Genomic DNA, 43,208 nt, shown 5'->3' with positions numbered 1-43,208 from the left:
TGGGAGGGAGGAGGGGGGGGGGGGGGAGAGGGGGGGGGGGGGGTGGGGGGGGAGGGGGGGGGGGGGGGGGGGTGGGACCCCCCCCCCCCCCCCCCCCCACGACGCGTCACGGGCCCCGGCCGGGCCGCATGGGCCGGCGGTCAGCCGAAGACGGCGAGGCTCTTCGCCTTGCCCTTGTGCTCCTCGACGAGCGCCAGGAAGCGACCGTCGGGTCCGAAGACGGCGACTGGCGCACGGTCGTAGGCCGGCATGTCCAGCCGTACGCCGTTGGTGAGCAGTTTGGCCCGCCGCTCGTCCACGTCCCAGCGGGGGAAGGCGGCCGCGGCCGCCTCGGCGACAGGCATCACGGTCAGCTCCTCCTGGAGCTGGTCGAGGGTCTTCGCCGCGTCGAGGCCGTAGGGCCCGACCCGGGTGCGGCGCAGGGCCGTCAGGTGCCCGCCGACGCCCAGATCGGCTCCGAGATCGCGCGCGAGCGCCCGGATGTAGGTGCCGGAAGAACACACCACGGACACGACCAGGTCGACGACCCGGAGCCCGTCCTCCGTCGTGGTCTCACGGATGTCGTGGACCTGGAAGGAGGAGACGGTCACCGGCCGGGCCGGGATGTCGAACTCCTCGCCGCCGCGCACCCGCGCGTACGAGCGTTTCCCGTCGATCTTGATGGCGCTGACCTTGGACGGCACCTGCATGATGTCGCCGGTCAGCTTGGCCACGCCCTCGTCGATCGCCTCACGGGTGACACCGGAGGCATCGGTGGAGGATGTGACGTCGCCCTCCGCGTCGTCCGTGACGGTGTTCTGCCCGAGCCTGATGGTGCCGAGATACTCCTTCTCGGTCAGCGCCAGGTGCCCGAGCAGCTTGGTGGCCTTCTCGACGCCCAGCACCAGCACACCGGTGGCCATGGGGTCGAGCGTCCCCGCGTGTCCGACACGCCGGGTCCGTGCGATCCCGCGCATCTTGGCGACGACGTCGTGCGAAGTGAAGCCCGACGGCTTGTCCACGATGACAAGGCCGTCGGGCGGAGTCGTGCGCTGCGTCATTCCGAGGCTTCGTCCTCGTCTTCCGGCTTGCGGTACGGGTCGGCCTCGCCGGCGTACTTGGCGCCGGAGGACGCTTCACGCACCTTGGCGTCGGATGCCCGCGCCTTGTCGAGGAGGTCCTCGATCGTCTTGGCGTTCTCCGGAAGGGCGTCCGCCACGAACGTCAGGGTGGGCGTGAACTTGGTGCCCGCGGCCGCACCGACCGCGGAGCGCAGGACACCCTTGGCGCTCTGCAGGCCCGCGGCCGCGCTCGCCCGGTCCTCGTCGTCGCCGTAGACCGTGTAGAAGACCGTGGCCTCCCGCAGGTCACCGGTGACGCGGGTGTCCGTGATGGTCACGTGCGAACCGAGGCGAGGGTCCTTGATGCCGCGCTGCAGCTTCTCGGCGACCACCTCCCGGATGAGGTCTGCCAGTTTCTTCGCCCGCGCGTTGTCGGCCACTGGTCCTTCTCCTTCTTTGCCTTGCATTCAGTCTTCGTCGCTGTGGAGCCTGCGTCGAACCGACAGCAGCTCCACCTCCGGCCGGGCGGCGACCAGGCGCTCGCACTGGTCCAGCACGTCCGTGAGGTGCCCCGTGTCGCCGGACACCACGGCGAGGCCGATCTCGGCCCGCCGGTGGAGGTCCTGGCCCCCCACCTCCGCCACGCTCACCGCGTATTTCCGCTGGAGCTCGGCGACGATCGGACGGACCACGGAGCGCTTCTCCTTCAGCGACCGTACGTCGCCGAGAAGCAGATCGAAGGACAGTGTCCCCACATACATGTATGTCCGGATGTCCCGCCGGTCCGGGTTTGTTGTGCCGGGGGCCCGAAGGCTCTCCCCCGAGCCGGCACAGTCGGGTCCCCGCCCGTACTTGGCAGGGACATCCAAACCGTACACGCAACGGCCGGGGCCGATCGACGGAAATACTTCCGCCGACCGGCCCCGGACCGGTGCCGTGCGTCAGCCGCGCGGCTTCTCGCGCATCTCGTACGTCGCGATGACGTCGTCGATCTTGATGTCGTTGAAGTTTCCGAGGTTGATACCGCCCTCGAAGCCTTCGCGGATCTCGGTGACGTCGTCCTTGAAGCGGCGCAGACCCTCGATGTTGAGGCTCTCCGCGATGACCTTGCCGTCGCGGATGAGCCGGGCCTTGGTGTTGCGCTTGACCTCGCCGGAACGGATGAGGACACCCGCGATGTTGCCCAGCTTGGACGAGCGGAAGACCTCGCGGATCTCCGCCGTGCCGAGCTCGACCTCTTCGTACTCCGGCTTGAGCATGCCCTTGAGGGCCGCCTCGATCTCCTCGATGGCCTGGTAGATCACCGAGTAGTACCGGACGTCGACGCCCTCGCGCTCCGCCATCTGCGCGGCACGGCCGGCCGCACGGACGTTGTAGCCGATGACGATGGCGTCGGAGCCCATCGCCAGGTCGATGTCGGACTCGGTGACCGCACCCACACCGCGGTGCAGGACCCGGATGTCGACCTCTTCACCGACGTCGAGCTGGAGCAGCGAGGACTCGAGAGCCTCGACCGCACCGGACGCGTCGCCCTTGATGATGAGGTTGAGTTCCTGGACCAGACCGGCCTTGAGCACCTTGTCGAGGTCCTCGAGGGACACCCGGCGGACGCGCTTGGCGAAGTTGGCGTTGCGCTCGCGCGCCGCGCGCTTCTCGGCGATCTGCCGGGCCGTGCGGTCCTCGTCGACGACGAGGAAGTTGTCGCCGGCGCCCGGAACGTTGGTGAGACCCAGGACCAGGACGGGAGTCGACGGAGTCGCCTCCTCCACGTTGTTGCCCTTGTCGTCGAGCATCGCCCGGACACGGCCGTACGCGTCACCGGCGACCATCGTGTCACCGACGCGCAGCGTGCCGCGCTGGACCAGGACGGTCGCGACGGCGCCACGGCCGCGGTCGAGGTGGGACTCGATCGCAATACCCTGCGCGTCCTGGCCGGGGTTGGCCCGCAGGTCGAGCGAGGCGTCGGCGGTGAGGACGACGGCCTCGAGCAGGGAGTCGATGTTGAGACCCTGCTTGGCGGAGATGTCGACGAACATGGTCTCGCCGCCGTACTCCTCTGCCACCAGACCGAACTCGGTGAGCTGGCCGCGCACCTTGGTCGGGTCGGCACCCTCGACGTCGATCTTGTTGACCGCGACCACGATCGGCACGTCGGCCGCCTTGGCGTGGTTCAGCGCCTCGATCGTCTGGGGCATCACACCGTCGTTGGCCGCCACCACGAGGATCGCGATGTCGGTCGACTTCGCACCACGGGCACGCATGGCGGTGAACGCCTCGTGACCCGGGGTGTCGATGAAGGTGATCGCGCGGTCCTCGCCGTTGACCTCGGTCGAGACCTGGTAGGCACCGATGTGCTGGGTGATGCCACCGGCCTCGCCCGCGACGACGTTCGTCTTGCGGATCGCGTCGAGGAGTCGGGTCTTTCCGTGGTCGACGTGACCCATGACGGTCACGACCGGCGGACGGGAGACCAGGGCCTCTTCGCCACCCTCGTCCTCGCCGAACTCGATGTCGAAGGACTCGAGAAGCTCGCGGTCCTCCTCCTCCGGGCTGACGATCTGGACGGTGTAGTTCATCTCGTCGCCGAGAAGCTGCAGCGTCTCGTCGGAGACGGACTGCGTCGCGGTGACCATCTCGCCGAGGTTCATCATGACCGCGACGAGCGACGCCGGGTTGGCGTTGATCTTCTCCGCGAAGTCGGTGAGCGAAGCACCGCGCGACAGGCGAATGGTCTCGCCGTTGCCGCGAGGCAGCATCACACCGCCGACCGACGGGGCCTGCATGGCCTCGTACTCCTGGCGCCTCTGACGCTTCGACTTGCGGCCACGACGCGCCGGGCCGCCGGGACGGCCGAAGGCGCCCTGGGTGCCACCACGACCGCCGGGACCACCCGGACGACCACCGAAGCCGGGACGACCGCCGAAGCCGCCGCCACCACCGGGGCCACCGCCGCCGGGACGACCGGCGAAGCCGCCGCCACCACCGGGACGACCGCCGCCGCCACCGCCGCCGGGACGACCGGCGAAGCCGCCGCCGCCACCGGGACGACCGGCACCGCCGGGACGACCGGCACCGCCGGGACCGCGACCGCCGCCGCCGGGACCGCCGCCAGGACGGGGACCGGCAGCAGGACGCTGCGGCATCATGCCCGGGTTGGGGCGGTTGCCGCCGGCGCCGCCAGGGGCGCCACCGGGACGCGGAGCCTGCGGACGGGGCATGCCGCCCGGGGTCGGACGCGCACCGCCCTGACCCTGCGGACGCGGCGCGCCGCCAGGGCCGCCCTGCGGACGCGGCGCGCCGGGAGCACCGCCGCCACCGGGGCGCGGAGCACCACCGGGACGCGGCGCCTGCGGGCGCGCCATGCCGGTGGAGCCACCGGACGTGAAGGGGTTGTTGCCCGGACGGGGACCGGCCGGACGACCACCGGGACGCGGGGCGCCCTGGCCGCCGGCGGGACGCGCCGGACGCTCGCCGCCACGGCCGCCGTCACGCTGGCCGCCGGACGGAGCCGGACGGGCAGGGCGCGGACCGGGGGTGGCACCCGCGGGACGCGGGGCCTGCGTGTTGGGGGTACCTCCCGCGCGGCTTGGCGCTGCGGGGGAGGGCTGGGCCGGAGCCGGAGCCGAGAACTCGGCTGCGGGCACCGGTGCCGCGGGCGCGGGCTTGGCCGGTGCGGGCTTGGGACCCGGAGTGGGACGCGGGCCCGGTGCCGGGGCCGCGGAGGGGGTGCTGCTCGCCGGGGCCGGCTTGGGGGCCGGTGCGCCGGGCTTGGGGGCAGCGGGACGTTCCCCCACTGCCTTAGAGGTGCCCGCGGCCTGCGCCGGGGAGGGCGCGGCAGGCTTCGAGGGCGTCGCCTTTCGGGGCGCGCCAGGCTTTGCAGCGGACTTGCCGGCGTTGCCGCCGGGCCCCTGCAGTGCGTCAGTCAACTTGCGTACAACCGGCGCCTCGATCGTCGAGGACGCCGAACGGACGAATTCACCGAGTTCTTGGAGCTTGGCCATGACGACCTTGCTCTCCACGCCGAACTCCTTGGCGAGCTCGTATACCCGGACCTTAGCCACTTCGCTCCTTTTAGGTCCGGGTTACCGCCGGACCGTCGCTACTTCATGGGCGTACTCATCGCGTACTCATCGAGTGCTCATCGCAATCTCGACCTACTTCCAACTCGCGAGGTACCTGACCGCACGGGGTTCCGTGCCGTACTTCTTTCTCTTACGGTGCTGCCTGCTCGACATGCCGCCGCAGCGCGGCGGTCTCGAGCGCCCCTGTGACCCTGAAGGCCCTCGGGAACGCCCGGCGGCGGACCGCCAGGTCGAAACAGACCGAGGCGGGGTGCAGGTACGCACCCCGGCCGGGCAGCGTACCGCGATCATCGGGGACGCACTCGCCCTCGATCACCACGATCCGCAGCAGATCGCTCTTGGCCGCTCGCTCCCGGCATCCCAGACAGGTTCGCTCAGGGCACACGCGGGCATGCGTCCGGCCAGACACGCTTAAGTCTACCTCCCCGCACCGACCTCACCCCTTTGGGGCAAAAATCGAACGGTTGTTGTCCTGATCCTGGTGGGATCTTGCTTGCCTGTCGGCACCGGCGCAAACGCAATACCGCCCCGATGCATTCCTCAGTGCTGGTCGGAGCCCTGATCCGAGCCCTGCTCGGTGTCCGGCCGGATGTCGATGCGCCAGCCGGTGAGACGTGCGGCCAGACGGGCGTTCTGCCCCTCCTTGCCGATCGCGAGCGACAGCTGGTAGTCCGGAACGGTGACCCGGGCCGAACGGGCGCCGAGGTCGACGACCTCCACCTTGCTGACGCGGGCCGGCGAGAGAGCGTTCGCCACCATCTCGGCCGGGTCGTCCGACCAGTCCACGATGTCGATCTTCTCGCCGTGCAGCTCGGCCATGACATTACGCACCCGGCCGCCCATCGGGCCGATGCAGGCGCCCTTGGCGTTCAGGCCCGAGCGGGTGGAACGAACGGCGATCTTGGTGCGGTGACCGGCCTCACGGGCGATGGCCGCGATCTCGACACTGCCGTCCGCGATCTCCGGAACCTCCAGCGCGAAGAGCTTCTTCACCAGGTTCGGGTGGGTACGGGACAGCGTCACGGACGGGCCGCGCACACCCTTCGCCACGCGGACCACATAGGTGCGCAGCCGCACACCGTGCGCGTACTCCTCGCCCGGCACCTGCTCCTGCACCGGCAGGATCGCCTCGAGCTTGTCGTCCAGCCTGACCAGGACGTTCTTGGGGTCCTTGCCCTGCTGCACCATGCCCGCGACGACATCGCCCTCACGGCGGGCGTACTCGCCGAAGGTGACGTCGTTCTCCGCGTCACGCAGCCGCTGCTGGATGACCTGGCGGGCGGTGGTGGCGGCGATCCGGCCGAAGTCCGACGGGGTGTCGTCGAACTCCTTGGGTTCCTGCCCCTCCTCCAGATCGGCCGGGTCCTCCTTGGCCCACACGGTCACATGGCCGGTGTCCCTGCTGAGCACCACACGGGCGTGGCGGCGGCTGCCCTCGGTGCGGTGGTACGCGATGAGGAGGGCCGACTCGATGGCCTCGACCAGCAGGTCGAAGGCGATCTCCTTCTCCTGTGCCAAGCCCTTCAGGAGCTTCACGTCGATGTCCACGGCTACGCCTCCTCTTCCTTCTCGTCCTTGTCGCCTTGCTTGTCCTTGCGGCTGAACTCGATCTCGACGCGCGCCTTGGCGATGTCGGCGAACGCGACCCTGCGGGCCTTGGCCTTGCGCCCCTTCACACCCGGGATCTCGAGGTCGAGCCCTTCGTCATCCACCTCGAGGATGCGGGCTACCAGTTCCTCGGCTGCTCCATCGGCGTTCAGCTGCAGCTTCACCAGGCGGCCGGTGGCGCGCACGTAGTGGCGGTGCTGGGTCAGGGGGCGGTCGGCGCCGGGGGAGCTGACTTCGAGGACGTACTCGCCCTCGCCCATCGCGTCCGTCTCGTCGAGCTTCTCGGAGATGGCGCGGCTCAGCTCCGCACAGGCGTCCAGCTCGACGCCCTCGTCGGAGTCCACGATGATCCTCAGCATGCGGCGTCTGCCGGCCCGGGAGACCTCGATCTCCTCCAGATCCAGGTCCGCGGCGCTGACGAGCGGTTCCAGCAACCCGTGCAGCCTCTCGCTCTGGGTGGTGCTCATCCGGGTGACTCCTCGGCCGCGTGTGCTGTTGTGGGATCGTCGCGTGTCGAAGAAAGGGTATCCGGTCCCGGGGGGTGTTGCCGTCCACCCACGCTGGGCCCGCAGGTACGCTCGCCTGCGGCGATGATCACTGCGAGCCCGAGGAGACATGCGTGGGGCGCATGGGGACGATACGAAGACGTGCGCTCTTGGCGACAGGGGTGGCCGCCGCCGGCCTGTTGACGGGCTGTTCGAGCGACCAACCCGCTGCCCGGCACGGGCCGGGACGCTCCGCCGACGCCGCCCGCGCCGAGGACGCACTGCGCCGACGGCTCGCGGCCACGAGCACGGCGCTGCGCGACGAGTACGACGCGGTCATCGCCCGCCACCCGGCGCTCGCCGACCGGTTGACGCCGCTGCGTGCGGCGGTCGCGAAGCACGCCGTGGCCCTCGCGGGGCCGGCGGTGTCATCCGCTCCTTCACCGTCCGTTGCGCCCGTGGCCGCGCCGTCCCCCTCGGCCACTGCTTCCTCCACTGCTTCTTCCTCGGCCTCGTCCTCCTCGGCCTCGGCTCCGGCCTCGTCCTCCTCCTCGGCTCCGGCCGAGCCCGGCGCCGCGCTGAAATCGCTGGTCGCGGCGGAGCGCCGTACCGCTGACCGGCACACGGCGGCCCTCGCCGACGCCGAGCCGGAACTGGCCCGCCTGCTGGCCTCCGTTGCTGCGGCCGGTGCCGCGCATGCGTACCTTCTGACGAAGGGGGACGTGTGATGAGCGCTGTGGACGCGGCGGGGAGGCTGGCCGCCGTACAGGCTGCGCTCGCGGCGGAGCACGCCGCCGTGTACGGCTACGGGGCGGTCGGCGGACGTGTCGGAGACGACCGGGAGAACGAAGCCGCCGCCGCGCACGCCGCGCACCGGTCACGGCGCGACGCGCTGACGCGGACGGTGCGCGACCTGGGCGGAGAGCCCTCGGCTGCCGCCGCCGCGTACGCCCTGCCCTTCTCCGTACCGGATGCCGCCGCCGCGATACGGCTCGCCGCGATCCTGGAGGAGCGGGTGGCGGGTGTCTACTCCGATCTCGTACGGGCCACCGACGGATCGTTGCGGCTGGACGCCGCGGGCGCACTGCGCGAGGCGGCCGTGCGCGCGGTGCGCTGGCGGGGCAGCGGCGTAGCCTTTCCTGGGCTCGCCGAGCGGGCCGCCCACCAGGACTGACGGGGAAAGGGAACAACGGACGTATGGCTTTCGAACCGCCGCAGCGGCTGGTACGGGCACTCGGTGAGGACGACGAGTGGCTCAGGCAGCTGCCCGGCACCGTCCAGGGGACGGTGGACCGGCGGAAGCTGGACGTCGAAAGAACGGTCGTGCCGGGCGGCCGGAGCAGCCTGGTCCTGCTCGTACGACAGCCCGACGGCACCCCCGCCGCCCTGAAGGTGGCCCCGCCCTCCGCCGCCCCGGCCCTCGAGCGGGCCGCGCTGGAGCACTGGAACGGCTGGGGCACGGTACGGCTCCTGGACACCGCTGACGAAGGGCTGCTGCTGGAGCGGCTGCACCCGGAGATGTCGCTGCGATCACTGCCCGAGTCCAAGGCGCTGCTGGAGGCGGCGGGCACGGTGCGGCGGCTGTGGACGCAGCCACCGGCCGGCCACGACTTCGAGACGGTCACGGAGCGCACGGGGCGGCAGGCGGAGACGATGCGGCACTTCGACGAGCCGCTTGTCGCCGCGGCGCTGACGGCCCGGGAGGAGTTGGTCGCGCTCGACGCCGAGGAGATGCTGCTGCACGGCAACTTCCGGCAGGGGAAGGTGCTTTCGGGTGACCGGGCACCGTGGCTGGCGGTGGGTCCGGAGCCGCTCGTGGGCGAACGCGCCTACGACCTCGCGCGTCTGGTCCGCGATCGGGTCGAGGACCTCGTCGCCTCCTCGGCGGGCGCGGCGGCGGCACGCCGCAGGGTGAACAAACTGGCGGACTCCCTGGAGGTGGACCGCGAACGCCTGCGCGGCTGGACGCTGTTCCGGGCGGTGGAGTCGGGCACCCGGGCGATTGCCGCGGGCCGGCGCGCCGAGGGTGAGCTGGCGTTGGAGTTCGCGGGCTGGCTGTAGCGGGACGCCACCGCTACGCGGGGCATGTCCCCCGCCCCACCCGGGGCCGGCCTCGGCCCCGTACCGCACCCGCGCAGTGTCCCGGGGGCGCTGCTGCGCGCGGGCCGGCTCCCCCGACCTGCCCGAACCGGGGCCGCCCCGGACCCCGCACGCGCAGTCTCCGCAACACGGGGCCACCCCACCCGGGGCGCCAAGCCCGGACCCCGTAGCGCGCCCGCGCGGTGTCTGCGCAACGCCGGGCGGGCTCCTTCGAAGCCCCGCCCGGCGTTGCATCCGCAGGAGCCCGGGGGCAGCGCCCCCGGGGAGCACGGCAGGTCAGCCGCGCAGGCGTGCCACTGCCTCCGCCACCGGGAGCTCCTCGCGCTCGCCCGTGCGGCGGTCCTTCAGTTCCACGACGCCCTCGGCCGAGCGGCGGCCCGCCACCAGGATCTTGGGGACGCCGATCAGCTCCGCGTCGGTGAACTTCACGCCCGGCGACACGCCCGCACGGTCGTCGACCAGCACACGCAGGCCCGCCTCGCCCAGTTGCCCGGCGACGTCGAGGGCCAGCTCCGTCTGGAGCGCCTTGCCGGCCGCGACCACGTGGACGTCCGCGGGGGCGATCTCGGCGGGCCAGCACAGGCCCTGCTCGTCCGCGGTCTGCTCGGCGAGCGCCGCGACCGCGCGTGAGACGCCGATGCCGTAGGAGCCCATGGTCACGCGGACCGGCTTGCCGTTCTGACCCAGTACGTCGAGCTGGAAGGCGTCGGCGTACTTGCGGCCGAGCTGGAAGATGTGGCCGATCTCGATCGCGCGGTCCAGCTTCAGGCCGGTACCGCACTTCGGGCACGGGTCGCCGTCCTCGACCACGACGACGTCCAGGTAGTCGTCGACTTCGAAGTCCCGGCCGGCGACGACGTTCTTCGCGTGCTTGCCTTCCTTGTTCGCGCCGGTGATCCAGGCCGTACCGGGCGCGACGCGCGGGTCGGCGATGTAGCGGACCTTCTCGAGTCCCTGCGGTCCGACGTAACCGCGGACGAGGTCGGGGCGGCCGACGAAGTCCTCGGCGGTGACCAGCTCGACGACCGCGGGGGCCAGGTGGTCGCCCAGCTTGCCGAGGTCGACCTCGCGGTCACCCGGCACGCACACGGCGACGATCTCGCCGTCGACCTTGACCAGCAGGTTCTTCAGCGTCGCGGAGGCGGGCACGCCCAGGTGCTCGGCAAGCGTCTCGATGGTGGGGGTGCCCGGGGTGTCGAGCTCCTCGGCGGGGCCGTGGGCGTCGCCGTCGACCGGGGCGAGGGCGAAGGTGACGGCCTCGGTGTTGGCCGCGTAGTCGCAGGAGGGGCAGTAGACGAAGGTGTCCTCGCCGGCCGCTGCCGGGGCGAGGAACTCCTCGGACGCCGAGCCGCCCATGGCGCCGGACACCGCGGAGACGATCTTGTGCTCGAGGCCGAGGCGCTCGAAGATCCGTACGTACGCCTCACGGTGCAGGGCGTACGACTCGGCGAGGCCCTCGTCGGTGGTGTCGAAGGAGTACGAGTCCTTCATCTGGAACTCGCGGCCGCGCAGGATGCCCGAGCGGGGACGCGCTTCGTCGCGGTACTTCGTCTGGATCTGGTAGAGGATCACCGGCAGGTCCTTGTAGGACGTGCACTGGTCCTTGACGAGCTGGGTGAAGATCTCCTCGTGGGTCGGTCCGAGGAGGTAGTCGGCGCCTTTGCGGTCCTTGAGACGGAACAGCTCGGCGCCGTACTCCTCCCAGCGGCCCGTTGCCTCGTAGGGCTCCTTGGGCAGCAGGGCCGGGAGCAGCACCTCCTGCGCGCCGATGGCGTCCATCTCCTCGCGTACGACGCGGGTGACGTTCTCGAGGACGCGCTTGCCGAGCGGCAGCCAGGACCAGATGCCCGCGGCGTTGCGGCGGACGTAACCGGCGCGGACGAGGAGCTTGTGGCTGAGCGTCTCTGCGTCCGCCGGGTCGTCGCGCAATGTCTTGACCATCAGACGGGACATGCGCTGGACCTGGGCCATGGTGAACTCCTGCTCGGAACGTGTGATGTGCAGGAGGTTAGCCGGGGCCTGCCTGCGGGCGGAAATCAGTTCCCCTGTCGTCGGCCCGCCGCAGCGGCAGTGGAGCGCCCATCACCGCGTACGGGCTGGGCGCGCTCGGGAACAGCACCTGGCCCGCGAGGTCCTGGTAGCCGAGCGCGCGGTACAGGGCGCGGGCCGGGCTCTCGATGTCGATCGCGGAGAGGATGGAGCGCGGCTGGTCGGCGCCGTCGGTGATGGTGGTGATCAGCTCGCGCCCGATGCCGCGGCCCTGGAAGGCCGGGTGCACGTGGAGTTCGGTGATGACGAAGGAGTCGTCGAGCCAGTGGTCGGTGCCGGTGCGGCACAGGTACGGCTCGACGACGGTGGACCACCAGTGGGTGCGGTCGTTGGGCATGCCGTAGACGAATCCGACGAGTCGGCCGGCCGGGGTGGTGGCGCCGAGGGCGTGCGCTCCGGGGCACTGCAGATGACGCAGCACGATGTAGCGGCGGATGTCGATCTCGTCGTCGCTGAGACCGAAGGCGAGCGCTTGGACGGCGAGCGCCTCGTCGACGCGTGCGGCGAGCTCGAGGGGTCCGACCATGACCTCGGGGGACTGCGGGCCTTCCCCGGTGAGTGCTGCCATGTGGCGAACCCTACTTGCCGTCGTGGCCGCTCAGGCACGGTCCGCCGGGAATCAGAACAGCACGCTCATGAAGGCGCCGACCTCGCGGAAGCCGACCCGCCGGTAGGAGGCCCTGGCGGCGGTGTTGTAGTCGTTGACGTAGAGACTGACGACCGGTGAGACGTCCGCGAGGGCGTAGCGCAGGACGGCGGCCATGCCGGTCTCCGACAGGCCGCGGCCGCGGTGTTCGGGGTCCACCCAGACGCCCTGGATCTGGCATGCCTGGGGGGTGGCCGCGCCGATCTCGGCCTTGAAGACGACCTTGCCGTCGTCGATCCGGGCGAACGACCGTCCGGCGGCCACGAGTTCGGCGACCCGGGCCTGGTAGAGCAGTCCGCCGTCGCCGGCCATCGGCGAGATGCCGACCTCCTCGGTGAACATGGCGACGCACGCCGGCATGATCACATCCATCTCGTCCTTGCGGATACGGCGGACGCCGGGGTCGGGCTCGATGTTCTTCGGCAGCTCCTCGGTGATCATGAGGGGCTGGTGGCGTCGTACGTCCCTGGCGGGGCCCCAGCTCGGTTCGAGCAGCCGCCAGAGCTGGGCGGTGGGCTCGGCGGGGCCGACGATGGACGAGCAGCGGCGGCCGGCCCGGCGCGCACGGTCGGCGAAGGCGCGTACGGCTTCGGGGGTGGCGCAGATGGGGACGAGGTTGGCGCCGGAATAGCACAGGGAGCGCAGGTGTCCGTCCGCGTACCAGCCCCACATCTCACCGCCGAGACGCCAGGGGTCGAGTCCGGCGACCTGCACACGGGCGGCGACGAAAGCATTCGTCACCGGCTCGCTCTCGAGGATGGCGAGCGCTGCGCCGAGTTCGCCGGGGTCGAGGACCCGGGTGGTGGTCTGCGTCAACACGAGGGCGCCTCATCACACGGTTTACTGGTCTGTGAACTGTACCCGGAGGGTTGGCGGCGTGGCGCGCCCGCGCGAAGGCCCCGCGGACCCTGGGGAAGGGTCGCGGGGCCTCAGGGCCTTGCGGTCAGGCGCCGGGCTCGCCCACGGCGACGACGTCCGGCGTGCCCGAGGCGACGCCGTCCTTCTCCATCTGCTCGGCGATCTTCAGGGCCTCTTCGATGAGCGTCTCCACGATCTTCGACTCGGGCACGGTCTTGATGACCTCGCCCTTGACGAAGATCTGGCCCTTGCCGTTGCCCGAGGCGACACCGAGGTCCGCCTCGCGGGCCTCGCCGGGGCCGTTGACGACGCAGCCCATGACAGCGACGCGCAGCGGCACCTCCATGCCCTCGAGTCCGGCGCTCACCTCGTCGGCGAGCTTGTAGACGTCGACCTGGGCGCGCCCGCAGGAGGGGCAGGAGACGATCTCGAGCCGGCGCTGGCGGAGGCCCAGCGACTCCAGGATCTGGATGCCGACCTTGACCTCCTCTGCCGGCGGGGCCGAGAGAGAGACGCGGATCGTGTCGCCGATGCCCTCGGCGAGCAGGGCGCCGAAGGCGACCGCGGACTTGATGGTGCCCTGGAAGGCGGGGCCGGCCTCCGTCACCCCGAGGTGCAGCGGGTAGTCGCTCTGGGCGGCGAGCTGGCGGTAGGCGTTGACCATCACGACCGGGTCGTTGTGCTTGACCGAGATCTTGATGTCGCGGAAGCCGTGCTCCTCGAAGAGGGACGCCTCCCAGAGCGCGGACTCGACGAGCGCCTCAGGGGTGGCCTTGCCGTACTTCTCCAGCAGGCGGCGGTCGAGGGAGCCGGCGTTGACCCCGATCCGGATCGGGGTGCCGGTCTCGCCTGCGGCCTTGGCGATCTCCTTGACCTTGTCGTCGAACTGCTTGATGTTGCCCGGGTTCACCCGTACCGCGGCGCAGCCCGCGTCGATGGCCGCGAAGACGTACTTCGGCTGGAAGTGGATGTCCGCGATCACCGGGATCTGCGACTTCTTGGCGATGGTGGCCAGCGCGTCCGCGTCGTCCTGCGTCGGGCACGCCACGCGCACGATCTGGCAGCCGGAGGCCGTGAGCTCCGCGATCTGCTGGAGCGTCGCGCCGATGTCGGACGTCCTGGTCGTCGTCATGGACTGCACCGAAACCGGTGCGTCGCCGCCGACCGCGACAGAACCGACCTGGATCTTCCGGCTGACCCTCCGGTCGGCGAGCTTCGTCGGAACGGACGGCATTCCGAGAGAAATTGCAGTCATCTGCTGTGCAACCCCAAGGTGTGGATCGAGGTCCCGAGATCGGCGGGCTCCAGCACCCGAGATTACGGCACTGGCGTTCGCCCGGGCACATCGCGCAGCGTAGTCCACCCAAAGGTGATGGCCGGACACAAACCGTGTCCGGCCATCACGGAGGTGGCGGGCCGGGCCGCCCCCGCAGGGCTCAGCTGATCTTCACCGGGTTGACGATGTCGGCCACCAGCACGAGCAGCGTGAAGCAGATGAAGATCCCCGCCACCACGTAGGCGACGGGCATCAGCTTCGCCACGTCGAACGGGCCCGGGTCGGGGCGCCGGAAGACCTTTGCGATATTGCGCCGCACCGACTCCCACAGCGCTCCTGCGATGTGCCCGCCGTCCAGCGGCAGCAGCGGCAGCATGTTGAAGAGGAACAGGGAGAGGTTGAAGCCGGCGAGCAGCATCAGGAAGGTCGCGACGATGTTGGTCGTCGGCACGTCCAGATTGAGCACTTCGCCGCTGAGGCGTGCGGCGCCGACCACGCCGACCGGCGAGTCGTCCTTGCGCTCGCCGTCGCCGAAGGCGGCGTCCCACAGGTCCGGGACCTTGGACGGCAGCGCGACGATGGCTTCCGCGCCGTTCTCGATCATGTCGCCCATGCGGTCCGCCGAGTCGACGAACGACAGCGGAAGGATCTCGGTCTTCGCCGCGAAGCCGAGGTAGCCCGCCGGGACGAACTTCCCGGGGACGACCTCCCCGTCCTCGTCCTTCTTCGCCACCGTGTTCTCGATGAGGGTCGCATCGAGGACCTTCTGGGCGCCGTCGCGGTCGACCGTGATGGTGGCCGGGCCGATCGTGTCCCGGATACGGGTCGACAGGGTGGCCCAGTCCTCGATGGGCCTGCCGTTGAACGCGACGATCTTGTCGCCCTCCCGCAGCCCGGCGGCGAACGCCGGCGACTCGGGGTCGCCCTTGGCGCAGGTGTCGCGGTCCTCACTCTGGGCGATGACGCACTTCTGGACACCGGCGACCTCTGTGGTCTGGGTCGGGGAGCCGAACGTCATCATCACGCCGAGGAAGATCGCCACGGCGAGCACCAGGTTCATGAACGGTCCGGCGAACATCACGATGACGCGCTTCCACGGCTTGCGCGTGTAGAACAGCCGCGTCTCGTCGCCCGGCTTCAGCTCCTCGTAGGCCGCGGAGCGGGCGTCCTCGATCATCCCGCGCCACGGCGAGGTGGAACGGGCCTCGATACGGCCGTCCTCCCCCGGCGGGAACATGCCGATCATGCGGATGTAGCCGCCCATGGGGATGGCCTTGATGCCGTATTCGGTCTCTCCCTTGTGCCGTGACCAGAGCGTCGGACCGAAGCCGACCATGTACTGGGGCACGCGGATGCCGAAGAGCTTGGCCGTGGAGAGGTGGCCGAGCTCGTGCCAGGCGATGGAGAAGAGCAGCCCGACGGCGAAGAGCGCGATGCCCAGAAAGGTCAACAGAATCGTCATGCGCGAGCCTCCGCCGTTGCTTTCGCTGCCGTCTCACGGGCCCTGGCCCTGGCCCAGGTCTCCGCTTCGAGGACGTCCGCCACCGTCAGGGAAGTTCCCGACGCGGGGGTGCCGTGCTCGGCGACCACCTCGGTGACCGTATCCATGATGGCGTTGAACGGCAGCCTTCCGGCGAGGAATGCCTCCACGCACTCCTCGTTCGCGGCATTGAACACCGCCGGCGCCGTTCCGCCCAGCTCCCCCACGTGGCGGGCGAGACCCACCGACGGGAACGCCTCGTTGTCGAGGGGGAAGAACTCCCAGGTCGAAGCCGTCGACCAGTCGAAGGCGGGAGCCGCGTCCGGGACCCGCTCGGGCCAGCCGATGCCGATGGCGATGGGGCCGCGCATGTCGGGCGGGGTGGCCTGGGCGAGCGTCGAGCCGTCGGTGAACTCCACCATGGAGTGAACGTACGACTGCGGGTGGACGACGACCTCGATGCGGTCGAAGGGGATGTCGTACAGCAGGTGCGCCTCGATGACCTCGAGCCCCTTGTTGACGAGCGTGGCGCTGTTGACCGTGATCACCGGGCCCATGGCCCAGGTCGGGTGCGCGAGGGCGTCCTCGCGGGTGACGTTCGCCAGCTCCGCCTTCGTGCAGCCACGGAAGGGCCCGCCGGAGGCCGTCACGACCAGCTTGCGCACCTCGGCGCGGGTGCCCGCGGCGAGCGCCTGGAAGAGCGCGGCATGCTCGGAGTCCACGGGGATGATCTGCCCGGGCTTGGCGAGCGCCTTGACCAGCGGCCCGCCGACGATGAGCGACTCCTTGTTGGCCAGGGCGAGGGTGCGTCCGGCTTCCAGGGCGGCGAGCGTGGGGGCGAGACCGATCGAGCCGGTGATGCCGTTGAGCACGGTGTGGCACGGGGAGGCGGCGAGCTCCGTGGCGGCGTCGGGGCCGGCCAGGACCGTCGGCAGCGGCTCGCCGCCGTACTGCTCGGCCAGTGCCTCGCGCAACGCGGGCACGGCGCCCTCGTCCGCCACCGCGACCGTGTCGACGCGCAGCCGCCGCGCCTGCTCGGCGAGCAGACGGACCCGCCCGCCTGCGGCGGACAGCGCGGTGACACGGAAACGGTCGGGGTTGCGCAGGACGAGGTCGATGGCCTGCGTGCCGATGGACCCGGTGGAGCCGAGGACGACGATGTCCCGGCGGCCTTCGGAGGCGTCGAAGACGAGATGCGGGTCTGCGAGGGGAGATGGGCTGTCGCTCATCCCCCCATTGTGGCTGCACTGTCCGTCGGCCCGGACAGGGAGGCCCGGTGACCGGAGCGGAGCGGCACAGCGGCGCGGGGCACGTCCGGCGTGCGGACGTGCCCCGCTGCGGTCCCGTCAGCGGATCGGGCGGTGGACGTTCTCCCGTACGGTCGGGCCCGGCGCGGCGTCCGCGATCCACGGGCCTTCGCCGCTGGCGTCGACGATGCCGTCCTCCAACCAGCTGTAGGTGCCGGACAGCACACCGTTCACGACCTTGCGGTCGAGGTCGTCGGTGTTCGACCAGAGTCGGGTGAAGAGCTCCTCGACGCGGATGCGGGCCTGCCGGCAGAACGCGTCCGCAAGCTGGTACGCCTCACGGCCGTGGTCACCGGAGGTGCGCAGCAGTTCGGCGCGCACGCAGGCGGCGCTCATCGCGAAGAGCTCGGCGCCGATGTCGACGATCCGGCCGAGGAAGCCCTGTTTGGTCTCCATCCGGCCCTGCCAGCGGGACATGGCGTAGAACGTCGAGCGGGCCAGCTTACGGCTGTTGCGCTCCACGTAACGCAGATGCGTGGACAGGTCCCGGTGCCCGGCGGGGTGGAACTCCGCGTACGTGCGGGGCAGTTGGCCCGGGCCGGTGACGAGCTTGGGCAGCCAGCGGGCGTAGAAGGCCGCCGCGTTGGCGCCCGCCTTCGCCTTGGCGGACATCGGCTTGTCGGGGTCGATGATGTCGCCGGCGACGGCCAGGTGCGCGTCGACCGCCTCTCGGGCGATGAGCAGGTGCATGATCTCGGTCGAGCCCTCGAAGATGCGGTTGATGCGCAGATCGCGGAGCAACTGCTCGGCGGGTACGGCCCGTTCGCCGCGCGCCGCCAGCGACTCCGCGGTCTCGAAACCCCGGCCGCCACGGATCTGGACCAGTTCGTCGGCCATCAGACAGCCCATCTCCGAGCCGTACAGCTTGGCGAGGGCGGCCTCGATGCGGATGTCGTTGCGGTCCTCGTCGGCCATCTGGGAGGACAGGTCGACCACGGCCTCGAGCGCGAACGTGGTGGCGGCGATGAAGGAGATCTTGGCCCCGACGGCCTCGTGTTTGGCGACCGGCTTGCCCCACTGCTCACGTACCTCGGACCACTCGCGGGCGATCTTCAGGCACCACTTGCCGGCGCCGACGCACATCGCGGGCAGCGACAGCCTGCCGGTGTTGAGGGTGGTCAGTGCGATCTTCAGGCCCGCACCCTCGGGGCCGATGCGGTTCTCGGCGGGGACTTTGACCTGGTGGAAGCGGGTGACGCCGTTCTCGAGGCCGCGCAGGCCCATGAAGGCGTTGCGGTTCTCGACGGTGATGCCCTCGCTGTCCGCCTCGACGACGAAGGCGGTGATGCCGCCCTTGTGCCCCTCCGACCTGGGGACACGGGCCATGACGACGAGCAGGTCGGCGACGACGCCGTTGGTGGTCCACAGCTTGACGCCGTCCAGGACGTACGAGTCGCCGTCGGGGACGGCGGTCGTGGCGAGGCGGGCCGGGTCGGAGCCGACGTCCGGCTCCGTGAGCAGAAAGGCGGAGATGTCCGTGCGGGCCAGCCTCGGCAGGTACCGCTGCTTCTGCTCGTCGGTGCCGAACTGCTTCAGCGGCTGCGGGACGCCGATCGACTGGTGCGCGGACAGCAGCGCGCCGATCGCCGGGCTCGCGGTGCCGACGAGCGCCAGCGCCTTGTTGTAGTACACCTGGGTGAGGCCGAGGCCGCCGTACTTGGGCTCGATCTTCATGCCGAGTGCGCCGAGCTCCCTGAGCCCGTTGATCACGTCGTCGGGGATCCGCGCCTCCCGCTCGATGAGCGCGCCGTCGATCTTCGTGTCGCAGAAGTGGCGCAGCTTCGAGAGGAACTCCTCGCCGCGCCGGGTCGCCTCACCGGTCGGCATCGGATGGGGGTGGATCAGGTCGAGACGGAAACGGCCCAGGAACAGCTCCTTGGCGAAGCTGGGCTTCCGCCAGTCCTGTTCGCGCGCCGCCTCCGCGACCTGTCGTGCCTCGCGCTCGCTGATCTTCGGGGTGTGGGGCTGATGCAGGGGCTTGTCCGTTGGAGCGGACATGAGGCTCACCTCGCCGCGAATCGGGGGCCCGCCGGGGCATTTACCGGCCGGTGCTACCCGTTCGTACTACCCGATTCCCGGCACTCCCACCATCCCGCTTACGGCAGTGGGGTCAACGACAGGACGGCCGGAGCCCCCGCACAGTGGGCTCCGGCCGCCGGTCCGTCGCGTACGGTCCTACAGCGCCAGTCCGGTGAGGACCAGCACCCGCTCGTACGTGTAGTCGTCCATCGCGAAGGCGACACCTTCGCGGCCGACGCCGCTCTGCTTGGCGCCGCCGTACGGCATCTGGTCGGCGCGGTAGGACGGGACGTCGCCGACGATGACGCCGCCGACCTCGAGGGCGCGGTGAGCGCGGAACGCGGTCTTCACGTCGTGCGTGAACACGCCCGCCTGCAGGCCGTACTTGGAGTCGTTGACCGCCGCGAACGCCTCGGCCTCGCCGTCGACCCTCGTCACGGTCAGCACCGGCCCGAAGACCTCCTCACAGGCGAGGGTGGCATCGGCGGGCACGTCCGTGACGACGGTGGGCGCGTAGCTCGCGCCGTCGCGCTTGCCGCCGGTGAGCAGCTTGGCGCCGCCCTGCACCGCCTCGTCCACCCAGGACTCCACACGCTTGGCGGCATCCTCGCTGACGAGCGGGCCGACGTCGGTGGCGGAGTCGGACGGGTCGCCCGTGACCTGCGCCTCGACGGCCGCGACGATCTTCGGCAGCAGCCGGTCGTAGACGACTCCGTCGGCGATCACTCGCTGCACGGAGATGCAGGACTGGCCGCCCTGGTAGTTGGAGAAGGTGGCGATGCGGGTCGCCGCCCAGTCCAGGTCCTTCTCGGACGCGAAGTCGGCGAGGACGACCGCCGCGCCGTTGCCGCCCAGCTCGAGGGTGCAGTGCTTGCGCGGGACCGAGTCCATGATCGCGTAGCCGACCTTGTCGGAGCCGGTGAAGGAGATGACCGGCAGGCGCTCGTCCTTGACGAGGGCCGGCATCTGCTCGTTCGGGACCGGGAGCACGGACCACGAGCCCGCCGGCAGCTCGGTCTCGGCGAGCAGCTCGCCGAGGATCAGACCGGACAGCGGGGTCGCCGGTGCGGGCTTGAGGATGATCGGCGCGCCGACGGCGATCGCCGGGGCGATCTTGTGGGCACAGAGGTTGAGCGGGAAGTTGAACGGCGCGATGCCGAGCACGACGCCCTTGGGAAAGCGGCGGGTGAGAGCGAGGCGGCCCTGGCCGCCGGCGTCGGTGTCGAGGCGCTGGGCCTCGCCGCCGTTGAAGCGGCGGGCCTCCTCCGCGGCGAACCGGAACACCGAGACCGCACGGCCGACTTCGCCGCGGGCCCACTTGACGGGCTTGCCGTTCTCCGCGGAGATCAGCTGCGCGATCTCCTCCGTCCGCTCCACGAGACGCTTCGACACATGGTCGAGGGCGGCCGCGCGGACGTGCGCCGGGGTGGCGGCGAAGTCGTCGATCACGGCATGGGCGGCGGCGACGGCCTCTTCGACCTGGGCCTCGGTCGGTACGGAGACCTTGCCGACGAGACGGCCGTCCCACGGGGAGGTGACGTCGAAGGCGGTCTCGCCGGTGGCCTGGCGGCCGGCGAGCCAGAAGGCGTGGGTGGAAGTCATGCGGGTCCCGGCCCTTCCGAAGTAGTGGGATGTGCGCTCGGTTGCTCTCTCCACACGGTAGGGCCGCGGGCCTCCCCGGTCGTTTGTCCGGCATGGAGTGGTCACCCGCCCCGGCTGGCCGCTTTGGCGCGTCAGCGGCGTCGCTCCGTGGACACGATCAGGCACACGCCCGCCACGACGACGGTGCCGCCCGCCGCGATCGGCCAGGACAGCCGCTCGTCGAGAACCAGAGCGCCGAGCAGCACGGCGACGACGGGGTTGACATACGCGTAGGTGGCGACGAGCGAGAGCGGCGCGGTGTGCAGCAGCCAGGCGTACGCCGTGAACGCGAGGAGCGAGCCGAACACGACGAGGTAGGCCAGGGCGGCCCAGGAACGGGTGGAGACGTCACCGGGATCGAAGCCGTGGTGCTCGCCCCGGCCCAGCGCCACGAGCGCGCAGCCGATACCGGCCGCCACCATCTCGTACGCGCCGGCGGCGAACGGGTTGGCCGGCATGGGGATGCGGGACGACACGAAGGAGCCCACCGACCACATCAGGGTCGCGGCGATCACGGTGAGGACTCCTCCGATGCGCACCTCACCGCTGAGCCCGGGCAAGGTCAGCACGGCGAGACCGGCGAGCCCGAGCGCCACACCGGCGTACGCCCCGGGGCCGGGACGCTCGCCGGAGACCCTGCGCAGGACGACGACCCAGGCCGGGACCACGGCGACCAGCAGTGCGGCGAGGCCGGAGGGAACGGAGGTCTCCGCAAGGACGACCAGACCGTTTCCGCCGAGAAGCAGCAGCAGCCCGACGGCCGCGGCGGAGGCGAGCTGCGGCTTCGTGACCTTGAGCGCCGAGAGCCCGTGCCGCCAGGCGACGAGCGCGCCGAGGATCAGGCCGGCGACGACGAACCGGCCTGCAGCGGAGATGAACGGCGGCATCGTCTCGACGACGATGCGGATGCCGAGATAGGTGGAGCCCCAGACGACGTAGACGATGGCGAGAGCGGCCCAGACGGCCCCGGATATCCGGCGGGGGCCCGATGCGGAGGCGTCGGAAGGGGCGGAGAGGCCCGGAGAGGAACCGCGGACATCGGGTGCCGGCTCGGCGGCGGGGCTTGTCATGCGCAGGAGATTAGGGATTCGAGAGGCTCGAAGCCAACAATCCTGCCCGAGTTCGGGCAGAATTCGGGGTTTTCGCTGCGCTGTGCGCTGCGGGGCGGGCACGGGTCGCTGCCGCGGCGGAGGCGGGTCGCCGACGCGGCGGACACGGCGGCGGCCTGGCTGCCGCGACTCGACGTCACGGCCGTGGCAGCGGGCGCGGCGGCGGCCTGGCTGCCGCAGTGGTCGCTTCACGTTGCCGCGACTGTGGCAGCCCTCTGACATGGCGATCGCGGCCCGCGCTGCCGGGACCGTTGCGGCGCGCTACCGTGGCGGGCGCGGTGCCGGCGGTGCGGGTCGCTGCCGAGACTGTCGTGGCCGACGTGGCTCGCTAGCGCGACTGCGGCGGCTCGCCCGTCGCCTTGAGTGCGAGCCACAGCTCCATCCGCACGTCCGCGTCGTCCAGCGAGCGCCCCAGGATCTCCTCCACCCTGCGCATCCGATAGCGCAGCGTGTGCCGGTGCACGCCAAGGTCGGCGGCAGCCGCGTCCCACTGGCCGTGGCGCGAGAGCCAGGCTCGCAGCGACGCGACGAGGTCGCCGCGTCCCGTTGCGTCGTGCTCGTACAGCGCGCGCAGCATGCCGTCCGCGAAGGCGCGTACCGCGTCGTCGGCGAGCAGCGGCAGGATCGACCCCGCCGCCAGTTCCTCGTGCTCGACCAGGGCGCGCCCCCTCCGCCGGGCCACGGAGAGCGCCTGTTCGCACTGCTTGTACGCCCCGGCAGCCGCTATCGGGCCGGTCGGCGCGGAGAGTCCGACGAAGACCTGGGCCTCGTCCGCGTCCTTGGCCGCGTACGCCGCAAGGCACGCGGTGGCCACCGCGCCGCCGTCCACGGCGAGCGCCACGATCCGGTCCTCTGTGCCGTCGGGGACGACGAGGACGGTCTCCCCGGCACGCGCGGCCGCCGACTCGAGGGCGTCGGCGAAGGCGCCGAGCGCGCTCGGCGCACCGTCGCCGTCCGGTTCTCCGGCGGGTTCGGCGATGAGCAGCCGGAAGGGGGCGTCGAGCAGCCCCCCGTACAGATCGCCGGCGACCGCACGGGCGTGGTCCGGCTGCCCGGAGAGCAGCATCCGCAACACCGCTGCGCCCAGGCGCTGTTCGGCGGCCTGAAGCGAACGGGACCGCTCGGTGGACAGCGTCAGCAGGGCGACTGCGGAGTGCACGGCGTAACGCTCGGAGGTGCCCAGCGGGGCTCCCGTGCCGACCGCCAGGGCGCCGCGGACCCGGCGTCCGGTGCCCAGCGACTGGAGCTCGACCCGGTCGTCCTCGTCCGTGTCGCCGACCACGGCGCTCGCGGGCGCGGCGCGCTCGCGCAGCCGCTCGACGTCGGCGGTGAGCCGGGCCGCGCGGCGGGCGGCCCACTCGGGTGCCGCGGCGACAACGGCGCCGGAAGTGTCGTACAGGGCGGCCCACCCGTCGACGTACGCGGCGAGCCGTGCGACGACCGCGGCGGGCCCCTCGGCGAGCGCGGCCCGGGTGAGCTCGCGCTGTGCCTCGAATCCGGCGGTCACGGCCCGGTACTGGTCGGCCGCGATCGCGGCGGAGACGGCCTTGCTGATGGCGAGGAAGGGTGTGCGGCGCGGTACGGCGAGGAGCGGCAGCCCCTCCTCGCGTGCGGCCTCGACGAGGGCGTCCGGGATGTCCTCGTAGTACACGCCGACCGCGAAGCCGAGGCCGACCACTCCGGCACCCACCAGCCGGCGCACATAGCGCCGCATGGCCTCGCGGTCCTCCGCGTCCAGGGTCATGGCAGTGACAAGCAGCAGCTCGCCGCCTTCCATGTACGGCACGGGGTCGGCGAGTTCGCTGACGTGGGCCCACCGGACGGGCGTCTCCAGCCGGTCCTCCCCGGCACGCACGGTGAGCTTGAGCGCAGAGTGCTGGACGAGCGAGGCGAGGGTGGGCGGCATGGGACCAGGGGCCCTTCGAGGCAGGGAACGACGGTTCGGATTTCGCCGTCCCGTATGAACGGCGTACCTCGATTCTGCCAGGGCGTAGCAGTCGGTGGCGCCGCCCGGCCGCTCGCGTGCCTCGGTGACACCGCTTGGCCGATCGCGCGCCTCAGGTCCGCAGATCCACCAGCAGTGGGGGCGCGTGCTCCCCTCTTACGGTCGCCAGGGACAGCACCGCGTGACCTGCCGGCACGGCGTGGGCGAGGTCGGAGGCCGACCAGCGGGCCCGTTCGACCTCGCGCACGGTGATCGCCTGCGCGGTGGCCGCCTTGCCGGTGGCCAGGCGGCGCATCATGTGCAGCGCCTTGGTGAGGGGCTCGTCGGCGATGATCTGCCGGTTGGTCACGTCACGGGTCTGGACCCACTCGGTGCCCCAGGTCTCCGCGAACCGGCCGCCGTCCCAGGGCGCGAGCCCGGAGAAGGCCATCCGGCAGCCGACCGCGCCGAGCAGCGGACCGCGCAGCGGCTCCGGCACGTCCTCGAGGGTGCGCAGCGCGAGGACGACCCCGGCGTGCGCGGACCTCAGCCGCTGCAGCGCGCGCACCGAGTCGGCGGTGACGGTGTAGGTCGCGTCGTCGAGGACCAGACAGGCGAAGAGGGAGCGGTCGGAGCGGGTGAGCGCGGCCTCCGTGAACTGGGCCAGCATCAGCCGGGCGATGATCCGTGAGGCCTCGGCGTGGCCGCGCTCGGGGAGGTCGACGCGGACCCGCAGGGGGTGCTCGATGGCGCGCAGCGAGAAGGGCCGCCCACCGCCGTCGGTGCGGAAGAACTGCGCGAACGCGGGGCGGTCGAGGAAGGCGATCCGTTCGGCGAGCAGCACGCCGATGTCGTCGCCGCGGGCTGACTGCCGTTCCCGGGCGTCCAGTTCACGCAGCTGGGAGGCCTCCCCTGCCTCCTCCAGGGCGGCGCGCAGCGCACTGATCGCGGCGGGGGCGCCGCCGAGCAGCTCGCGGAGATCCGCCACGGCGGGGAAGTGTCCGTGCACACACTGGTACGGCCCGATCAGCTGGGCCAGCGCGGTGGCGGCGCGCCGGCTGTCGCCGCCGGGCAGATTGGCGGCGAGGTCGCCGACAAGGGCCTCCGCGAGCATCCGGGCGGCCTCGTCGGGTTCCTCCGCGCCGCCGTAGAGGTCCAGGTCGTGCGTGGAGTCGGGCCGGCCGACGGAGATCACCAGGTCGAAGTCGCCGTCGGGGGCAACAGCCGTGCCGTGGGCCGTGACGGCGACGACGGCGGCGCGGTTGGCGAGCGCGAGCAGGCACAGGGACTCGACGACGGGCCGCACGAGCCGCACGCTCTTGCCCGATCCGGAGGGGCCGACGGCGAGCAGCGACGTACCGAGCAGCGCGGGCTCGAGGGCCACGCCGGTGGTGCGGCGGGCATAGGGGTTCCGGGCGTCGTCGACGACGGTACCGATCTTGACCTGGCCGGTCGCGAGGTCGTGTGTCGCCGTGCGCACCGGCAGATCCCGCATTCCGGACGGGTGGGCGCAGGCCGCCGGACCGTGCCTGCGCACGGTGTCGGCGAAGGCGGCGAGCCGCTCGGGCCGCGCATGGACCCCCTGCCAGGCTCGCCGGATCCGCGCGTAGTCGACGTCCCCCAGCGTTCCGGCGCGTGCGGCCTGTGCGAGGTGACCCGCGGCCTCGGTCAGACCCGCGCCGCGCAACTCGGGCCAGTCGGCCGGGTCCGCGTCGGGGGCGGGGGGCGGCGGGGTGACGGGCTTGTCACGGCGGACGACGTAGCGCCGCCAGATCTCGGGGACGTTGCCGATGCGGGCGAAGAACACCAGCATGCCGCCGCCGATGACCGCGTAGTAGATGTAGCTGGCGTTCGCCCAGGTCGTCGCGTCGGCCCGCCAGGAGTCCGGGGTGAGGACCAGGAGCGGCCAGAGCCAGTAGCGGCCGAGGTAGCCGTTCCACAGCAGGGACCAGAGCAGCCACCCGGTCAGCAGGGCGATGAGGGCCCCGGAGAACAGCCGCCTGGCGGGAACGAGTTCCGGCTCCTCGTCGGGTCGCGGCCGGTGACCGAGCCGCCACACGCCGGGCTCCGCGGAGGGCCTGGGCGTCCGCAACCACTCGAGCAGGGCAGGGCGGGTGGTGGGCGCGTGGCCGGGCAGGGCGGGTGTTCCGGGCGGCACGGACGGTACCTCCGCCGGTGGTCCGGCGGGACGAGGCACGGGATTGGCGCGTGTGTCGCGTGCGTCGAATGTGCCTTCGGATTCCATGAACCGCTGCCCCCTGACCAGCCAGGCCCGCTCTGTGCACGGTCAATCTAGTGGGTGGGCCCTGGCGCGGGCGGCACTCCGGCCAACGCTCGGGGGTGTGGCCCGGTCTGCGGCCCCGGTTCGGCCGGGTCCCAGGGGCAGCCGTGAGCACAACGGGCCCGCACCGGATCAAGCAGCCCCGCCCTTCAGGAGGGCCTATGGCCGTCGCGGACAACGACACACCCCCAACACTCCCGAACGGCGCATGCCCGCATCCGCGCCCCGCGCCTAGCCTGCGGAGAAAGACAACAAGCGTCCGGATACACCCCCAGGAGCCCCGCATGACCGCAATCCCGCAGGAGCGCCGCGTCGTCACCGCCATCCCCGGCCCGAAGTCGCAGGAGCTTCAGGCCCGCCGCACGGCCACGGTCGCCGGCGGTGTGGGGTCCGTACTGCCCGTCTTCACGGCCCGTGCGGGTGGCGGGATCATCGAGGACGTCGACGGCAACCGTCTGATCGACTTCGGCTCCGGCATCGCCGTGACCTCGGTCGGCGCCTCCGCCGAAGCCGTCGTGCGCCGGGCGAGTGCCCAGCTGCAGGACTTCACCCACACCTGTTTCATGGTGACCCCGTACGAGGGTTACGTGGAGGTGTGCGAGCAGCTGGCGGAGCTGACGCCGGGCGACCACGCCAAGAAGTCCGCACTGTTCAACTCGGGCGCCGAGGCCGTCGAGAACGCCGTCAAGATCGCCCGTGCGCACACCAAGCGCCAGGCTGTCGTGGTCTTCGACCACGGCTACCACGGCCGTACGAACCTGACGATGGCACTGACCGCCAAGAACATGCCGTACAAGCACGGCTTCGGCCCGTTCGCGCCCGAGGTCTACCGCGTCCCGGTCGCCTACGGCTACCGCTGGCCGACCGGGCCGGAGAACTGCGGTCCCGAGGCCGCCGCCCAGGCCATCGACCAGATCACCAAGCAGATCGGCCCGGAGAACGTCGCCGCGATCATCATCGAGCCGGTCCTCGGCGAGGGCGGCTTCATCGAGCCGGCCAAGGGCTTCCTCCCGGCGATCGTGAAGTTCGCCAACGACAACGGCATCGTCTTCGTCGCCGACGAGATCCAGTCGGGCTTCTGCCGCACCGGCCAGTGGTTCGCCTGCGAGGACGAGGGCATCGTCCCCGACCTGATCACCACCGCCAAGGGCATCGCCGGCGGTCTGCCACTGGCCGCCGTGACCGGCCGCGCCGAGATCATGGACGCCCCGCACGCGGGCGGCCTCGGCGGCACCTACGGCGGCAATCCGGTGGCCTGCGCCGGCGCGCTCGGTTCCATCGAGACGATGCGCGAGCAGGACCTCAACGGCAAGGCCAAGCGGATCGAGGAGGTCATGAAGGGCCGTCTCGCCGCGATGCAGGAGAAGTACGACGCCATCGGCGACATCCGCGGCCGCGGCGCGATGATCGCGATCGAGCTGGTGAAGGACCCCGCCACCAAGGAGCCCAACCCGGAGGCGACAGGCGCGCTCGCGAAGGCCTGCCACGCCGAGGGACTGCTCGTCCTCACCTGCGGCACCTACGGCAACGTGCTGCGCTTCCTGCCGCCGCTGGTGATCGGCGAGGACCTGCTGAACGAGGGTCTCGACATCCTCGAGCAGGCGTTCGCAGCGCTCTGACCGGCGGCGACGGATCCGCTCTGTGAAGAAGCTGTGGGGGGCCGATGGCGGGATGGAGATCCGGCTGTCGGTCCCCTTCCGCCTGACGTACGGTTCCTGCAGATGAGAGAAACACCCCGCTCGCAGGAGACTGCGGGCGACCCCGGGCCGGAGCCTCCCCAGCCTCGACCTGGCCGTGCCCTCGCGCACACCACTGGAGCATCAGGCTCCGGAACTCCTCACCGATCGGATGGCCGCCCGCCCCAAACCCCCCGGGGCGCGCGGCAAACCGGTCCGGCCGGCCGCCTCGGAACCACCCCCCCTGTTCCGAGGCGGCCGGCCTCTCGGCGTTCCGGCGCCGCGGCGGCGCTGTGTGCCGTGCTCTTCGCCGTCGTCACCTGGCAGGTGGCCGTCGAGGGGCCGCTGCTGAGCGCGGACGTACGGCTGGGCCGCGCGCTGTTCGGCACCGGACCGACCGCGCTCACCGAACTGCTCGCCGATCTCGGCAACATGACCGTCGCTCCTCTCGCCCTCGTCGCGGCGATCGCGTACGTCTTGCTGCGTGACCGGCGGCAGTGGCGGGCGGCGCTGTGCGCCGCGCTCGCGATGGCGGCCGTGCCCGCGCTGGTCGTACCGCTCAAGCTGTGGATCGCCCGCCCGGGCCCGCTGGAGCCGGGCACCGGCTGGTACCCGTCGGGCCATACGGCGACCGCGACGGTCGCCTACCTCGGCGCCGCGCTGCTCATCACGCCGTATCTGCGCCGGAGATGGGCGATGCCCGTCGCCGCGGTGCTCACGGTGGCGACGGGCATCGGCCTGGTGCTGCGCGGCTATCACTGGCCGCTGGACGTGCTGGGCAGCCTGTGCTTGTTCGGGACGCTGCTGCCCTGGCTCAGCGCCATGCGTCGTAAGTGAACTACGCCACACCGACAGTGACGGCAGGTCAGCTGTCGAAGCCGAGACCGAACCGGTCCATCGTCCTCAGCCACAGATTGCGCCGGCCGCCGTTGGCGTCGGCCCTGGCCATCGACCACTTGGTCAGGCCGATACCGGCCCACGCCGCCGGCTCCGGCGGGAAAGGAAGCGGTTTGCTGCGCACCATCTTCAGCTCGGTCCGTTCGGTCGGCTCGCCGCCGAGCAGGTCCAGCATCACGTCGGCGCCGAAGCGGGTGGCGCCGACGCCGAGGCCCGTGTAGCCGGCCGCGTAGGCGACCTTCCCGCCGTGCGCGGTCCCGAAGAAGGCGGAGAACCGCGAACAGGTGTCGATGGCACCGCCCCAGGCGTGGCTGAACCGCAGTCCCTCCAACTGCGGGAAGCAGTGGAAGAAGTGCCGGGCGAGCTTCAGGTACGTCTGCGGCCGGTGGTCCATCTCGGCGCTCACCTTGCCGCCGAAGGGGTAGATCGCGTCGTAGCCGCCCCACAGGATGCGGTTGTCGGCGGTGATGCGGAAGTAGTGGAACTGGTTGGCGCTGTCGCCGAGCCCCTGCCGCCGCTTCCAGCCGACGGAGGCGAGCTGCACGGCACTGAGCGGCTCGGTCATCAGGGCGTAGTCGTAGACGGGCACGGTGTACGCGCGCACCCGCCTGACCAACGAGGGGAAGACGTTCGTGCCGAGCGCGACGCGGTGGGCGAGGACCCGGCCGTAGGGGGTGCCCACCACGATCCCGGGTCCGGAGGCGGCCATCCGCAGCCCGGGCGTGTTCTCGTAGATACGGACGCCGAGCTCCTGGCAGGCCCGCTTGAGCCCCCAGGCCAGCTTCGCCGGGTGCAGCATCGCGACGCCGCGCCGGTCCCACAGACCGCCGAGGAACGTCGGCGAGTCGACCTCGGCACGCACGGCGTCGGCGTCCAGGAGCTCGAGGCCGGTGAAGCCGAGGCGGGCGGCCTCGTCGTGCATCTCGTGGAGTTCGGCGAGCTGGTGCGGCTCGGTGGCGACGTCGATCTCGCCGGTGCGCTCGAAGTCGCAGTCGATGCCGTAGCGCGCGACGGCGTCCTCGATGGCGTCGAGGTTGCGCGCGCCGAGCTCCTCGAGTTTCGCCATCTCGTCGGGCCAGCGGGCCAGTCCGTTGCCGAGGCCGTGGGTGAGGGAGGCGGCGCAGAAGCCGCCGTTGCGGCCGGAGGCGGCCCAGCCGGTCTCCCGCCCCTCGATCAGCACGACATCCCGGGCGGGATCCCGTTCCTTGGCGAGCAGCGCGGTCCACAGCCCGCTGTAGCCGCCGCCGACGACGAGAAGCTCGCAGCGCTCGTCGCCGGCGAGGGCCGGCAGCGCGTCCGGCTTGCCGGGGTCTTCCAGCCAGAAGGGCGCGGGCCGGGCGTCGGAGAGTGATGTCGCGAAGGTCATGGCGGCTGGAGCCATGGTTTCCACTCCTTTTGATACTGCGTCAGCTGCGGCTACTGCGCCTACTGCACGAGGGCGCGTTTCTTGCGACGGCCGCTGATGAACTGGCCGCCCGCCACGATCAGTACGGCGACGGCGAACATGGCGGTACCGATGACGTTGATCTGGACGGGCGTGCCGCGTTGCGCCGAACCCCACACGAACATGGGGAAGGTGACGGTGTTGCCCGAGTTGAAGTTGGTGATGATGAAGTCGTCGAAGGACAGGGCGAAGGCCAGCATCGCGCCCGCCGCGATGCCGGGCGCGGCAATCGGCAGGGTGACCCGCAGGAACGTCTGGACGGGCCCCGCGTAGAGGTCCCTCGCCGCCTCCTCGAGCTTCGGGTCCATCGACATCACCCGTGCCTTCACCGCCACCACGACGAAGCTGAGGCAGAACATGGTGTGTGCGATGAGGATGGTCCAGAAGCCCAGCTCGGCGCCCATATTGAGGAAGAGCGTGAGCAGCGAGGCGGCCATGACCACCTCGGGCATCGCCATCGGCAGGAAGATCAGCGAGTTGATGGTGCCGCGCGCCCGGAAGCGGTAGCGGACCAGCGCGAAGGCGATCATCGCGCCGAGCACGGTGGCGCCGATCGTCGCCCACAGGGCGATCTGGAGGGACAGCACGAGAGAGCCGCACAGGTCGGCGACACCGCAGGGGTCCCGCCAGGCGTCGGTGGAGAACTCCCGCCAGGAGTAGTTGAAGCGCCCGGCCGGCTTGTTGAAGGAGAACACCATCACGACGATGTTCGGCAGGATCAGATAGGCGAGCGTGAGCAGGCCCGCGATGACCACGAGATTCCGCTTGATCAGTCGCATCAGACGAGATCCTCCGTTCCGGACCGGCGGATGTAGACCGTGACCGTGATCAGCACGACCGCCATCAGGATGAACGACAGCGCGGCCGCCGTCGGGTAGTCGAGGACCCGAAGGAACTGCGACTGGATGACGTTTCCGATCATGCGCGTGTCCGTGGAGCCCAGGAGTTGGGCGTTGACGTAGTCGCCGCTCGCCGGGATGAACGTCAGCAGCGTGCCGGAGACGACGCCCGGCATGGAGAGCGGGAAGGTCACCTTGCGGAAGGTGGTGGAGGGCTTGGCGTACAGATCGCCCGCCGCCTCGTGCAGCCGGGGGTCGATCCGCTCCAGCGAGGTGTAGAGCGGAAGGATCATGAACGGCAGGAAGTTGTACGTCAGACCGGTGACGACGGCGAGCGGTGTGGCGAGCACACGGCTGCCCTCGGTCAGGCCGAGCCAGCTGGTGACGTCCAGGAAACCGACGGTGTTGAGGACCTCGACCACCGGCCCGCCGTCCGCGAGGATCGTCTTCCAGGCCAGCGTCCGGATCAGGAAACTGGTGAAGAACGGGGCGATGACCAGCACCAGCAGCACGTTGCGCCAGCGCCCCGCCTTGAACGCGATCAGGTACGCGAGCGGGTAGCCGAGCAGCAGGCACAGGACCGTGGCGGTGCCCGCGTACAGCAGGGAGAGCAGGAACTGCGGGTAGTACTGGGTCAGGGCGTCCCAGTAGGTCGCGAAGTGCCAGGTGACCTTGTAGCCCTCTTCCAGCGAGCCCGTCTGCACGGACGTCGACGCCTGGTAGACGAGCGGGAGCGCGAAGAAGACGACCAGCCACAGGATGCCGGGCAGCAGCAGCCAGTACGGGATCAGCCTGCGGCGCATCGAGGTCTTGTGGGCGGCCGGTTGCGCGGGTGCCGGGGAGGCGGGCGGCGCCTCGGTGACGGTCATGGCGTCTCCCCCACCGTCTCCACACCGGCGTCGATGGCCTGGTCGGCGTCGAGGCCGAAGGTGTGCTCCGGGTTCCAGTGCAGGACCACCTCGGCGCCGGGGGCCAGGCCCGCGCGGTGCTCGACGTTCTGTGCGTAGACCTCCAGGCCCTTGCCCGCCGGACTCTCCACGACGTACTGGGTGGAGACGCCGATGAACGAGGAGTCGACGATCCTGCCGGTGACGGTGTTGCGGCCGGCGGGCACGGAGTCCGCGTCCCCGGCCGGGGTGAGGGAGATCTTCTCCGGGCGGACGCCGACGAGCAGCCTGCCGCCGGCGCGGGTCGCGTCCGGGCAGCGCCCGGCGGGCAGCCGGAGCTTGCCGCCGGCCGCGGTGACGACGACCTCGCCGCCGGTGTTCTGGACGACGTCGGCCTCGATGAGGTTGGAGGTGCCGAGGAAGTTGGCGACGAACGTGGTGTTCGGGTTCTCGTACAGCTCGGCGGGGGCCCCGAGCTGCTCGACCCGGCCGCCGTTCATCACCGCGACCGTGTCGGCCATCGTCATGGCCTCCTCCTGGTCGTGCGTGACGTGCACGAAGGTGATGCCGACCTCGGTCTGGATCCGCTTGAGCTCCAGCTGCATCTGGCGGCGCAGTTTGAGGTCGAGAGCGCCGAGGGGTTCGTCGAGGAGCAGCACCTGCGGGTGGTTGATGAGGGCGCGGGCGACGGCCACGCGCTGCTGCTGGCCGCCGGAGAGCTGGTGCGGCTTGCGCTGCGCGAAATTGCCGAGCTGGACGAGTTCCAGCATGTCGTCGACCTGCTTCTTGATCGACTTGATGCCGCGGCGGCGCAGTCCGAAGGCGACGTTCTCGTAGATGCTGAGGTGCGGGAAGAGCGCGTAGCTCTGGAAGACCGTATTGACGGGGCGCTTGTGCGGCGGCAGGCCGGTGACGTCCTTGCCGCCGAGCAGGACGGTGCCGGTGGTGGGCTCCTCCAGTCCGGCGATCATCCGCAGTGTGGTGGTCTTTCCGCAGCCGGAGGCGCCGAGCAGGGCGAAGAACGAGCCTTCGGGGACGGTCAGGTCCAGCGGGTGCACGGCCGTGAAGGAGCCGTACGTCTTGCTGATCCCGGAGAGGCGGACATCGCCGCCCGCTTGCTTTTCAGTCATGGGTCGCGGTCCCAGGTGTGTCGGGGGCAGGGGCGGGTCAGGCGCCGATGAGCTTGGCGAACTTCTCCTCGTACGCGGTCTCTTCCGTGGGGGAGAGCGAGCGGAACGAGTGGGACTTGGCGGCCATGGCCTCGTCCGGGATGATCAGCGGATTGTTCGCCAGCTCCGGGTCGATCTTGGCGAGCTCCGGACCGACTCCGGCGACCGGCGTCACGTAGTTGATGTACGCCGCGAGCTGGGCGGCGACGGGGAGCTCGTAGTAGTAGTCGATGAGCCGCGTGGCGTTCTTGCGGTGCCTGGCCCCGGCGGGGACCAGCAGGTTGTCGGTGGCCGTGACGTACCCGGGGGCGGGGATCGCGTACTTGATGTCCGGGTTGTCGGCCTGCAGCTGGATGACGTCACCGGCCCACGCGAGACAGGCGGCGAGGTCTCCCTTGGCGAGGTCCGCGGTGTAGTCGTTGCCTGTGAAGCGCCGGATCTGCTTCTTGTCGACGCCCTTCTGGAGCCGGCCGATGGCGGCGTCGAAGTCGGCGTCGGTGAACTTGGCGGGGTCCTTGCCGAGGTCGAGCAGGGTCATGCCCACGGTGTCGCGCATCTCGGTGAGGAAGCCGACCCGCCCCTTGAGGGAGGGGTCGTCCAGCAACTGGGTGACGGAGTCGACCTTGCGTCCGCGAGTCGCCTTTGCGTTGTAGGCGATGACGCACGGGATGCCGGTCCACGGGTAGGAGTAGGCCCGGCCCGGGTCCCAGTCGACGGTGCGGAACTGGGAGGACAGGTTGGCGTAGGCGTGCGGCAGCAGGGCCGGGTCGAGCTGCTGCGCCCAGCCGAGCCGGATGATCCGGGCGGCCAGCCAGTCGGTGACGTTGATCAGGTCGCGTCCGGTGGCCTGGCCGGCGGCGAGCTGCGGCTGGATCTTCCCGAAGAACTCGACGTTGTCGTTGATGTCCTCGGTGTACTTGACCTTGATGCCCGTGCGCTTGGTGAACGCGGCGAGGGTGGGCCTGGTCTTCCCGTCCTCACTGGTGTCCATGTACTCGGTCCAGTTGGAGAAAACGACCAGCTTCTCCTGGTCCGAGTGGTCGTCGGCGTCCGCCGCCCCGCCTTCCCGCTTGGCGGGCGGGATGCCGCAGCCGCTGAGGATGCCCGCGCCGCCGACGGCGAACGCTCCGGCTCCCGACGCACGCAGCAGCGAGCGGCGGGACAGCGCCCCTCGCCCGTCTCGCAGGCTGCGCCGCATGGCCGCGAGCTGTGCCGCGGAGAGGCGCTCGGTCTCGTACTGCTCCATGACGCTCTGCCCTTTCGGGTGGATCTGGCCGCCGAAGATGCGGCTGCCGGCTAACGGCCTTGGAAGATCGTGCGGTGCCAGTCCTTGCGGACGATGGCGGTGTTGTCGTACATCACATGCTTGACCTGCGTGTACTCCTCGAAGGAGTAGGCCGACATGTCCTTCCCGAAGCCGCTGGCCCTGTATCCGCCGTGCGGCATCTCGCTGATGATCGGGATGTGGTCGTTGACCCACACACAGCCCGCCTTGATCTCGCGGGTGGCGCGCCCGGCGCGGTAGACGTCCCGGGTCCAGGCGGAGGCGGCCAGGCCGTAGGGGGTGTCGTTGGCGAGCGCGATGCCTTCGTCGTCGGTGTCGAAGGGCAGCACGACCAGGACGGGCCCGAAGATCTCGGACTGGACGATCTCGCTGTCCTGGGCGGCGCCGGTCACGAGGGTGGGCAGGTAGTAGGCGCCGCTCTGCAGCTCGCCCCGGGGCGCTTCGCCGCCGGTGACGACGGTGGCGTAGGCGCGCGCCCGGTCGACGATGGCGGCGACGCGGTCACGCTGGAGATGGGAGACGAGCGGGCCGAGGTCGGTGCTCGGGTCGAACGGGTCGCCGAGGCGGACCGTCGCCATCAGAGAGGCGACGGCTTCGACAAAGGCGTCGTACAGGGGCCGCTGGACGTAGGCGCGGGTGGCGGCGGTGCAGTCCTGGCCGGTGTTGATGAGCGACCCGGCGACCGCGCCGTGCGCCGCGGCCTCGAGGTCGGCGTCGTCGAAGACCACGAAAGGGGCCTTGCCGCCCAGTTCGAGGTGGAGCCGCTTGACGGTGGACGTGGCGATCTCCGCGACGCGCTTTCCGACGGCCGTGGAACCGGTGAAGGAAGTCATGGCGATGTCCGGGTGGCCCACCAGGTGCTCGCCGGCGTCCTTCCCCGCGCCGCTCACGATGTTGACGACACCGTCGGGGATGCCCGCGTCCGTGGCCGCCTGCGCGAACATCAGCGAGGTGAGCGGGGTGATCTCGGCCGGTTTGAGAACGATGGTGTTGCCTGCGGCGATGGCCGGCAGGACCTTCCACGCGGCCATCTGGAGCGGATAGTTCCAGGGGGCGATGGAACCGACCGTTCCGATCGGTTCCCGCCGTACGTACGAGGTGTGATCGCCACTGTACTCGCCGGCGGACTGCCCCTGGAGGTGACGGGCGGCGCCGGCGAAGAAGGCGGTGTTGTCGACGCTACCGGGCACGTCGAACTCGGTGGTCAGCTTGACCGGCTTGCCGCACTGGAGCGATTCGGCCCCGGCGAGGTCCTCGGCCCGGTCGGCGAGCACGGCCGCGAAGCGGTGCAGCGCGTCGGAGCGCTCGCCGGGGGTGGCACCGGCCCAGCCGGGCAGTGCGTCGCGGGCGGCGGCGACGGCCGCGTCCACGTCCGCGGCGCCCGCCAGTTCGTAGGTGTGGACCGTCTCGCCCGTGGCCGGGTCGACGATGTCCTGCAGGCGTCCCGAGGTGCCGGGGCGCACCCTCCCCCCGATGTACTGCGCGCCGGCCGCGAAGCGGTCGTGCGCCTGGAAGCGGTTGCCCATGGTGCTCTCCGTTGTTCCAGCCCGATTTGAGTGCCGATCCTGGCAGAGAGCGACCTACTCAACAAGGGATTCCGTTGTTGCCTTTTGATTACGCGACGGAATCGGTCGACCAAGTGTCGCGTCTACGGCCGTTTCGCGGGACGGGGTGTCAGTGGCGGCTGCGACACTCACGTGCATGGGGATCGAAGAGCTGATCAAGCAGGCTGCCGACGGACAGCGGTTCAAGTACCTGCACTTCTGGGGGCACCGCTCGCGACCGGACGGCACCATCGGCAGGAGCTGCCTGAGTCAGTGGTGGCCGTCACCCTTCGTGGTGGACGGCGTGCGGTACGAGACAGCGGAGCACTGGATGATGGCGTCCAAGGCACGGCTGTTCGGGGACGCCGACGCGGAGCGCAAGGCACTGGCGGCGCGGACCCCCGCGGAGGCCAAGAAGGCGGGGCGGCTGGTGCGCGGCTTCGATGACGGCATATGGGAGCGCGAGCGGTTCGGCGTCGTGCGCTCCGGCAGTGTGCACAAGTTCGGGCAGGACGCGGCGCTGCGCTCGTTCCTGCTGGGCACCGGGGACCGGGTGCTGGTCGAGGCGAGCCCGATGGACCGCATCTGGGGCATCGGGCTCGCCTCGGACGACGAGCGGGCGCAGGATCCCGCTCGATGGCGCGGGCTCAATCTGCTGGGGTTCGCGCTGATGGAGGCGCGTCAGGAGCTACGGGCAAAGGCCTGACACCTACCGCCTGTCGTCCACGACCAGGTGGTTCGAGTAGCTGTCGTAGTCGTACTCTTCCTGCTGCTCCCTGTCCTCGTTGATCGCCCAGATGAGGCCCCACGCGAACAGGGCGATGATCACGGCGCCGATGACGATGCCGCAGGCGCCGAGGATGATGCCTGCCAGGGCCATGCCGCCGTTGGTCGCCTCGCCGCGCTGGGCGCGCTTGCGGCCGAGGATGCCGAAGATCAGCGCAAGGGTGCCGAGGACGATGCCGACGACGCCGTAGAGGCAGAAAAGACAGACGGAGAGGATGCCGAGCACCATCGCCGTGATCCCCATGCCGTTGGCCGGGGTCTGCTGCCAGCCGGCCTGGCCGTATCCCGGGTAGCCCGGGTATCCCGCGCCGTACGGGTCGGGGGCGCCGAAGCCGGCGGCTGCGGCGGCCGGCGGCTGCGGCAGGCTCGGGGCGGCCGGGTAGCCATAGGCTCCGGCGACGGGCTGGACGGGGGCCGGTCCGCCGGGCGCGACCGGAGGCGGCGGCACGGACCCGGTGTCCCCGGGGCCCGCGCCGGGCATCCCGATGACCGTCGGCTGGTCGTGCACGCTCGGCGGCTGGGTGGACGCCGGCTTGTCCAGGGGCACCCTGCCCGCTGCGGAGCCGCCCTCCGGCAGGGCCCACGGATCGTTCGGCTGAGGCCCGCCGGGCGGCTGGGCCTGATTGTCAGACATGGTTCTCCCCCATCGGTGGTCCGGCCATGTTACGGCCTTGGTTTCCGGCCCCGACGGGCCGCCTACGATGATCCGGGAGCAGGACAACCGGCCGACGAGCAGGACCCTGCCCGTGAGCCGGAGCGGCGCGTCGCACTTGGAGGAACCGATGACCGATCTGCACCCCTTCATCGCAGGGCTGCCCAAAGCAGAGCTGCATGTGCACCATGTCGGTTCCGCCTCCCCCCGGATCGTCGCCGAACTGGCGGCGAACCACCCGGACTCCAAGGTCCCGACCGATCCCGAGGCGCTCGCCGACTACTTCACCTTCACCGACTTCGCGCACTTCGTCGAGGTCTATCTCTCGGTCGTGGACCTGATCCGCACTCCGGAGGACGTGCGGTTGCTCACCTTCGAGGTCGCCCGCGACATGGCCCGGCAGAACATCCGCTACGCCGAGCTGACCATCACGCCGTTCAGCTCCACCCGCCGCGGCATCGACGAGAAGGCCTTCATGGCGGCCATCGAGGACGCGCGCGCAGCGGCGGAAGCCGAACTCGGGGTGGTGCTGCGCTGGTGCTTCGACATCCCCGGAGAGGCAGGTCTCGAGGCCGCGGCGGAGACCGCCAGGCTCGCAGTCGACCTGCACCCGGAGGGCCTGGTCTCCTTCGGGCTCGGCGGCCCCGAGATCGGCGTCGCACGCCCGCAGTTCAAGCCGTACTTCGACCGCGCGATCGCGGCAGGCCTCCACTCGGTGCCGCACGCGGGCGAGACGACCGGACCGCAGACGATCTGGGACGCTCTGAACGACCTCCGTGCCGAGCGCATCGGCCACGGCACCAGCTCGACGCAGGACCCGGAGCTGCTGGCGCACCTGGCGGAGCGCCGGATCGCGCTCGAAGTGTGTCCCACCTCCAACATCGCCACCCGGGCCGTCACCGATCTCGACCGGCACCCGATCAAGGAGATGGTCTCCGCCGGTGTGCTGGTGACCGTCAACAGCGACGATCCGCCCATGTTCGGCACCGACCTCAACAACGAGTACGCCGTCGCCGCCCGGCTGCTGGACCTCGACCAGCGCGGCCTCGCCGACCTCGCGAAGAACGCGGTGGAGGCATCGTTCCTCGACCCGGCCGGCAAGGCCCGGATCGCCTCGGAGATCGACACGTACACCGCCGAGTGGCTCACCCGCTGACGTGCGCCCGGTGGCGGTGGTCGCCCACCGCGGCGACCCGTACCGGTTCCGTGAGAACACGCTGCCGTCGCTGCGTTCGGCCTTCGAACGCGGCGCGGACGCGGCCGAGATCGACGTACGGCTCACCCGCGACGGTGTGCCCGTCCTGCTGCACGACGCGACGCTGAAGCGGCTGTGGGGGCACGACCGGCCGCTGGCGCGATTCACCCGGGCAGAGGTGGAGCACCTCACGCACGGCGGTGTACCGACCCTGCGCGAGGCGCTGGACGCGGTCCGGGACCACCGCCTGATGATCGACCTGCCCGGGGCCACGCCCGAGGCCGTGCGGACCGTGGTGGACACGGTCCACGACTGCGGCGCCGGCGAGCAGGTGTACTACTGCGCCGGCCCCGCGACGATGCTCGCGGTGCGGGCCGCGGACGCGTCGGCGGAGATCGCGATGACATGGACGACGCTCGCCCCACCGCGCCCGGCGCTGCTGGACGCCGTGAAGCCGCGGTGGCTGAACTACCGGTTCGGCCTGGTCGGACGGGAGTTGACGGGCCGTCTGCACCAGGACGGTGTGCTCGTCTCGTCCTGGACGGCCGACACCCGTCGTACGATGCGGCGATTGATCGACTGCGGCGTCGACTCCATCACCACGAACCGGGTCGACGCGCTGAGGGCCGTCCTGGACGACTCGCGCTCTTCGAAGGGCGGCCGCAGCCGGCCCTGTCCCCGGGAGGGGGAGACGGGCGCCGTCTCGCCGGAACCGCCGGACGAACCGGAGGCGGCGAGGTCGAGGAGCGTCATCGCCCTTCCGGCAGACGGGCGGCGCGCTCGCCGTGGCCGTCTTCGGGGCCTTGGTCGCGGACCGGGGTGAGTTCAATGGTGGGTCTGCGGGTCGCTCTGTGCGTTGCGGCGGTGATGCCGGCAGTCACCACGGCCGCGGCCCTCACGCTGCCGCGCTGCCGTGGCTGACCGGCGCCGTCAGCGCCTCCAGTTGTTTGATCTTGCGGCGGACGAGATACAGCGGGATCACCCCGAAGACGCCGAAGGACATGTCGATGACGGACCACCAGAGCGGGATGCCGCGGATCGGTCCGCAGATCAGGGCGAGCGGAATGATCCCGGCACAGGCGATCATGCCGAACTCGACGACCCAGATGTTGCGCACCGGGTCGCGGTAGGGGCCGTAGAAGGCGACGGCGATCACCAGGTGGGCGAAGGCGAGCCAGTCCGTGCCGTAGAACACGAACGGGTACTTCTCGTCGGTGGCGTCGAGCCCTTCCCGTACGCGCTCGATCCACTCCACGAGCGCGGGCATGTGCTCGGGGAGGGGCGACGCCGGGGGCGTCAACAGGTCGTCCAGCAGGCGCAGTTCGGTCACCAGGGGAAACGCGGTCGCTCCACTGAGGACCAGGCACACGACGAAGAAGGCCAACCAGACACGTATCCCCCGCAGCAGGGCTGCTCGCTCGCTCATGCGGGCAGCCTACGCCAGTCCTGAACATGTTCAAATTCGGTTTGCCCCTCGGGGCGCCTTCGGTTCTGATGACGTCCGCCGGCCCGTAGCCCTACGGCACGAAACAGCGCGCCCGGTGCAACAAGTGCACCGGGCGCGCCGTCGTGTTCGCCGACCGGCGGGGTCAGCCGTCGAGCGACGTCATGACGTGCTTGATCCGCGTGTAGTCGTCGAAGCCGTACGCCGACAGGTCCTTGCCGTAACCCGACTTCTTGAAGCCGCCGTGCGGCATCTCCGCGACCAGCGGGATGTGGGTGTTGATCCAGACGCAGCCGAAGTCCAGCGACTTGGACATCCGCATCGCGCGGCTGTGGTCCTTCGTCCACACCGAGGAAGCCAGCGCGTACTCCACGCCGTTCGCCCACTCGAGGGCCTGCACCTCGTCCGCGAAGGACTGAACGGTGATGACCGGACCGAAGACCTCGTTCTGGATGATCTCGTCGTCCTGCTTCAGGCCGGAGACGACGGTCGGGGCGTAGAAGTAGCCCTTGTCGCCGACGCGGTGACCGCCCGCCTCGACCTTGGCGTGCGCCGGGAGCCGCTCGATGAAGCCGGTGACCTGCTGCAGCTGGTTGGCGTTGTTGAGCGGGCCGTAGAGCACGTCCTCGTCGTCCGGGGCGCCCGTCTTGGTCTCCGCGGCCGCCTTGGCGAGCGCGGACACGAACTCGTCGTGGATCGACTCGTGGACGAGCACGCGGGTCGCCGCCGTGCAGTCCTGGCCGGCGTTGAAGAAGCCCGCCACCGAGATGTCCTCGACGGCCTTGTCGATGTCGGTGTCATCGAAGACCACGACCGGCGCCTTGCCCCCGAGCTCCAGGTGGACGCGCTTGACGTCCTTCGCCGCGGAGGCGGCGACCTGCATGCCGGCGCGCACGGATCCGGTGATGGACGCCATCGCGGGGGTCGGGTGCTCGACCATCGCGCGGCCGGTCTCGCGGTCGCCGCAAACCACGTTGAAGACGCCCTTGGGGACGATCGCTCCGATGATCTCGGCCATCAGCACGGTCGACGCGGGCGTGGTGTCCGACGGCTTCAGCACGACGGTGTTGCCCGCGGCCAGCGCCGGCGCGAACTTCCAGACGGCCATCATCATCGGGTAGTTCCACGGGGCGACCTGCGCGCACACACCGACCGGCTCGCGGCGGATGATGGAGGTCATGCCCTCCATGTACTCGCCGGCGGAGCGGCCCTCGAGCATGCGCGCCGCGCCCGCGAAGAAGCGGATTTGGTCCACCATCGGCGGGATCTCTTCGGTGCGGGTCAGCCCGAGCGGCTTGCCCGTGTTCTCCGACTCCGCGGCGATCAGGTCCTCCGCCCGCTCCTCGAAGGCGTCGGCGATCTTGAGGAGCACCTTCTGGCGCTCGGCCGGCGTGGTGTCACGCCAGGCGGGGAAGGCGGCCGCGGCAGCGTCCATGGCGGCGTCGACGTCGGCCTGGCCGGAGAGCGGCGACGTGGCGTACGCCTCGCCCGTGGCGGGATTGACGATGTCGATCGTCCGGCCGTCGGCGGCGTCCTTGAACTCCCCGTTGATGTAGTTGCGAAGTCGACGCAGCTCGGTGGTCACTGTTGCCACCCCTCCTGTCGTGTCCGATGGGTGAGACACCCCACCCTAATCTCTTCACGGACGTTTTCAACAGGCCCGGCTCTCCGCAACTTCGGATTCGGTGAGATTTGACCCTCCTAACAACGGATTTCATCGCCCAGGGCTTGCCAGACAGACGAGTAGCAGTGCAGAGTGAGCTCGTGGCCAGTCGTAACGCAGACTCCAGGAACGGAAACGGTGCCGGTTCGTCGACCCCGACGATCGACGCCGTCTCCCTCGCGATCATCGAACAGCTCCAGGAGGACGGTCGCCGTCCCTACGCCGCGATAGGCAAGGCCGTGGGCCTTTCCGAAGCGGCCGTGCGGCAGCGCGTCCAGAAGCTGCTCGACCAAGGCGTGATGCAGATCGTCGCCGTCACGGACCCGCTCACCGTGGGTCTGCGACGTCAGGCGATGGTCGGCATCCGCGTCGAGGGCGACCTCGACCCCGTGGCGGACGCCCTGACGGCCATGGCCGAATGCGAGTACGTGGTGATGACCGCGGGCTCCTTCGACCTCATGGTCGAGATCGTCTGCGAGGACGACGACCACCTGCTCGAAGTGATCAACAAGCGGATTCGTGCGCTCCCCGGCGTGCGCTCCACCGAGAGCTTCGTCTACCTCAAGCTCAAGAAGCAGACCTATATGTGGGGAACCCGATAGCCGTGAGCAAGGACCTCTCCAAGACCGCCTACGACCACCTGTGGATGCACTTCACCCGCATGTCGTCGTACGAGCACGCACCCGTGCCCACCATCGTGCGTGGCGAGGGCACCTACATCTACGACGACAAGGGCAAGCGCTACCTGGACGGCCTCGCGGGCCTCTTCGTGGTCAATGCGGGACACGGCCGGCACGAGCTCGCGGAGACCGCCTACAAGCAGGCGCAGGAGCTCGCGTTCTTCCCCGTGTGGTCCTACGCGCACCCCAAGGCGGTGGAGCTGGCCGAGCGCCTCGCCCACCACGCGCCGGGCGACCTCAACAAGGTCTTCTTCACCACGGGCGGCGGTGAGGCGGTCGAGACCGCCTGGAAGCTCGCCAAGCAGTACTTCAAGCTGCAGGGCAAGCCGACCAAGTACAAGGTCATCTCCCGCGCGGTGGCGTACCACGGCACCCCGCAGGGCGCCCTGTCCATCACTGGCCTGCCGGCCCTCAAGGCACCCTTCGAGCCGCTGGTCCCCGGCGCGCACAAGGTGCCGAACACCAACATCTACCGCGCCCCGATCCACGGCGACGACCCTGAGGCCTTCGGCCGCTGGGCCGCCGACCAGATCGAGCAGCAGATTCTCTTCGAGGGCCCCGAGACCGTCGCGGCCGTCTTCCTCGAGCCGGTGCAGAACGCCGGCGGCTGCTTCCCGCCGCCGCCCGGGTACTTCCAGCGGGTTCGCGAGATCTGTGACCAGTACGACGTGCTGCTCGTCTCCGACGAGGTCATCTGCGCCTTCGGCCGCCTCGGCACGATGTTCGCCTGCGACAAGTTCGGCTACGTCCCGGACATGATCACCTGCGCCAAGGGCATGACCTCGGGCTACTCCCCGATCGGCGCGTGCATCGTCTCCGACCGCATCGCCGAGCCGTTCTACCGGGGCGACAACACCTTCCTGCACGGCTACACCTTCGGCGGCCACCCGGTCTCCGCGGCCGTCGGCCTCGCCAACCTCGACATCTTCGATCGCGAGAACCTCAACCAGCACGTCCTGGACAACGAGGGCAAATTCCTGTCCACGCTGCAGAAGCTGCACGACCTGCCGATCGTCGGCGACGTCCGCGGAAACGGCTTCTTCTACGGCATCGAGCTGGTGAAGGACAAGGCCACCAAGGAGACCTTCACGGACGAGGAGACCGAGCGCGTCCTGTACGGCTTCCTGTCCAAGGCCCTCTAC

General features: G+C 70.7%; 36 protein-coding genes and 1 pseudogene (1 of these 37 cut by a window edge). 10 read left to right on the top strand and 27 right to left on the bottom strand.

All coding sequences use genetic code 11. From position 1 onward, the window contains the following. Positions 1–140 precede the first annotated feature (140 nt). From truB to rimP, 7 genes are all read right to left on the bottom strand, one after another. Positions 141–1,040, bottom strand: coding sequence for a tRNA pseudouridine(55) synthase TruB (gene truB / locus ACZ4SA_RS13625; RefSeq protein ID WP_468273442.1), 900 nt, complete (start codon positions 1,038–1,040; stop codon positions 141–143). Further along, the gene (gene rbfA / locus ACZ4SA_RS13620; RefSeq protein WP_356629673.1) at positions 1,037–1,480 is read right to left on the bottom strand and encodes a 30S ribosome-binding factor RbfA; all 444 of its coding nucleotides are present in this window, start codon (positions 1,478–1,480) and stop codon (positions 1,037–1,039) included. The genes truB and rbfA overlap by 4 nt, the downstream gene beginning before the upstream one ends. Before the next feature lie 27 nt (positions 1,481–1,507). Then, positions 1,508–1,801: a DUF503 domain-containing protein gene (locus ACZ4SA_RS13615; RefSeq protein WP_468273440.1), complete on the bottom strand. Its 294-nt coding sequence runs from the start codon at positions 1,799–1,801 to the stop codon at positions 1,508–1,510. A gap of 180 nt (positions 1,802–1,981) precedes the next feature. Then, on the bottom strand, positions 1,982–5,101 hold the full coding sequence (infB, locus tag ACZ4SA_RS13610; RefSeq protein ID WP_468273437.1) for a translation initiation factor IF-2: 3,120 nt from the start codon (positions 5,099–5,101) through the stop codon (positions 1,982–1,984). A gap of 151 nt (positions 5,102–5,252) precedes the next feature. Further along, positions 5,253–5,531, bottom strand: a complete 279-nt coding sequence (locus ACZ4SA_RS13605; protein ID WP_468273435.1) for a YlxR family protein — start codon at positions 5,529–5,531, stop codon at positions 5,253–5,255. A gap of 131 nt (positions 5,532–5,662) precedes the next feature. Beyond that, complete coding sequence (gene nusA / locus ACZ4SA_RS13600; protein ID WP_468273433.1) at positions 5,663–6,670, bottom strand: transcription termination factor NusA; 1,008 nt, start codon at positions 6,668–6,670, stop codon at positions 5,663–5,665. 2 nt (positions 6,671–6,672) lie between these two features. Then, a complete protein-coding gene (rimP, locus tag ACZ4SA_RS13595) occupies positions 6,673–7,197 on the bottom strand; it encodes a ribosome maturation factor RimP (protein ID WP_468273431.1) in 525 nt (174 codons plus the stop codon). Between the two features lie 188 nt (positions 7,198–7,385). Between rimP and ACZ4SA_RS13590 the strand changes: the two genes are divergently transcribed. Genes ACZ4SA_RS13590 through ACZ4SA_RS13580 form a run of 3 tightly spaced genes read left to right on the top strand, consistent with a single transcriptional unit; the run spans position 7,386 to position 9,276 of the window. Beyond that, on the top strand, positions 7,386–7,943 hold the full coding sequence (locus ACZ4SA_RS13590; protein WP_468273429.1) for a hypothetical protein: 558 nt from the start codon (positions 7,386–7,388) through the stop codon (positions 7,941–7,943). Continuing rightward, entirely contained in the window at positions 7,943–8,389 is a 447-nt protein-coding gene (locus tag ACZ4SA_RS13585) for a ferritin-like domain-containing protein (protein WP_468273427.1), read from the top strand. Before ACZ4SA_RS13590 ends, ACZ4SA_RS13585 begins: the two co-directional genes overlap by 1 nt. Positions 8,390–8,412: 23 nt before the next feature. Then, a complete protein-coding gene (locus ACZ4SA_RS13580) occupies positions 8,413–9,276 on the top strand; it encodes an aminoglycoside phosphotransferase family protein (protein WP_468273425.1) in 864 nt (287 codons plus the stop codon). A gap of 315 nt (positions 9,277–9,591) precedes the next feature. On the opposite strand, the gene ACZ4SA_RS13575 is transcribed toward ACZ4SA_RS13580, so the two are convergent. The 11 genes from ACZ4SA_RS13575 to ACZ4SA_RS13525 form a co-directional block, all read right to left on the bottom strand. Beyond that, positions 9,592–11,286: a proline--tRNA ligase gene (locus ACZ4SA_RS13575; protein ID WP_468273422.1), complete on the bottom strand. Its 1,695-nt coding sequence runs from the start codon at positions 11,284–11,286 to the stop codon at positions 9,592–9,594. A 37-nt stretch (positions 11,287–11,323) separates the two neighbouring features. Continuing rightward, positions 11,324–11,932: a GNAT family N-acetyltransferase gene (locus ACZ4SA_RS13570; protein ID WP_468273419.1), complete on the bottom strand. Its 609-nt coding sequence runs from the start codon at positions 11,930–11,932 to the stop codon at positions 11,324–11,326. Positions 11,933–11,983: 51 nt separating this feature from the next. Next, the gene (locus ACZ4SA_RS13565; RefSeq protein ID WP_468273418.1) at positions 11,984–12,829 is read right to left on the bottom strand and encodes a GNAT family N-acetyltransferase; all 846 of its coding nucleotides are present in this window, start codon (positions 12,827–12,829) and stop codon (positions 11,984–11,986) included. A 124-nt stretch (positions 12,830–12,953) separates the two neighbouring features. Further along, complete coding sequence (gene ispG / locus ACZ4SA_RS13560; protein ID WP_468273416.1) at positions 12,954–14,123, bottom strand: flavodoxin-dependent (E)-4-hydroxy-3-methylbut-2-enyl-diphosphate synthase; 1,170 nt, start codon at positions 14,121–14,123, stop codon at positions 12,954–12,956. Positions 14,124–14,304: 181 nt separating this feature from the next. Further along, the gene (locus tag ACZ4SA_RS13555; RefSeq protein ID WP_468273413.1) at positions 14,305–15,606 is read right to left on the bottom strand and encodes a M50 family metallopeptidase; all 1,302 of its coding nucleotides are present in this window, start codon (positions 15,604–15,606) and stop codon (positions 14,305–14,307) included. Next, complete coding sequence (dxr, locus tag ACZ4SA_RS13550; RefSeq protein WP_468273411.1) at positions 15,603–16,853, bottom strand: 1-deoxy-D-xylulose-5-phosphate reductoisomerase; 1,251 nt, start codon at positions 16,851–16,853, stop codon at positions 15,603–15,605. Before dxr ends, ACZ4SA_RS13555 begins: the two co-directional genes overlap by 4 nt. A 117-nt stretch (positions 16,854–16,970) precedes the next feature. After that, positions 16,971–18,929 carry an acyl-CoA dehydrogenase family protein gene (locus ACZ4SA_RS13545; RefSeq protein WP_468273408.1) on the bottom strand — a complete coding sequence of 653 codons (1,959 nt, stop codon included), beginning with the start codon at positions 18,927–18,929 and terminating at the stop codon, positions 16,971–16,973. 177 nt (positions 18,930–19,106) lie between these two features. After that, entirely contained in the window at positions 19,107–20,552 is a 1,446-nt protein-coding gene (locus tag ACZ4SA_RS13540; RefSeq protein ID WP_468273406.1) for an aldehyde dehydrogenase family protein, read from the bottom strand. 131 nt (positions 20,553–20,683) lie between these two features. Next, positions 20,684–21,661 carry an EamA family transporter gene (locus ACZ4SA_RS13535; RefSeq protein ID WP_468273404.1) on the bottom strand — a complete coding sequence of 326 codons (978 nt, stop codon included), beginning with the start codon at positions 21,659–21,661 and terminating at the stop codon, positions 20,684–20,686. A gap of 367 nt (positions 21,662–22,028) precedes the next feature. Next, positions 22,029–23,606, bottom strand: coding sequence for a PucR family transcriptional regulator (locus ACZ4SA_RS13530; RefSeq protein ID WP_468273402.1), 1,578 nt, complete (start codon positions 23,604–23,606; stop codon positions 22,029–22,031). Between the two features lie 151 nt (positions 23,607–23,757). Next, complete coding sequence (locus ACZ4SA_RS13525; RefSeq protein ID WP_468273399.1) at positions 23,758–25,869, bottom strand: type IV secretory system conjugative DNA transfer family protein; 2,112 nt, start codon at positions 25,867–25,869, stop codon at positions 23,758–23,760. 320 nt (positions 25,870–26,189) lie between these two features. On the opposite strand from ACZ4SA_RS13525, the gene gabT reads away from it, so the two are divergent. After that, positions 26,190–27,524 carry a 4-aminobutyrate--2-oxoglutarate transaminase gene (gene gabT, locus ACZ4SA_RS13520; protein ID WP_468273397.1) on the top strand — a complete coding sequence of 445 codons (1,335 nt, stop codon included), beginning with the start codon at positions 26,190–26,192 and terminating at the stop codon, positions 27,522–27,524. Between the two features lie 102 nt (positions 27,525–27,626). Then, the gene (locus ACZ4SA_RS13515) at positions 27,627–28,418 is read left to right on the top strand and encodes a phosphatase PAP2 family protein (RefSeq protein ID WP_468273395.1); all 792 of its coding nucleotides are present in this window, start codon (positions 27,627–27,629) and stop codon (positions 28,416–28,418) included. Between the two features lie 28 nt (positions 28,419–28,446). On the opposite strand, the gene ACZ4SA_RS13510 is transcribed toward ACZ4SA_RS13515, so the two are convergent. Genes ACZ4SA_RS13510 through ACZ4SA_RS13485 form a run of 6 tightly spaced genes read right to left on the bottom strand, consistent with a single transcriptional unit; the run spans position 28,447 to position 35,628 of the window. Continuing rightward, positions 28,447–29,859 carry an NAD(P)/FAD-dependent oxidoreductase gene (locus ACZ4SA_RS13510; RefSeq protein WP_468273393.1) on the bottom strand — a complete coding sequence of 471 codons (1,413 nt, stop codon included), beginning with the start codon at positions 29,857–29,859 and terminating at the stop codon, positions 28,447–28,449. 44 nt (positions 29,860–29,903) lie between these two features. Continuing rightward, a complete protein-coding gene (locus ACZ4SA_RS13505) occupies positions 29,904–30,701 on the bottom strand; it encodes an ABC transporter permease (RefSeq protein WP_468273391.1) in 798 nt (265 codons plus the stop codon). Next, entirely contained in the window at positions 30,701–31,630 is a 930-nt protein-coding gene (locus ACZ4SA_RS13500; protein WP_468273389.1) for an ABC transporter permease, read from the bottom strand. Before ACZ4SA_RS13500 ends, ACZ4SA_RS13505 begins: the two co-directional genes overlap by 1 nt. Continuing rightward, positions 31,627–32,778 carry an ABC transporter ATP-binding protein gene (locus ACZ4SA_RS13495; protein ID WP_468273386.1) on the bottom strand — a complete coding sequence of 384 codons (1,152 nt, stop codon included), beginning with the start codon at positions 32,776–32,778 and terminating at the stop codon, positions 31,627–31,629. Before ACZ4SA_RS13495 ends, ACZ4SA_RS13500 begins: the two co-directional genes overlap by 4 nt. A gap of 37 nt (positions 32,779–32,815) precedes the next feature. Beyond that, on the bottom strand, positions 32,816–34,063 hold the full coding sequence (locus ACZ4SA_RS13490) for a polyamine ABC transporter substrate-binding protein (RefSeq protein WP_468273384.1): 1,248 nt from the start codon (positions 34,061–34,063) through the stop codon (positions 32,816–32,818). Between the two features lie 50 nt (positions 34,064–34,113). After that, a complete protein-coding gene (locus tag ACZ4SA_RS13485; protein ID WP_468273382.1) occupies positions 34,114–35,628 on the bottom strand; it encodes a gamma-aminobutyraldehyde dehydrogenase in 1,515 nt (504 codons plus the stop codon). 175 nt (positions 35,629–35,803) lie between these two features. Here ACZ4SA_RS13485 and ACZ4SA_RS13480 point away from each other — a divergent pair, with 175 nt between their 5' ends. Next, positions 35,804–36,352, top strand: a complete 549-nt coding sequence (locus ACZ4SA_RS13480; RefSeq protein ID WP_468273380.1) for an NADAR family protein — start codon at positions 35,804–35,806, stop codon at positions 36,350–36,352. 3 nt (positions 36,353–36,355) lie between these two features. Here ACZ4SA_RS13480 and ACZ4SA_RS13475 read toward each other — a convergent pair whose 3' ends face one another. Beyond that, positions 36,356–37,066 (bottom strand): DUF4190 domain-containing protein, encoded by a 711-nt coding sequence (locus ACZ4SA_RS13475; protein ID WP_468273377.1) that lies wholly within the window; start codon positions 37,064–37,066, stop codon positions 36,356–36,358. Positions 37,067–37,214: 148 nt separating this feature from the next. Between ACZ4SA_RS13475 and ACZ4SA_RS13470 the strand changes: the two genes are divergently transcribed. Together ACZ4SA_RS13470 and ACZ4SA_RS13465 are read left to right on the top strand one after the other, a co-directional pair. Next, positions 37,215–38,240 carry an adenosine deaminase gene (locus tag ACZ4SA_RS13470; protein ID WP_468273374.1) on the top strand — a complete coding sequence of 342 codons (1,026 nt, stop codon included), beginning with the start codon at positions 37,215–37,217 and terminating at the stop codon, positions 38,238–38,240. A 1-nt stretch (position 38,241) separates the two neighbouring features. Further along, positions 38,242–38,916 (top strand): annotated as a pseudogene (locus tag ACZ4SA_RS13465) (glycerophosphodiester phosphodiesterase); the annotation flags it as partial. Positions 38,917–39,174: 258 nt separating this feature from the next. Here ACZ4SA_RS13465 and ACZ4SA_RS13460 read toward each other — a convergent pair. Both ACZ4SA_RS13460 and ACZ4SA_RS13455 read right to left on the bottom strand, forming a co-directional pair. Then, complete coding sequence (locus ACZ4SA_RS13460; RefSeq protein WP_468273373.1) at positions 39,175–39,705, bottom strand: hypothetical protein; 531 nt, start codon at positions 39,703–39,705, stop codon at positions 39,175–39,177. A gap of 163 nt (positions 39,706–39,868) precedes the next feature. Continuing rightward, positions 39,869–41,308: a gamma-aminobutyraldehyde dehydrogenase gene (locus tag ACZ4SA_RS13455; protein ID WP_468273496.1), complete on the bottom strand. Its 1,440-nt coding sequence runs from the start codon at positions 41,306–41,308 to the stop codon at positions 39,869–39,871. A 164-nt stretch (positions 41,309–41,472) separates the two neighbouring features. On the opposite strand from ACZ4SA_RS13455, the gene ACZ4SA_RS13450 reads away from it, so the two are divergent. Both ACZ4SA_RS13450 and ACZ4SA_RS13445 read left to right on the top strand, forming a co-directional pair. Continuing rightward, positions 41,473–41,988 (top strand): Lrp/AsnC family transcriptional regulator, encoded by a 516-nt coding sequence (locus ACZ4SA_RS13450; RefSeq protein WP_468273371.1) that lies wholly within the window; start codon positions 41,473–41,475, stop codon positions 41,986–41,988. Then, positions 41,973–43,208, top strand: the 5' portion of a protein-coding gene (locus ACZ4SA_RS13445) for an aspartate aminotransferase family protein (RefSeq protein WP_468273369.1). 144 nt of this gene lie beyond the right edge of the window; the window shows 1,236 of its 1,380 coding nt (coding positions 1–1,236); its start codon is at positions 41,973–41,975; its stop codon lies off the right edge, out of view. Before ACZ4SA_RS13450 ends, ACZ4SA_RS13445 begins: the two co-directional genes overlap by 16 nt.

The organism is Streptomyces sp. NPDC027962 (genome assembly GCF_055566095.1).
This window is presented reverse-complemented; position numbering and strand designations above follow the sequence as displayed.

Excerpts from the sequence above, each read along its gene's own strand:
- gabT (WP_468273397.1), top strand. The coding sequence starts at position 26,190 with ATGACCGCAATCCCGCAGGAGCGCCGCGTCGTCACCGCCATCCCCGGC.
- ACZ4SA_RS13470 (WP_468273374.1), top strand. The coding sequence starts at position 37,215 with ATGACCGATCTGCACCCCTTCATCGCAGGGCTGCCCAAAGCAGAGCTG.
- ACZ4SA_RS13500 (WP_468273389.1), bottom strand. The coding sequence starts at position 31,630 with ATGACCGTCACCGAGGCGCCGCCCGCCTCCCCGGCACCCGCGCAACCG.
- ACZ4SA_RS13615 (WP_468273440.1), bottom strand. The coding sequence starts at position 1,801 with ATGTATGTGGGGACACTGTCCTTCGATCTGCTTCTCGGCGACGTACGG.
- rimP (WP_468273431.1), bottom strand. The coding sequence starts at position 7,197 with ATGAGCACCACCCAGAGCGAGAGGCTGCACGGGTTGCTGGAACCGCTC.
- dxr (WP_468273411.1), bottom strand. The coding sequence starts at position 16,853 with ATGAGCGACAGCCCATCTCCCCTCGCAGACCCGCATCTCGTCTTCGAC.
- ACZ4SA_RS13490 (WP_468273384.1), bottom strand. The coding sequence starts at position 34,063 with ATGGAGCAGTACGAGACCGAGCGCCTCTCCGCGGCACAGCTCGCGGCC.
- ACZ4SA_RS13580 (WP_468273425.1), top strand. The coding sequence starts at position 8,413 with ATGGCTTTCGAACCGCCGCAGCGGCTGGTACGGGCACTCGGTGAGGAC.
- ACZ4SA_RS13525 (WP_468273399.1), bottom strand. The coding sequence starts at position 25,869 with ATGGAATCCGAAGGCACATTCGACGCACGCGACACACGCGCCAATCCC.
- truB (WP_468273442.1), bottom strand. The coding sequence starts at position 1,040 with ATGACGCAGCGCACGACTCCGCCCGACGGCCTTGTCATCGTGGACAAG.
- ACZ4SA_RS13545 (WP_468273408.1), bottom strand. The coding sequence starts at position 18,929 with ATGTCCGCTCCAACGGACAAGCCCCTGCATCAGCCCCACACCCCGAAG.
- ACZ4SA_RS13530 (WP_468273402.1), bottom strand. The coding sequence starts at position 23,606 with ATGCCGCCCACCCTCGCCTCGCTCGTCCAGCACTCTGCGCTCAAGCTC.
- ACZ4SA_RS13535 (WP_468273404.1), bottom strand. The coding sequence starts at position 21,661 with ATGACAAGCCCCGCCGCCGAGCCGGCACCCGATGTCCGCGGTTCCTCT.
- ACZ4SA_RS13495 (WP_468273386.1), bottom strand. The coding sequence starts at position 32,778 with ATGACTGAAAAGCAAGCGGGCGGCGATGTCCGCCTCTCCGGGATCAGC.
- ACZ4SA_RS13460 (WP_468273373.1), bottom strand. The coding sequence starts at position 39,705 with ATGAGCGAGCGAGCAGCCCTGCTGCGGGGGATACGTGTCTGGTTGGCC.
- ACZ4SA_RS13480 (WP_468273380.1), top strand. The coding sequence starts at position 35,804 with ATGGGGATCGAAGAGCTGATCAAGCAGGCTGCCGACGGACAGCGGTTC.
- ACZ4SA_RS13570 (WP_468273419.1), bottom strand. The coding sequence starts at position 11,932 with ATGGCAGCACTCACCGGGGAAGGCCCGCAGTCCCCCGAGGTCATGGTC.
- ACZ4SA_RS13510 (WP_468273393.1), bottom strand. The coding sequence starts at position 29,859 with ATGGCTCCAGCCGCCATGACCTTCGCGACATCACTCTCCGACGCCCGG.
- ACZ4SA_RS13540 (WP_468273406.1), bottom strand. The coding sequence starts at position 20,552 with ATGACTTCCACCCACGCCTTCTGGCTCGCCGGCCGCCAGGCCACCGGC.
- ACZ4SA_RS13515 (WP_468273395.1), top strand. The coding sequence starts at position 27,627 with ATGAGAGAAACACCCCGCTCGCAGGAGACTGCGGGCGACCCCGGGCCG.
- ACZ4SA_RS13475 (WP_468273377.1), bottom strand. The coding sequence starts at position 37,066 with ATGTCTGACAATCAGGCCCAGCCGCCCGGCGGGCCTCAGCCGAACGAT.
- ACZ4SA_RS13505 (WP_468273391.1), bottom strand. The coding sequence starts at position 30,701 with ATGCGACTGATCAAGCGGAATCTCGTGGTCATCGCGGGCCTGCTCACG.
- ACZ4SA_RS13555 (WP_468273413.1), bottom strand. The coding sequence starts at position 15,606 with ATGACGATTCTGTTGACCTTTCTGGGCATCGCGCTCTTCGCCGTCGGG.
- ispG (WP_468273416.1), bottom strand. The coding sequence starts at position 14,123 with ATGACTGCAATTTCTCTCGGAATGCCGTCCGTTCCGACGAAGCTCGCC.
- ACZ4SA_RS13575 (WP_468273422.1), bottom strand. The coding sequence starts at position 11,286 with ATGGCCCAGGTCCAGCGCATGTCCCGTCTGATGGTCAAGACATTGCGC.
- ACZ4SA_RS13585 (WP_468273427.1), top strand. The coding sequence starts at position 7,943 with ATGAGCGCTGTGGACGCGGCGGGGAGGCTGGCCGCCGTACAGGCTGCG.
- ACZ4SA_RS13485 (WP_468273382.1), bottom strand. The coding sequence starts at position 35,628 with ATGGGCAACCGCTTCCAGGCGCACGACCGCTTCGCGGCCGGCGCGCAG.